The organism is Shewanella sp. Arc9-LZ (assembly GCF_010092445.1).
Classification (GTDB): Bacteria; Pseudomonadota; Gammaproteobacteria; order Enterobacterales; family Shewanellaceae; genus Shewanella.
Genome location: NZ_CP048031.1, coordinates 230,685 through 288,355, shown reverse-complemented (window position 1 = coordinate 288,355; position 57,671 = coordinate 230,685). Strand labels below are relative to the sequence as shown.

Below are 57,671 nucleotides of genomic sequence, written 5' to 3'. Positions count from 1 at the left end.
TTCACCATTCCAAGGCGATCACCCCAGTTTTGAATTTGGCGTTTTAGACTATTCCACCCGCATGACCATTCATGTCAGCCATCGAATTTGGGCAGTGGTAACCGCCATAACGCTAATCGTACTTGCACTCAAATTACGCTATGCACAATCACATATAATGCGTAACAGTGGTTACTTATTAGTGTTACTGGTCATCGCTCAAGTCGGACTGGGTATTAGTAATGTGGTGATGAATTTACCTTTAGGCATCGCAGTATCACACAATGGAGGCGCAGCCTTATTGCTGCTTACCTTAGTCTTTATTAATTACGCCCTGTTGCGTAAAGCATAAGTGAGGATCAACCATGACAAAACCTCTTACTATTAGTCAGGTTCAACCTAAGATAACTCTACAATGGCGCGCCTATTTTGAAATGACCAAACCCAAAGTCGTAGCACTTATGCTGCTTACAGTGTTGGTCGGCATGTGTTTATCTGTGCCTGGCATTGTACCGTTACAACCTTTGGTTGCGGGAATGGCAGGCATTGCGATGATGGCAGGCTCTGCGGCGGCGTTTAATCACTTAATTGATCGTAAAATCGATGGTTTGATGGCTCGAACTTATAATCGTCCGCTGCCTAAAGGAAAAATCTCCACCATTAAAGCGGCAACCTTTGCTGTGTCGCTCGGATCACTCGGCTTTGTGGTGTTATATACCTTAGTTAATCCCCTCACAGCTTGGTTAACCTTTGCCAGTTTAATTGGTTATGCCTTGGTGTATACCGCCTATCTTAAACGGGCGACCTCACAAAATATTGTCATTGGTGGATTAGCCGGCGCTATGCCGCCATTATTAGGCTGGACCGCAATAACCAATGAACTGCATGGCTACGCTCTGCTTCTGGTTATTATTATCTTCACTTGGACTCCACCGCATTTTTGGGCATTAGCCATTCATCGCCGTAAAGAATATGCCAAGGTCGATATTCCAATGTTACCGGTGACACATGGGGTAGAATTTACCAAAACCTGTATTTTGCTTTACACCATTTTATTAGCCATTGCCTGTCTACTACCCGTTTTAGTCGGCATGTGTGGTCCAATATATTTGGTGGGTTCAACGTTACTGAGTTGTGGTTTTATCTATAAAGCGTGGCAGTTAAAGTTTCATGACTATCCAGAGCTGTCTATGCAAGTCTTTAAATTCTCAATTTATCATTTAATGGTGTTGTTTATAGTATTATTAGTTGACCATTACTTTTGGGTAAACGCTTAAATTAGAAAGGAAAATATATTGAAAATAATGATAGCGGTAGGGCTAATGTTATTAGCCCTAGTGGGTGGTGTCGTTTATCAACAGACGCAAACAGAGCCTATGCCATTGGCGACCAGTTATGTATTTGAGCAGCAGCGCCCATTAGCACCATTTACATTAGCAGACCAATACGGCAATGCGTTTACTAACCAAACGTTACAAGGTAAATGGAGTTTGTTCTTTATTGGTTACACAGCTTGCCCGGATGTATGCCCTACCACTCTGAATAAACTCGCAGCGGCATATCCACAACTGCAAAAAATAGCCAGCAATGTACAAGTGGTGTTTGTGTCAGCAGACCCTAAACGTGACACTCAAGCTAAACGATTAGATTACATAAATTTTTTCAATAAAGACTTTAAAGCGGTCAGCGCAGAACACACCGACTTATTTCCGTTTAGTCGTGACTTAGGCTTTGTGTATGCCATGGTGGGAGAGGACAGTGATTACCAAGTAGACCATAGCGCATCGTATGTGTTGGTTTCGCCAAGAGGGGAAAAAATAGCAGTCTTTAAACCCAAACCACAACCTGGGCAGCTCGCACAAATTCTTAATGCTGAGCTCATTGCTGACTTTAGCCAAATCGTTCAATCTTGGCACTAGCCATTTACGTAATATCGTTACTCTTCGAGCCATTGACCATTATCTTGCGGGCGGATCCACGCTTGTGAAAACCAATAATAGCCCGTTTTTGTTTTGCTGGGCGCTGTGCAGTTATAGCGTGAACGACCGGGTGCCAAATCTGATGATGCTTGGATAGATAAGCGATTTTCACTTAACCAAATAGGTTTCTTCGGTCCTTGGCCTTGAATAAAACACATCACTTGATGTGGATAAATATCTTGCGTATCAATAGTTAACTCTAATTTAGGTCGCCACTTACCTGATACCAATAATGGATCGCTGATGTTCTGCTTAATCACCGGCATCGGTAAACTAGAAAACTTAACCGTTAAACTCGCTAAATCAGCATAAGCATTGGCAACCGGAAAGCGCGGTAATGCCGTTAGTGAAGCATATTCCCCTGCGGCACCAGATTGCTGACCAAAGCCAACAAAGCCCTGTTTCGCCAAAATTGCTTCTAATTTGTTAGTGTATTCACCATACGGGTAGGCAAACATTTTTACACTTTGGCCAGTACGTTTTAATATTTCAGCTTCTGTCGATAAGATATTATCTTCGACACGGGCTTGCCATTGGGCTTGGGTTTCTTTGCCTTGACGACGAATTAAATGTTCGTGTCCCCAGCTGTGGTTGGCAATCGTCACGCCTTGCTCGGATAAGGCAGTAATGTCTTTCCAACTCATCATGCCCTTGAAACCGGCATCGATGGGGGCAACAGAAATAAACACAGTGTACGGAAATTGATGTGAGGCTAGAATGGGCGCAGCATTGTTGATAATGCTGTCATAACCGTCATCGAAAGTAATCACAATACGTCTATCGGCTATTGGCGTGTTATGCTTTATTGAATCAACAGCTTCAGCTAATGAAATCACAGTAAAATCATTATCAGCCAAGTACTGCATCTGTTCAGCAAACTGACTTGGTGTGACACTTGTGCTTTTCGGGGTATCGTCCGACACGTGGTGATATTGTAAAATGACCACTGCATTGGCATCAAAATGTAATACACTCAAGCTGAACACCGCCAACAATAAAGCTATTTTTTTAACCATGATTATCCATACCTATGTCAATTAGCGCATTACTATTAAACCGCCAAAAAAATCGTCAACTATTGGCTTTAGCGACACCAATGATACTGTCGAATATCACTATTCCGCTATTAGGATTAGTTGATACTGCGGTGATTGGTCATCTTGGACAAGCTTACTATCTTGGTGGCGTAGCGCTAGGCAGTACCATTATCACCTTGATGATTTGGTTACTGGGCTTTTTACGCATGTCCACCACCGGGCTGGTCGCACAAGCCTACGGTGCTAATGATACCTCAACTCAACAACAATTACTGATACAAGGTTGCAGCCTAGCATTAACGTTGGGAATAGCTTGTGTAATATTACACTCTCCCATACTCGATTTAGCATTAAGCTTGAGTGATGCCAGCGAACAAGTAATGTTCTACTGCCGCCAATACGTCGAAATTCGAATTTGGTCACTGCCTTTTGCCCTTATCAACTTAGTGTTATTGGGCTGGTTACTCGGACGCCAGGCGCCAAAAGCTGCTATGTGGCAATTAATTATCGCTAACAGCGCTAATATTATTCTCGATATTGTGTTTGTCATCATCTTTAAATGGAATGTCCAAGGTGCAGCATTGGCATCTGTTATTGCTGATATCAGTGCTTTTTCAGTGGCATTGATTATGGTAAAGCGCCAACTGGTGCACACTGGTGGGCTTAATTTAAGCCAGGTTATCGCCCATTTATCATGGCGCGGATATGCTCGTTTACTCACCTTAAACCGTGATATTTTTATCCGCAGTTTGTGCTTGCAAGCCGCCTTTAGTTTTATGACCTTTTATGGTGCCGGTTTAGGCGACAATACTATTGCCGCCAACGCAGTACTGCTTAATTTACTGATGCTGATCTCTTATGCGTTAGATGGTATAGCCTATTATGCTGAAGCCGAAGTAGGCCGCGCATTTGGTCAAAAAAATCCAACACTACTGCATGACAGTGTTGTATTGGCTTTTTGCTGGTCGGCAATGGTTGCGGTGTTATTTAGCCTGCTTTTTTGGTCGGTAGGACCATGGATAATTCAGCTATTAACCAATATTGAAGCGGTACAAAACACCGCAAACATCTACTTAATCTGGCTCATTTTTATGCCTATCTTGGCATTTGGCTGTTATCTGTTTGATGGCGTGTATATTGGTGCTGCACACGGGAGTATTATGCGTAACAGCATGATAATTGCTACCTTTGGCGTTTACTTTCCGAGTTGGTATCTATTGCAAGATTGGGGCAACCACAGCCTTTGGGCTGCGATGTCAATATTCATGCTATGCCGAAGCGTAACTCTTGGCTGGCACTATTACTACAAACTCAGATATCAACTGGCGGCCGCATAATATATTGAAGACCTTGATATAAAAATGTAACATCCAAATAACATTTTTATATCGCATTACATGGACCTTTAATGAAACGGATTTTATGGCTTGTTGTTATTAGTTTATGTCTATTTTCGCTTAGCTCATTTGCCAAACCTCTGCCTATAGAAGCCTTTGCCAGCATCCCAGATGTCCGCTTTGTTAGCTTATCTCCTGACGGTAAAAAAATTGCGTCTCTTGTACGAGTCAGTACTAATGAGCTTGAGGGCCAAGTACTCACTATTCGCGATATTCAAACCAATAAAGATATTTACCCATTACAGACTGACAATCAGAAATTTGTCATTTTATCGTTAACGTGGGCAAATAATGATGTCATCTTAATCGAGTCTAAATATCCCGCCATCCGTCGAGGTGTTCCCACAACCGAAACACGGTTAATAAAATACTCACTGAGCGACAATAAAACCTCAAGTGTGTTTTCTAATCGTTCTCTATCGCGTTTTGTCGATTTACCGCAATTACAAGCATCGGTTATTGATTATCTTGACACAGATCCAAACCACATCCTTATGCAAATTCAAGGTTTAGGTTCTAAACCGCAATATGAAAGCGTCGTTAAAGTCAGTTTAAAAACAGGCGGTATCAAGACTTTACAACCAGCACGTATGCACATTGGAAACTGGTTAACCGATAGGCAGCACAATGTGCGTATTGGTATTTATCGCGATGACACAACCTACCGTATTTACGAACAAAAAGGAGCGGGTGAAGATCTCCGCAAATTATGGGAGTTCGAGGCTTTAGCAGAAGACGTAATTTGGCCTATCGGTTTTGACCATGATCCTAATATCTTATATATCAGCGCCTATCATCAAGGTTTTAAAGCCATCTTTAAAGTCAACTTAACTGACCCGACATTGACTAAAGAACTCGTTTCTCACAATGAAAATTACGATATTGAAGGCTGGCTCGTGTATTCCGCACTAAAACAAAAGGTCATTGGTTTAAGCACCGACATTGAAGGTGAATATCTGTTCTGGGACCAAGATTATATCAAGTTGAACAATGGTCTTACAACTGCATTACCAGAGTCACATAATGTGATCACTCAGTTCAGTGATGATGAACGTCGTTACATCGTTTATGCAACTGGTCCTATAGAATCTGGTGCGTATTACTTTGGTAATAGAGACCAAAAGGCACTTTACCCTATAGCTTACCGTTACAGCCAATTGCCACCAGAAGTGTTATCTCAACCGCAAACAGTCCATTATAATGCTCGTGATGGTTTAGCCATTGAAGCCTTCCTCACCACTCCAAAAGACATTGTCGCCAAAAACTTACCGACCATAATTTTCCCCCATGGCGGACCTATTAGCTACGACTCAACCACGTTTGATTATTGGGCGCAGTTTTTAGCTAATCGTGGTTATGCTGTGCTACAAATGAACTTTCGCGGCTCGTCAGGCTATGGATTCAATTTCATGAATTCGGGTCTTAAAAACTGGGGCTTAGAAATGCAAACCGACATTGAGGATGGTACTCACTGGCTTATCGAACAAGGTATTAGCGATCCAAAACGCGTGTGTATTGTCGGTGCCAGTTACGGTGGTTATGCTGCATTAATGGGCGTAGCTATCACCCCCGATCTGTATCAATGTGCCATTAGTGTCGCGGGCGTAACTGACCTTGAATATTTAGTTAAATCATCGCGTCGGTACGACAACAGCAAAATTGTTAAAAAACAAATTGGTGATGATTACGACGATTTGTATCAGCGTTCACCTATTAGCAAAGTAGCCAATATTAACGTGCCAGTATTATTAATCCACGGCACTAAAGATCGCGTGGTGCGAGTACAACACAGTGAAGAAATGTATGATGCGCTTAAGGATTTACATAAACCCGTAAAGTATATCGAACTGGAAAATGGCGATCATTACTTAAGTAGTAATGAACATCGTCTTACAACATTCATTGCAATAGAACACTTCTTAGCGACCAATCTTGGGGTAAAATAACCTCAAATAGCCCAGTCGTCACATACGAGAATACTATGACTCAAGAATTGATTATTACCGACATTGAAATTGGCAACGGTAAAACCGCAGTTAAAGGCGCGCTAATTACCACTCGTTATAGCGGTCGATTAGCCGACGGAAGTCAGTTTGACGCTTCAGATGCGTTTCAGTGTGTCATTGGCACCGGCAGAGTCATTAAAGGCTGGGATCAGGGTATTATTGGTATGAATGTCGGCGGCAAGCGGCAACTATCAGTTCCGGCTCATTTAGCTTATGGAGAACGCCAGATTGGTGAGCGTATTCCAGCACACTCAGATTTATTTTTTGATATTGAATTACTTGAAGTACTCACTCGAGACGACTAAAGCCACTAGATGGCGAAAACCTAATCGATACCAACAAAAAACGCGACCTCATAATGAGGTCGCGTTTTTGTTTATTAGCTTTGTTAGTAGCAGTAATTCATCACGCGATTAGGCGTAAGAATGCTCGCCATGCTCATGCTCTGTCACGTCACGAACACCAGTCAATTCCGTTGGGAACATATCTAACAATTGCTTCTCAATACCATCTTTTAAGGTGATATCAACTTGCGAGCAACCGTTACACCCACCGCCAAACTGCAATACTGCAACACCAGCTTCGGTAATTTCTACCAGCATGATGTTACCGCCGTGGCTAGCAAGTTGTGGATTAATCTCTGACTGAATAATATATTCAATACGTTCAACTAATGGCGCATCTCCAGACACTTTGCGCATTTTTGCGTTAGGTGCTTTTAATGTTAGTTGCGAACCAAGCTGGTCGGTTACAAAGTCAATGCTGGCATCATCTAAAAATGGTGCGCTCTTTTCATCGACCATAGCACTAAAGCCATTAAATGGAAGTTCTACATCATCAGCTTCAGCGGCATCAGGTGGACAATAAGACACACCACACTCTGCTTGTGCAGTACCTGGGCTGATAACAAACACACGAATGTGCGTACCTTCCGGCTGGTCGGCCAATAGTTTGACGAAATGGGCCTGAGCTGTATCGGTAATGGTGATCATAAAAACCTGCTCCGTCAGGGAATACCTGAGTAAATTAGTAAGAATTAGACCTATGATACTCTGTGTTGCATTGGCTTTGTAGTGTCAGTGGGATTTGATCTCGAAAAAATGATCCAGTTCAACTTTTTTTTACCCTAAAAAAACTGCAATGCCCCATATACCAAGCGTTACAAGACATATTAATTAATTGTTTTTATTTACAAAAAATCTTGTTATTACTCAAATCGAATTAATCTAACCTCAACCTAGACTAATCTACCCTTAAAAAGATTTAATCTAACAATCCCGGCGCTTCAGCACGCGCAAGGCACCAAGTTTGCACATGGACAAACTGCAGGCTAAATAAACCTGCAATTTCATCTACGGTTGTTCCAGTAGTAACAACATCATCAATCAACGCAACACGCTGATACGTCATGCTTGGTTGTAGTGCAAATGCACCATGGCAGTTTTTACGCCTCTGCTTACCCGCAAGTCCCGTTTGTGGCAACGTATCAACAATCCGAATTAAACAACGGTCATCTAGAGGAATATTCGTTAATAGGCTTAACTCTTTAGCAATGAGCCAAGCTTGATTAAAACCTCGCTGACGTAAACGATTGGGATGTAACGGAACGGGGATTAACACTTGTGGTCGCCTAATAATGCCATGCTTAATTAACAATGCGATTCGACAGGCTAGTTGCTGAGTTATCGCGTTAAGCGGTGCACATTGCTGTTGATATTTAATGGCGGCAATAACAGGTCCCAGCCCTTGATGATAACTACAAGGGGCTACCACCCAATTAGGAGTGTGTTTATTGCATTTACCACAATAAGCCTGCAGCAACGCTATTTCGCGCCCACAACCTAAGCACACTTCGTGCTGATACAAACTTGCCGCTAAACACACTTGGCAAACACCTGTGAGCACTTGATTAGGGAACAATTGCTGATAACCCGTTTGATCTATCCTTTGCTGGCACAGCAAGCAACGGTTGGGTAAACTGCCTAGTAAAATGACCCTGGCACGCTGAAGGCGCTTGACGCATAAACGTAAGATATGGGTGATATCGATTGAATTATTGATTGGCGGCATTGGCTATTCATTCCATTAAATAGACTCAAAAGAGGTGTTAACCGTGAGTTTTCCTGCATTGCATATTGATACCGTAGGCTCACAAGGCCAAGACATCGTGCTATTACACGGTTGGGGTGTGAATAACCAAGTCTTTAGTCCATTAAAAAACGCATTGCACCAGTATAGAGTGCATTATGTTGATTTGCCGGGTTTTGGGTTAAGTCCCAATATCGACGGAGACATAACGCAATGGTCACAAGCACTTGCAGAGCAACTTCCACAACAGGCAATTTGGATTGGTTGGTCGTTGGGAGGGTTAATCGCTAGCCAAATTGCCATCGATTACCCAGAGTCAGTGGCTGCATTAGTCACTATTGCCTCATCACCATGCTTTATGGCCCGCGAAAGTGTTATGGCTCACGAAAAAGACGACTCAACCCTATCTTGGGCAGGTATTCAACCTGATGTATTGGCACAATTTTCAAGTCAATTAAGTCGCGATTTGTCTCGCACTGTTGAACGGTTCCTGGCAATTCAAGCCATGGGAAGTGATAATCCAAAATCTGATATCCAACAAATAAAAAGCTTAGTGTTAAGCAAACCATTGCCGACACAACAAGGCTTATCACAAGGATTGGATATGTTAGCGCAAGTAGATTTACGTGCCACGATCACTCAAATACAGCAGCCATGGTTACGAATTTGGGGAAAGTTAGATAGTTTGGTGCCGAGAAAGATTATCTCGTCATTACCAAGCAGTGACAACATTGAAGATGTGCTGGTCCACAAAGCATCCCATGCACCGTTTATTTCGCATCCCGATGCATTTTTAAACCATTTATTACTCTGGCTCACAAAATACCGCTAAAAATACCTTAATAGCACTTTAGCCTTGGCCAAATATTGTCTATAATTTAGTCAAGGCATCGTATTGACAAGGTCAACATGATAATTACCACTCATTATCCACAAGTACCGTTAGCAACTTCGAATGTTGCGACGGATCTTGCACGAGTGGACAATCAACAAAAACCGCCGATTATCCCGCCACAAGAACCGACAAAAGAGCATGCTGAACGGTCATTAAACCAACAAAATGAACGCGCTACGCCTTACATTGTCGCGGAGAAAAAACAGCAGCAAGAGCAAGCTAAACGACAACAGCAAAGTGTCACACAACAAGCGGTAGAGTCTAAAGCAATTGCCTCGCCAGTCATTCGGCCTCAAGTCATTAGAATCATGGCTAGCCAAACCCCAGCGCTGCAACGTAAAGATATTCAACTAAAAACACAATCGACAAATGCTAAAACAACACCAGAGCCCCGTCAACGCCAAGCGCTAGACACTGGCATATCCAAAGCGACCTACCAACAATTCGGTCAACGGATTGGTCAATTTTATCAACAGCAATCCGCCCCAAATAATGAGTCTCAACTACAAATATTAGCGTGATACTTCTTTGGTAGCCATATCAGACAGTGTCGGTTTTGCCTCTGAATTAGCCGAACGATACAACATTTTGTTGTACGCTAAACTCCCCCACAATGCCCAACCTAACGCGGCTTCTGCTTGCGATTCATTCAATGTGGTCGGAGTCAATTTTTCAGTCACAAAATTATAGGTAACACTTTCCGGTGGTAATTCAGGTTGTAAAATAGTCATTTTATTCCCCTCCAATAAACCAAAGTTTTTATCATATTGCATCATTGCTCGACCCGGCCAAGAGTCTGGCATTGTGGTTAAATCACGGCCTAGCATTGGATAGCTATCCGAAATACCCAGCAACGAAATTAACGTCGGCGACATATCAATTTGGCTAACAACACGTGGATCGCGCTTCGCATCAATCCCATCACCTAATATAAGCCCAGGAATACGAAAACGTGACACAGGTATTAGTGCTGCGCCACCCACTCGACTGTCATGATCGGCCACAACGAGGAATAAGGTATCTTTCCAGTAATCTGATTTTTTAGCTTTTTTGAAAAACTCACCCACGGCATAATCGGCATATTTCACCGCGTTATGCATGGTATATTGCGGCTGTTCGTACAACTCAATACGGTCATCTGGGAACTCATACGGATCATGATTACTTGAACTAAACACTAGACTAAAGAACGGCTTACCCTCTTTGTGCATCCGCGAAAACTCTTCATCCGCTCTAAACAATAAATCCTCATCAGACACCCCCCAAGACGCCACAAACGCGGGGTCTTTATAGTCACCTTGATCAACTATATCGGTAAAACCATTGCCTAAAAAGAAGCTGCGCATATTATCAAAATGGCTTTCACCACCATAAATAAACTGCGTGGTATAGCCATGTTGCTTCAATAAATCAGCAATGGTAAAAAAGCCTGTTTGACTCTTCCCTAGTTTCACCACGGCGCGTGCTGGCGTTGGCGTAAAACCGGTTGTTACCGCTTCAATACCTCTTACCGAACGCGTACCAGTTGCGTATAAATTTTCAAAAAACCACCCTTGTTTAGAGAGTTCGTCAATATTAGGCGTTAACGGTAAACCACCTAAACTCCCCACAAAGCGCGCACCTAAGCTTTCTTGTAAAATGATCACAAGGTTCTTTGGTTTACCGGTATAGCTGGCTTGATTAAATGACAACGTCGGTATGGTTGATGAGGTAAATGCACTCAGTGGCCGACCGCTTTCACGACGCACAATATCGATCACTTTTGCGTCCGCTAACTTGCCATACACTTTCGATGCATCTTCTTCGTTATTCATTTGCGAAATAGCAAAAAGGAGTGAGAAAGAGGAATTTAACACCAAAGAATTAACTAAAGGATCATCAGAAAATGCCACCAATGAAGGATTAAGAGGTCGATGCCCCAACGATGAACGCGCACCAAGCACCGAAATAGCAATGACGATAACCGCAAGCACTGGACGCCAATACCATTTAGGAAAACGAATATATTGCGTTAATTTGCCACTTAACCACCAGCCACCCCATAAGGTACCCACGGTGATTAGCGCCGATAAAATAAGCTCGCCTTTACGCCCTGCCCATAACATCGATAACACTTCTTTTGGATAAACCAGATATTCAACATATAAACGGTTAGGTCTAAAACCATATTCAGCAATAAATGACGGCGATGACGCCTCAAGAAAAACCACCACCCATAAACCTAGTGTGAGCCATACGCGTAATATCGTCAGCCAAACACGGCCGACTAAATGCTCACCGGCAAACACTACGGTTCCGAGCGCTGCAATACCCCACAACCAACATAAAGAGGCAAAATCTACCCGTAAACCTTGCAATAAAATGTAGCCCCAACCTTGGGCATCGGATACCCGCTCAGCTTGCCATAAAGACATGCCAATACGGCTCAAACTCATAATAAGCAGAGAGATAACACTAAATATAACAATTGCTTGAAATAAATTATGCGAGGTCTTTTGTGTACTGAGTTCACTTGAACTACTACCAAGACCAAAGAAATTGACAGCCATTTATTGCTCCAAAATTATTATTATTTTTAGGCTTCATATGCAATTAAGTCCGCAACAAGCTAGCCCAAATGTAATAACATAATTACTGGGTAATAGACTAGTATGTGTATCTTAAGGGCAACTTAAGCTTATCGTGTTACTGAAAACCTTGTTTACTCAACGATTTTAAACAAGATTTTTTGTTATATTTTCAATATCATCATCGTAAGCGGGCTACGAGAAGACACAGTAACAAAAACCATCTGAGCCTAAGACCTTAGCGAAGATATTAAGTTCAGGGCGTAATAACATATATTAACATCTTATTTACAGTCGGTTAAATTCTGTTTTTTAAAAAGGTTTTTTGCATCGACTTACACCATCGCCGCATGGTCACTCGGAATCAACACAGTAAACATAATTTTGTCTTCCGAAACCAATTCAAAACTAAACTTAAATCCATTCACTTTGGCAATATTTTCAACGATGGCCAATCCTAATCCATGCCTTTCGCTATTTGATCGCGATTGTTCAGCCTGGAATAACGGTAGCGTAAGTCGCTCTAAATCATTCGCATTAATACTGGTCACTAATTGATTTTCAACACTGAAACTTAATCCTTTATTATCAGAGACTAACCTTATTTTAATCGATGACTTTGGCGGGCTGTAGTACAGTGCATTATCAAATAAATTGGTCAAAATAAGGTGTAAAGAAAACTCATCGACAAGGCAGTTTTGATCCAAATCACTATTTTCAATATTCAAACGAGCATGAATAGTCGAGTACTTAAATGCCAACTCATCAATAACCTGGCCCATCAAGGTTTTGATATTGATATGCTGGCGATGTAGATTAATATTTTCAGATGTGGCTTGTTGCAATAGTAGTAAATTATTGACTATGGTTTTCATCCGTAAACTAATGCTGAGTACATCTTGTTTATAGCTCACGCCAATACGCTGATCATCCGGATAACGAATATAAATTTCACTTAAACTAATCAACTCACTGATTGGCGTTTTCAGTTCATGAGCGATATCGGCAGTAATGCGCTTTTCTGTTTGTAAGTATTGTTGGCTAATTTTGACAAATTTATTCAGTTCATTACGAATTGGTTCAATTTCGAGATAACGTTCAGACTCATTAGACAGTGGGATGTATTTTTTAGTGACATCGACGCTTTTTAGCGACATGTTTAATTCGTTCAACGGGGTCAAACCACGATGAATAACCTTCACTACGGCCCAACGGATCAACACAATCACCAGTAGTAAGCCAATGGCTAAACTAGAGTCGATGATCACCAAAATTTGCGACAAATCTTCAGTGGTAATGGCTATGGTTAACCACATGGGTTCGACTGTATCCATCATTGACCGATTAGTTTTAGGCACTTGCGGCTCAAAATACGACACCATCGCCCTGCCGTCTCGACCATCTGGTAACACAACATCGGCAAAAAAAGCACTGTTGAGTGGAATGTCTTTTTTAAGTAAATCTACACCCTCGAAATTACGCAACGACTCAGAACGTTCAAACACGCTTGAGCCTTGCCACAATTGAAAAAAGCTTGCTTTAGTCGAGATGCCAAATTCAGGCATAAACTCGCCAGCAAAATCAAACTCGGTGCCTTCTGGAGTCACTTTAACTAAGGTCTTTAGGTAGTTAGACTTGTCTGTTAACGCGCTATCAAACTCAACATCGACCCAATTATCGATACTGATATCAATCGCCAAAAACACCAAAATCAACATGGCTGATACCACATAGGTCATGGTATTGACTAAATTGGTGGTTAACGATCTCATTAATGTTCACCCACAAAATAGCCAAAACCACGTTTGTTTTTTATCGGTAGCGTCACCCCTACGGCTTTAGCTTTTTTACGCACGGACGATAAATGAGCCTCGATGGTGTTTTTTGATAAATGATTAAATGAACCCACGACTGCTTCACTGATTTGTTCAGGATTAAGTACTTGCTTAGGGTTACTAAATAAATATTCAACAATTTTGAATTCGTTTTTAGTCAGATCGATATAATGGCCATCTGCATGAAGTGATTTATTACTTGTGTCTAAAACAAAATTAGCAATACAAATAGTTTTAACTTGTTGATTGAGTTCACCACGGCGACCAAGCGTCACGAGTCGGGCTTGTAATTCGTCAAACGAAAATGGTTTACACAGATAATCATCGGCACCCGCCAATAAGCCAGTAACACGATCTTCAGCTTGTGATTTAGCCGATAAAATAATGACCTTAGATTGATTACCTAATTTACGAATACTCTTAAGTAAACTCAGACCATCTACATTAGGCAGCATGAGATCCAAAATAATGAAATCATAAGAATTAGTGAGCGCCATACTTAAGCCCTCAGAACCATCACCGGTTTCATCAACGGTATAACCTAAATGATCTAACCCAACTCTAATGCCGCGACGCAGCGCTTCAGAGTCTTCAATTAACAACACTTTCATTGAGTGTCCTTTATCATAATTGCGCCTATATCCATATTACGAGTGATGCAGTCCAAACGGAAAAAAGTAACCTAAACTCGGGATAACAAACTACCATTAGCAAACTTATCTCTATGCTATCCATAGCGATAAGTTAACAGCCGACACGTTGCGGGCAGATTAACCGTTTATGAGTCAATTATGCCCATAAAACAACCCACCAAACAATCGCGGCCATCAGCATGCTGAGAAACACAAATGCAGAAGCAATATCTTTGGCGAGCCCAGATAACTCATTAAACTCCAGGCCAATACGGTCAACCACCACTTCTACAGCAGTGTTAACCAGTTCAGCAAACAATACAAATAGTAACGCCAGCACTAACATGGCAGATTGCGGCGCACTGATATTTGCCATACAAGCAAACACGGTTAATGGAATAAACAGTAATAACTCTTGCTGAAATGCCGCTTCATTACGACACATCCACTTTAAACCATTAAAGGTATGTTTACAGGTATACAGCAAGCGCATAATACCATGGCGTTTCACCACAATTTTTGGCTGTTTAGTTGCTGCACTCTTTGCCGTATTCTTTGTTACATTATCATCAGACGTAGATGATGAAGCTGAAATTGTCATGAGTATATCCCTAGTTCATTTTACAATCGGTGGTGATATCTAACTTAGGATCACGTACCGAGCTGCTAACACCGTAAAGCCCTAACAATGTATGGAACAAGTTGTCATGTGAGTACGAGCCACTTAATGCATGCTCGGCAACACATTCACGGTCAATTTCTTTAGCTTGTGTGTAGTCTTGTGGTAACCACATAAACCAAGGCACATGAGTTTGTTGGCTCGGCGCAATGCTGTAAGGCGTACCGTGTAAATACATTCCACTTTCACCCAACGATTCACCATGGTCAGATAAATACACCAGCGCGACGTTATATTTGTCTTGATATTGCTTAAGTACATTAATCGTTTCTGCCAACACAAAATCGGTATAGGCAATAGTATTGTCGTAAACATTAACAATCTCTTGGTCGCTACAGTTTTCAATATCGCTGCGGCTACAAGCTGGCGTAAATAACGCTTTATCGGCTGGGTAACGCTGCCAATATGTTGGTCCGTGACTGCCAATAGTATGCAAAGCGATAAATTGATTATCTAAGCCTTTACCCGACAGTGCACTGGCTTCACTGTCTTGTTGTAATTTTTGGCTGAGTTTTTCAACTAAAATCTCGTCATAACAACTTAAGCCATCACATAATGGATTTGGCTCGCTCGGCGAAATATCAATCTTATTAATGCGGGCTCCTACGTCTTTATCGCCGCCATCGTTTTCAAACCATGTCACGTTAACACCAGCGGCGTTAATCACATCAAGTACGTCATTTCGAGCATCGGCAACTTCACGATTGTAATTATCATGAGTGAGGTTTGAGAACATGCACGGTAACGAATGCGCGGTAGCCGTGCCACACGACGACACATTCTGTAAGGCAATCATGCCTAGGTTTTCTGTGTATGGGTTGGTGTTACGTTGGTAACCGTTATACGCCATATTTTCTGCACGGGCAGTTTCACCGACAACAAGCACCATAAGGGTCGGTTTGCCATTCGTGCTTGGGGTTAGATGTGCATCTTGACCAATAGGGTCAAAAGTTAACTTTTCGGTAAAGTAACGGTTGTTTAGGTATTTAACCGTATTATAAATATGTGCAGGAATAATCATCTTATTCAGATAATTATTATTGCGCCCCACTGACGCATAGTCTTTGTAAAAAAACAGCACCATCAACCCGACTAACGCCATACTGATTATTGTAAAGCCAGCGCGACGAAGCACTATTTTGGCCAGTGACGGACCACTCGATAATTTGGTGCGGTATAACAAAATAGAAGGCAATACCCCGAGCACCAACACATAACCAATTGAATGTGAATTGATGTAAGAAAACGCTTCGCCAGAATTGGTTTCAAAAATATTTTCAATCATGCCGTAATCAAACATCACGTTGTACTGCAACATCGCATACATGGCCGCAGATGATGTCAGTAACAACACAATCATCACGGGTTTAAAAACAAATTTAAAAGCAAATAAGCTAAAAATAAGCATAAAAAAACTGCTTAATAACAATGCAGGTGACAAAGAAAACAGCACATGACCGTCTGCTGATAATTGATAGATTTTACGGATTATCGGAAAATTTAATACCAAGCCAAAATAGACAGCGATAATGCAGGTCATCGCCTCGTAACTGATGCTCTTTGGGGTGATACTGGATAATGTTTTCGTTAGTAATTTCAATTTTGCCACTCGCAATAAACTCGACTGGCGCTGATATTCAACCAAAACACTTAAGATCTACTGAATAAAAACTGAATTATTGCTGCGGGGCTTTATTCAGTTTCAAAATATAAAAATTAGCTAAAAAAAAGCCCTCACACATCAGTGCAAAGGCTTTAGAATCAATATATTAGCTAAATGTGTTTTACCACGCGGTATAATGGGTTATTTCTTTATCTTGGCAAAGGCATCAGCAAACGCATTACCCATAGCCGCATTTTGTGGTGCTTTAACCGGTTTACTGGCTGGTTTATTATGACCAGAACTCTTGGTATTGGTTGACGATTTACCCGCAGCAGGCTTTTTCTGGTAACTATTTTGTGGCTTACCTTGCGACTGTCTGGTTGCTTTTTCGGTATCAATTTTTTCATCAAGACGCATGCTTAACGCAATACGACGACGCTCAATATCCACTTCCATCACTTTCACTTTAACCACATCACCGGCTTTAACCACTGTATGAGGGTCACTAACAAACTTGTCGGTTAACGATGAAATATGCACTAAACCATCTTGATGCACACCCACATCAACAAAGGCACCAAAGTTGGTCACGTTGGTGACCACACCTTCTAAAATCATCTCGACTTTAAGGTGCTTCAATTCTTCTATACCGTCTTTAAAAGTAGCCGTTTTAAACTCACCACGAGGGTCGCGTCCGGGCTTGTCTAGTTCGGCTAAAATATCATTAATGGTCGGTACGCCAAATGCGTCGGTAACAAAATCGGCAGCATTAATCTGTTTTAACAAATCGCTATTACCAATCAGTTCAGTTAATGGCAATTGCTTAGCACCAGCAATCGACTCAACTAGGCTGTACGCTTCTGGGTGAACAGATGACGAATCCAATGGATTATCACCATTACGGATGCGTAAAAACCCCGCAGCTTGCTCATAAGCTTTAGGCCCTAAACGAGCCACACTCAATAGCTGCTTACGATTGGTAAATTGACCATTCGCGTCACGAAAATCAACCACGTTTTTAGCTAAGGTTTTGGTTAAGCCAGCAACTTGAGCTAATAACGGCGCTGATGCCATATTTAAGTCAACACCTACGGCATTAACACAGTCTTCGACGACGGCATCAAGCGACTGCGATAACTGGCTTTGGCTTACATCATGCTGATATTGTCCTACGCCAATTGCTTTGGGTTCAATTTTTACTAACTCTGCCAGCGGATCTTGTAAGCGACGCGCAATTGATACCGCACCACGAATTGACACATCAAGATTAGGAAACTCATTAGCGGCAAACTCAGAGGCAGAATATACCGATGCGCCCGCTTCACTCACAATCACTTTGGTCAGAGTCGGATGCGTTTCTTTTACGGCAGCGATTAACTCGCCAGTTAGCTTGTCGGTCTCACGCGAGCCAGTACCGTTACCAATCGCAATAATTTCAACTTTATGCATGGTCACTAAATTACTTAGGGTACGAATCGACTTGTCCCATAAGTTTTGTGGCGCATGCGGGAAAATAGTGGTGTGGGCCACCAGCTTACCGGTGTTATCAACAATCGCGACTTTCACGCCAGTACGGATACCAGGATCGAGTCCCATTGTCGCTTTAGCACCAGCAGGAGCCGCCATTAATAAATCGCCCAAGTTACGGGCAAACACTCTAATGGCTTCTTCTTCCGCGCTTTCACGCATCTTAGCGATAAACTCGGTTTCCATTTGCAAAGCAACTTTAATGCGCCAAGTCGAGGTCACTACCGTTTTCAACCATTCATCAACGCTAGAGTTAGTCAGTTCTAACTTAAAGTGATCGCTAATAATCACTTCACAATAACTGCCTTCTGTCGCTTGAGTATCGGGATCGGCGTTCATCGACAGGCTTAACATGCCTTCGTTACGGCCGCGCAACATGGCTAAAGCACGGTGAGATGGGATTTTACTCATCAGCTCATTATGCTCGAAATAGTCGCGGAATTTAGCGCCTTCTTTCTCTTTGCCTTTTACCATGCGGCTTTCAAGCACAGCTTGCTGTAATAAATGCTGGCGCACTTTACGCAGTAACTCTGCATCTTCAGCAAAGCGCTCCATTAAAATGTAACGCGCACCATCAAGCACTGCTTTAGTGTCGGCAAAACCTGCATCAGGATTAATAAACTCTGTTGCTTTGCTTTCTATATCTAATTGACGATTGGCTAATACTGCATCTACAAGCGGCTCAATACCCGCTTCGATGGCTATTTGGCCCTTGGTACGACGCTTTGGTTTGAATGGCAGATATAAATCTTCAAGACGGGTTTTGCTGTCGGCGTCATTAATCGCTTGAGTTAACGCTGGGGTTAACTTGCCTTGCGCATCAATGCTCGACAATACCACTTGGCGGCGGTCGTGTAACTCACGTAAATAACCTAAACGAGAAAACAAGTTACGCAACTGAGTGTCATCTAAACCACCGGTAGCTTCTTTACGATAGCGCGCAATAAACGGCACGGTGGCGCCATCATCTAATAGCGCAATGGTCGCTGTGACCTGTTGTTCACGGACATTAAGTTCTTGAGCGATAATCTGGGCAATATTATGCATAATCAATCGAATTCGACATGGTTTAAAATAAAATTATGCCAAAGATACCATAAAGACCACCAGTTCGCTGCTAGTACGAAAGGCTTTATGATGTCTTTATAGATAATCGATAAAAAGAATGCATCATCGGGCATGAAGTGCTAAAACACAGATGATAATATTACGGCTTATAGAAAACCTCACCGTTCTTCGACCACATTAAGAGTAAACCGCGTGAAAACTAAGTTAATCACTTTAGAAGGCTACAATAAGCTCAGAATTGAGCACGACTACTTGTGGAAAGAACAACGTCCTGAAGTCACTAAGATTGTCACTTGGGCGGCAGGTTTGGGTGATCGCTCCGAGAATGCTGATTACACTTTTAATAAACGTTTATTAAGGCAAATTGATCGCCGAGTACGCTATTTACGCAAGCTGCTGCCCGAACTCAAAATTGTCTATTACGCACCAGAGCAAGAAGGCAAAGTGTTTTTTGGTGCCACGGTTGAAATTGAAAACGACGCTGGTGACATTAAAACCTTTAAAATTGTCGGCCCAGAAGAAATTTACGACGAACGTAAAGACTACATCTCCATCGACTCGCCCATGGCCCGCGCGTTACTCAAAAAACAAGTCGACGATGAAGCGGTAGTGAGCACACCTCAAGGCGATAAAACCTGGTACATCAATAAGATTAGTTACAAACTAGAGCAGAAATAACTTATCCAAGGAAAACGGATTCAAAGGTGCTAATTGCTATGGTTTTGTTCCGTTAAAAAGAAGTATTGAACAGTTAAGCTTTGCTGCTAGCACTGGGCATGGTGACTCCAACACCACAAAGATATTGCTCCCTGATAGATTGAGCTTTGAAAGACCATGTTGACCCATGAACCATCAATATTAGGAACCATTTTGACTATAGCAAAATTGATTATGTGCGAGGTTGATGACGGTAAACAGGAGGCTTTTTCACAAAGTCAGAGTGCTTGGAGTCAGCTGTCGACGTGTAACGGTTTTATAGGGCAAGCAGGTGGATGGGAAGCATCGTCAAGCACAGCCATTATTTTAGGTTTTTGGGAATCTCAGTTTCACGTGAGTGAATTCATGAGCACAACCCACGATGAGATTTATTTAAGTAATAAACAACAATCCACTTATCGTCATTGTTCAGTTAATTACTTCGAACTAGTTTCAACCATATCTGGCTTACAGATTAATTTTTCAGGTGCTGGAGTATTAAGAATCGCTTACTGCTCAAAAGTACTGGACATTGATAGGTTTAATCGAGATCAACAGCTGCTCTGGAACCCTCAACTGTCAACGCAACTTGGATTGCTAGGCGGTCACGTTTGGCGCCATGTTGAACACCATGACTGTTACTTGGTGGTAACGCATTGGGAATCACCAGCAGCTCATGAAATATACGCAAACAATGTATTGCCAAAATTACGGAAGATAGCCCACACTTCGGAGTACATTGAACAACTATTAGGTAAGGTGGTTGTTCTCGATACAAAGTGGAACGTCACACCCTATAACGGTTGATCACCACAGATGACATTCCATCTAACCAGTTTAAACCGGCATCATCATATTGTAGTTTCCCCCAATAAAACATTATCAATTCCTGAAGGTTTGCTCACCCGTTTATGGGCGAAAGTGTATTTAAGATATGGCCTTCGGCCACTAATGTCGTGGCGCTTCGCCCACACCAGACCAAGAGAAAATCAATGGCTATTCCTTCTTGAAACTCCCAATCGCTACATCAAATTTATTTGAATTACCTACAAACTGATGGCCAGTTTTACTCATTCACTACATTCTGGGATTAAGCAGTACAAGTGAATAGCGAGGTTAAAATTTGCCCCAAGTATGCAGAACCGCCGTGCACCCAAGCTGACTTTGTAAGTGTTTTCGGGTGATCCAAAATTAACTTAACATTTGCCATACTGCTTCAAACTGTGCGCGGTACAATTACTTCGCTTGCTCATCAAAGCCGATAATTTAGGGGGCCATATTTACTTGGCAGAGGTTAGTCTCTAGCAAGTGCATCAACCGGATTCAATTTAGCCGCATTCCGGGCGGGCAGATAACCAAACACAATACCGATTAAGGTCGAGCAGGCAAAAGCTGCCACTATTGACGTACTCGAATAGATCATCTGAAAACTGCTGCCTGTGTAGGTAAATATCATACCGATAAGATAAGCAAGTCCAATCCCCAATGCGCCACCACAAAAACATACCAATACAGCTTCAATCAAAAACTGACGCATAATATCGGTTTGCCTGGCACCAACGGCCATACGAATGCCTATTTCGCGCGTTCGCTCTGTTACCGATACCAGCATGATATTCATTACCCCAATCCCGCCAACTAACAAAGAGATAAACGCGATAGCTGATATCAGTAACGTCATGGTTTCAGATGTTTTTTCAATGCTTTTACGTATCGTATCTGTATTAATAGTGAAAAAATCAACTTTGCCGTGGCGCATAGTCAATAAGCTAATAATGCCTTGCTCTGCCACATCGCTTGATACATTGGCATCTATCCTTACGGTAATATCGTTAACATAATTTTGTCTAAGAATACGTCCTGACACCGTGGTATACGGCAACCAAACATTCAGTTCATCACTGTTGTCGGACACACTTTCAATTGGCTTTGTTACGCCAATAACACGAACAGGAAGGCGGCCGAGAAAAATGACGCTACCTAATGCACTGCCATCAGAAAAAAGCGTTTGCTCAGTATTGGCATCAATGACGGCAACCTGTTCTAACGCATCGATACTGTCATCGGCAAAATATTGTCCTTTGGCCAACGCATAACCGCGCACCCGAAAATACTCTGTACCCACGCCTTGAACTGAGCCTGTGACGGTTTCACTTGCATAACGTATGGCAACATTGGTCCTAACGGTTGGGGTAACGCTGTCCACATAGGGCAATATTTTAAGCGCATTGGCATCGTCTGCCGTGAGCGACTTAACCCGTTCAGAGCGGCGATCTCCTCGCCCTGTGCCTGGTTTTATTTCAATGGTATTGGTGCCCATTGAGGCAATATTATCCAAAATAGATTGCTGCGAACCGGCACCTAACGCAACCACGGACACCACTGAAGCAATGCCAATAATAATGCCGAGCATCGTCAGAAACGTACGCAAACGATGATTGGACATGGCTATTAACGCCATTTTTAACGCTTCAAGGTATCGCGACCAGTTTATCTTCATACTTGCTTGGGAAGATTGTCTGTCTGCGATTAACGAGCTCGTTTCTGCTGGGATACGTTTTTGGGTATCGGCAATGATTTCGCCGTCTTTTAGCTCGATGACGCGATCGGCAAATTCGGCAATATGTGGGTCGTGTGTCACCAAAATAATGGTGTGGCCGTCGCGATGCAGTTCTTGAATGAGTTTCATCATTTCTTCGCCGCTACTGCTATCTAAAGCACCGGTGGGTTCATCGGCCAGAATAATATCGCCACCATTGATTAAAGCTCTGGCCACACTGACACGTTGTTGTTGGCCGCCACTTAGCTGACTTGGTTTATGATCTAAACGATCGCTCAACCCCAGACGAGTCAGTAATTTTTTAGCTTTTTCGTGTCGGGTTTGCGGCGCCTCATTGGCGTACAATGCAGGTACTTCCACATTGCCCACCGCAGTTAAATCACCCAAAAGATGATAGCGCTGAAAGATAAACCCAAAGTATTCACGTCGCAGTGCAGCCAGTTCATTGTCATCCATACTGGATGTGTCCTGACCATTAATGAAATAACTGCCTGAACTGGGTTTATCCAGACAGCCAAGGATGTTCATTAATGTTGATTTACCCGAACCAGAAGCGCCGATAATGGCAATCAATTCACCACGACAGATTTGCAGATTAATGTTTTTTAGTACCGTCAGTTCTTGCTCTCCGGCGGTAAAAGAACGACTAACACCTTTAATATTTAACAAAACGTCAGCCATGGGTTATAACCTCATCTCTTTGCCAAGACCTGGTGTACGCTGCCCTAGCTTGTTACCTCTAGATGAATCAGACTTCGTTGCTGCGCCGTCATTAGTTGAAGATTGACCAAGCATGATTTGATCACCTTCGTTAAGACCTGAAAGGATTTGAGCGTAGACTTTATTGTTAATGCCCACTTCAACATCGCGATATTCAATGCGATTATTGACTATCACTGGCACTTGATACGAAACACTTGGCCTCGTTTTTGTTATCAATATCTGTGATGGAACCAGCAAAGTGTCTTGCGCATTAGCTAAAATAATCGAGACCTGCGCTGTCATGCCAAAACGCAATAGTTTGTCTGGGTTTTCCACATCAAATAGAGCGTTATAGTAAATCGCCTCATCATCGCCAATCATCAACGAACTGTCATCGCCGCTAAGCAATGTTGGCCCAGGTTCAATGGCACGTAATACACCACGGTACTTTTTCGCTGTGGCCCCTAAAATACTAAAATACACTTCTTGACCCGCACTCACATTGATAATGTCAGCTTCAGACACTTGCGCTTTAATCGTCATTACGTCCAACTGCGCCAGCTCAATAATACTGGGAGTGCCTTGATTGTTATTAACGGTTTGCCCCTCTTCGACCGACACGTAAATCACGGTGCCATCAATGGGTGAACGAATCGTGGTGTAACCTAAATTGAGCTTGGCGTTATCGACACTAATGATTGCTTTGTCTTTTTCAGCACTGAGTTCATCAAGCTCTGCCAGATAAACCGCCAATATCGATTCTGCAGAGTCAAAGTCTGATACCGACGCAGCGCCATTAACCAGCATCTTTTTATTACGAGCATATTCAGACTTTGCGACTTTTATTTGAGCCTGCTTTGCCCGATATTGCGCATCAATACTTTGCAATGATGCTTGAGCTTCTTTAAGGGCATTTTGTTGAGTTAAGTTATCGATTTGAGCAATCAAGTCGCCCTGCTTTATATTTTGACCAACATTCACGTCCATCCTTTCGATTAACCCCGATACTTGAGCACCAACATTGACTAATTTAGACGGATAAAGCACGCCGTTTGTCAGTACTACTTTTTCGATGTTGCCGCGTTTAACCACATCGGTGGTAAATATCGGTTGATCCTGTTGAGCTTGAGTGTACTTGTACCCTACAACGGCAACGATTGCGCCAAGGGTAATAAGCAGCAAGGTGTTTTTAATGTTCTTTTTCATGTGGATCTCTTGATGTCTTTTGAGTGACTGAATTTGTGCTAACAATCTTGTAATAACGAATTTGCGTTTACTTACTATCAATAACAGCAGAAGTCGTATTCAAAGTGGGTTTACACAATGGCAATGTTGACAGCGGATCCATGCTGTCATTATGTGGCGGTGCTTGTTCCGGATGAGCTTCTTGCGGATGAGCTTGTGGTGAATGAGCCCGTTGCGGCGTTTGACAGTGTCGCTCAAAACTCACAGTCAAAGAGTCTGAGTCCAGTACGAAGCCTTGCATGCTTTGTCGAAGCATTATTGCAGACACAGGAGCTGACACAGAGGCAGATACTGGGGCAGACGAATCGATATCTAAAAATTTGGATAGTGCATAAAGATGAAAAGTATACACTTTTTGACCAGGCCCTTTAGAGCATGGCGGTGCATACTCGTTACGATCATTCACCGTATTACTGCCAAATGAACCAACAGATTGCTTTTCTTTACTGCCAGAACCAATACCAGAAGCTTGCGCCGGAATATTGTACACAGTCCAATACCACTTGAGTTCTTCAGGCTGGTTTAGTTTAGGTGCCTTAGTGTCACCTTGAGGTGGAGTGCCTTTGTTATTGTCAGCCGAGTCAGCCTTTGGTGCGTTCTTTTCGTTGCCTGCGACATTGTTTGTGTAATGAGGCTTAGGCATGTGGTCCATTATCATCACCAATGACTGGGTTCCGTCTGGTACTCCGCGCCAACTTAATGGTGGTGAAATACCCTCTCCCTCACAGGTAAATTCAACTGGCAATATCCCATTATCGGAAAATGCAGGACTGGTGAGTTCAAGTGACGGCTTGGCATTAACGGCGGTTGCACTGAGCAACGTCAAAGATAAAATGGCGCCAATAATGTGGGTATTCATGGCCTAATCTCCAATACACTTAAGTTAACGATTAATGAGTTAACTTAAGTGTATCGATTAGGCTTCGCTGATGGATGACAATGTTGTCATTTAACGATGGGTAACAACAGCCGCATCGTCACAACCTCAATATCACTGGGCTCAAGCGTAAGATCGCCACCATGCGCGCGAGCGATTTCTCTGGCTAAACTTAACCCTAAACCACTGCCGGATATGCCTTGGGTATGAGCAGGCTCTCCGCGGTAAAAACGATCAAACAGTTTGACCCTGACCTCGTGAGATATCGGCAGACAAAAATTGCTGATAACCACTTCTATAGCAGACTCGTTTTGGCGAGCGTGGATAGTGACACCTTTGTGATGAAGGCTATAACGCATTACGTTTACGAGCAGATTATTTAACAGCTGCTTCAGCAACACAATATCGCCTTTAGTGATTAACCCTTTTTCAATAACACAATCAAGCTCCAGTTCATCCGACAGCAAGGTCATATCGGCAATCAACTCATCGACCAATTCAGTGATATTTATCGGTTCAAAATGCAACGCCATAGAGCCAGAATCCGCCTGTGATAGCAGCAACAATTTACGGGTAATAGCTGACAAATGCCCCACTTCATCAAGAATGGCATTGAGATCCAATAGCGATGGGTTTTCAGACAACACAGCTTGTTCAAGCTTACCTCTTAACACTGTGAGTGGTGTTTTTAGCTCATGAGCGGCATCAGCCGTAAAACGAGAAACTTGTTGAAAACTGTCCTCTAGGCGATCGAGCATCATATTGTATGCATCAATCAACATTTTGAATTCTTTGTCTTCTTTATGCTCAGGCAAGCGATGGCTAAGATCTTTTTGGGTCACCTTATCCATTGCTTTATGTAATCTGTTTATTGGTTTAATGGTATTGGTCGAGATAATCCATGCGCCTAGAATACTGAGCAGTAATGAAAAAGGAATAACCACACCCAACGCGGTCAGCAAGGTATTCGTTAACTGATTTGTGGTGGCTGCAATATCCACAGCGATAAAACTTTGTTGGTTTGAGGTTTGAAATAAGCTCGCTCGCCATCGGTTTTGCTGATGTTCAAAAAAGGCCAGCTGACAAACCGCGTCGGCTTTATTGTTGTGGGGTAATGTGAGTGATTCAGCGCGTAGCCAATTTAAGCGACTTATCACGCCTTGTACGTCTACACCGTCTGGCGCGGTTAAAAAGCCTTGCTCAGCAGAACCGACAGACAGCATTAATTGACTAGGTGAATTGATTCGTAACTTGTCCGTTAAATCAGTCATTAACCGGCTACTAGAAAGCGAAGTGTCGCGTAAATTACTTATATTGGCAGCGGAATTATTGACATCAGGTAATGTATGCTTGGGTATTAAGCGTTTTGCTTCCATACAAAGGCGAGAATCAAGGTGAGTCAATTCTACAGTCATAATACGCGACCAACTTAGGCTGATAACCAACGTAAGCACAGCGGTTACCGTTAAAATTGATATGGCAAAAATACGAGTACGAAAATGCATATTAACACCTTATCGAATGCTCAGGCGATAGCCTGTGCCGCGGACAGACTCAATGGCGCCGACCATTTTTCCGGCCTTCTCTAAAGAAGCCATCTTACTGCGGATACGTTTAATGCACACATCGACAACATTGGTACAAGGATCAAAGTCGTATCCCCAAACATGCTCCAACAACTGCCCCCGGGTTAACACTTGGTTGGGTGAACGCATTAAATGTTCAAGCAGGCTAAACTCTCGACTAGTAAGTTCGACCGATTGTCCCTGACAATTAAGGCTGCGATTAATACAATCAAGTTGCAATGCGCCTACCTCGACAACATGCTGTTGTGTGCCGCCATGGCGTCGTAATAAGGCTTGAATGCGAGCATGCAACTCTTCAACATAAAATGGTTTAGCTAAGTAATCATCTGCGCCCATGTCTAACCCTTGAACGCGGTCACCCAATTCATTACGTGCCGTAAGCAGAATAATGGGTGTATCGACACCTTGTTGGCGCAGCGAACGAAGAATATCCAAGCCATCTCTGCCCGGAAGCATAATGTCGAGAATAATCACATCATAAGTATTGTTGCTTGCCGCCTGATAACCTTGATTACCATCGGCACAATGAGTGACATCGAAATTTTTGGCGCGCAAACCTTCACAGATAAAATCTGCAATTTTTTGTTCATCTTCGACAAGCAATACGTTCATTGAGTTTTATCCTTGGGAAACACTTAAAAGTATCTCACCTGACGCATCGCACTCGCAACCTATATGACAACATTGTCATTTAACAGATTAAGACTGGCCATACAGGATAAAATTTCAACAACCTAATGAGAGCGGAGTAGATAAACAGCATTGATGTTCGAAGGGTGATTCAATTTTTATCTAACATGCTAATTAGATATTAAAGGTATTGACCGAAGGAGAACAGTTACACATCCTGATGATGTTGACCATTGATTAGTAGAGTCTTTTTAAACTAAAAGCATGATATCTAAATGCTCCTCACTAATCTTGAAAGGTCATTCTTAGAGATTAAACATGTTTAATTTTCAACCATTATGCTGACTCGAATTGATCTACATCTAATTTTATTGCTCTACGTCCTTGTAAACTGATCATTCAATCGTTATCTGGAAGGCTATAAAAAGGTCTTCCTTATCTATTATCAAAAAGGAGTCAGATATGTCATTACAAGGAAAAGTCGCGCTAGTCACTGGCGCAGCTCAGGGCATAGGACGTGCCATTGCACTTCGTTTAGCAAAAGATGGAGCAGATGTTGCCATCGTTGATCTAAACGAAGAAAAAATGCTCGCAGTATCTCTTGAGGTCGAAGCCCTAGGTCGAAAATCAACTACTTTTAAAGCTGACATTAGCGACCGGAAACAAGTTTATGCCGCTATAGACCATGTAGAAAAAGCCTTAGGTGGATTCGATATTATGGTGAATAACGCAGGTATTGCGCAAGTTCAAGCCATAGCCGATATTACTCAAGAAGAAATGGATAAAATCCAAAAGATCAACGTAGACGGAACCCTTTGGGGTATTCAAGCCGCGGCAAAAAAATTCATCGAGCGCAAGCAAAAAGGCAAAATTATCAGTGCCTCTTCCATTGCGGGCCATAACGGATTTGCTTTACTGGGCGCATATTCGGCGACTAAATTTGCAGTGCGTGCGTTAACTCAGGCTGCAGCACAGGAATATGCTAGCGCAGGTATTACAGTCAATGCTTATTGCCCTGGTGTGGTCGGAACCGATATGTGGGTCGAGATTGATAAACGTTTTTCTGAGATTACTGGGGCTCCAATAGGTGAAACCTATAATAAATACGTGAAAGGCATTGCCCTTGGTCGTGCGCAAACACCTGTAGATGTCGCCAACTTTGTTTCATATTTAGCGGGTCCAGACTCTGATTACATGACAGGTCAGGCGCCGCTGATCGATGGCGGTATGGTTTACCGTTAATAATAACCAAATGGTCCCGAAATGCAGGATTGTGTATTTTGATCTGTCTTGGATATATGGTTTAAAAATTGTGGGCTCATATTGAGAGTAACAACATAGCCTGCAGTTTTTAGCTCTGTGATTAACAACCATGTGAACATAGGCTGGACTCTAATCAGTACCCATCTTAGGTGAGCATGTCTATTGCTAGTCAAGTTGCATACTAGGGCTTTAATTTCCTGCTTAATATTCTTTATTTTTTACTGTTAGACTTAATGTCCATTGTTCTCGAAAGTCTTTCTGAATACGTGAATGGATAAAAAGAGTTATCGCCATCGCTATAAAACCGCCAAGACTTGCCAGGGCCATATCTTTATGTGCATCCCAAACATCTCCCTGTGTGCCTAAATATGCCATTCCTAGCTCGCCACCAAATGCCTCAGCGGCGCCCCACTCAATCAATTCATATAGCATCGATGTTGCCATAATAAGATTTAAAGGCGTTAAATAACTCCAAAAGCCTTTCAAACCAGCAATCCGACAATACAAATCTCTAACAGGATATGCCAATAAAAGACCGTATGCCAAATGAATCAATCTATCAAAATTGTTCCTGGTCCAGCCCATATATTCATTAAGGCTAAAGTTAAAGTACGACGTTAAAAATGCATCATAGGGAACATTGGAATAAGTATAATATGAACCTATTTCATGCAAGCTCATAAAGGCAAATATCAAACTATAAGAGAGTCGCGATAATGGGCATTTCTTATACGTAAAAAAAATGAACATGGCAGATAAGACAACGAGTACATTTTCAAGCGCCCAATCGGCTCGATCATAAGGCGATATAGAAATAACTAGGAATTCAATACCAAAGATGACTGACAGAATGAGAAAGTATCGTTTATGTTCCATAATATTTTTAGCCATTGTGAATTAACGGTAATCTTACTAGGGAGTCAAAAGTCTGCTGTAGATCCCTCACCCATACCCTTTGGGACTCAACGCCGTGCAATCTCTCACTAACGCGAGGGCTACTGAAAAATAATAAACTCATTCTTTTAAATGCTGCATGTAAAATAACGGATTTTGCTTATATTGATGGATTGATCAACCCATCAATAGGCTAAAAGACTTAATATTGCCAGCCATTTTTAATGCTCATTAACTTAACCTCTTTCAATCAACATTACGATAGGCTTTTTATGACAGGCCAATATAGTAATTCCAACTCAGCAGAAAAATTTGATATCAATCAATTAAAAATAAAGTAGTTAGCTTTAAATATTAGTCGTTAAGCGCACAACCAGCGCTGGCAGTTTGATGACCTTGTCGTCTTTTTCGTTCGAGATGTTCACAATATTCAGTTAATGCAGCTAACGCCCCTACTGCGCTTTAAATAATGAGTGTTTTGCTAGGTTGGGTGAAATGTTTTATCGGCTTGTAAGGTCTTTGTAGGTCTTAACGAATACATGGAAATACAATGAACTTAAAACACATAAACAATGCACTTACTTTTTTGCTCTTACTGAGCTTTTTACTGCTTGGGGTTTCGTTTGCTTTAGGTGCAAATCCTAACGCATTAACCGCTACTTTTAGTTTCTATGGGCTTGATACGTTAATAGGTGTAAACACATTAGGCTTGTTAACGGGCTCAACTATGCTCGCACTGGTCGCAACAACCTTAGCTGCGCATTTAAAATTAATAAAGCCTACAGCGGCACTCGTGTTAGCAATAATAATTAGCATAGTGCCATTGCTAACATTATTTGCTAGTAACCGCTGGATGGAGCAATTAGGCGGTTTTCCGATAATAGGTAGTGGGCAAGGTATTATTAAGTACTTTTCTATATTGCCTATTTACTTGTTTTTATTCTGTAAAAGTAAACTTAGCGACAAACAGCACGTACTTTTAAACTTTATTCCTGTTGCTATGGTTTTACTATGGATTGGCGGCATGAAGTTTTATGAATTTGAAGCAAAAGCTATTGTAGGCCTTGTTGAAACCTCGCCATTTATGTCATGGTTGTATGCTTTATTTAGTGTGCGAGGCGCTTCAAACGTAATAGGTGGGTTTGATGTTTTATTCGCTGTGTTATTAGGTTTTGGACTGTTTTTAAATAATAAGAAGCTAATTATTGTAAGTAGCCTAGCGTGTTTAAGCGTGTTTTTAATGACCCAAACATTTTTACTATCTGCACCAAATGCATTTAGTTCAAATACTTTATTAGAGCGTTTAGGTCAGTTTGTAATTAAAGATCTATGGTACATAGGCAATTTAATTGTTATTGCGACTTTAATGATATTTAAACCGGCTAAGTAACTATATGCCCTTATGATCAGTAGCAACCGACACAAAACGTAATGCATCATGCTTCGATTTACGCTTAAACAGGACTGAAAGTATTATGTTTTCCAGCATATTGGTTGATTCGGGATGCAAATAGATACAATGATCAAACAGTAAAAAAATAGACCCATGTTGTTAAACATGGGTCTATTTACAGGGTATTTACACGTTATCTAAAGCAGTTAATTACTTCGCTAACACCTCGCTGACTGAGCTAAACGATCTAGCTAAATTACCTCGCTAAATTACGTAATACATAATGCAAGATGCCGCCATGTCGGTAATAACTAAACTCATTAGGGGTATCAATGCGGATTTTAGCTTCAAACGAATGTTGCTTACCCGCTTTGTCGGTCACTGATACATTCACGGTTTTCTGCTCGGCACTTACCGCAGGAATACTAAATTGCTCTTCACCTGTGAGGTTTAGCGATTCTGCACTGTCATCAGGCATAAACTGCAGTGGCAAGATACCCATTCCAACCAAATTAGAACGGTGAATACGCTCATAACTTTGCGCGATAACCGCTTTTACCCCCAACAATGCAGGCCCTTTGGCCGCCCAGTCTCGTGAGCTACCGGTGCCATATTCTTTACCTGCCAGCACAATACAAGGCGTACCTTGTTGCTGATACTGCATAGCGGCATCAAATACTGTCATCGACTCACCGTTAGGCATTGAACGTGTCCAACAGCCTTCGGTTCCCGGTGCCAGCAGGTTTCTTAGCCTTACATTGGCAAAGGTGCCGCGCATCATTACTTCATGGTTGCCACGGCGTGAACCGTAAGAGTTAAAGTCCTTAATGGCGACTCCAGCTTGCTGTAAATAGTCTCCGGCAGGGCTGTCTGGGGCAATAGATCCCGCAGGTGAAATATGGTCGGTAGTGACCGAATCACCTAACTTAAGTAAACAACGGGCATTGTCGATAGCCATAATTTTCGGTATTTCGGCACTGATCCCATCAAAAAATGGCGGCTGTTTAACATAGGTGGAATCGGGCCAGTTATATTTTTGGCTCTGTACCACCTCAAGCCCTTGCCAGTCTGCGTCGCCGCTGTATACATCGGCATAACGGGAAACAAACATCTCACTTTGCACCGCGCTGGCCATGACCTGCTGGATTTCCTGATTGTCTGGCCAGATATCTTTTAAATACACCGCATTACCATCAGCATCTTCACCCAATGGCTCAGTGACCATATCGGCTTTCATATTACCGGCCAATGCATATGCCACCACTAATGGCGGCGATGCTAAGTAATTGGCTTGCACTTCTGGATGGATACGTCCATCAAAGTTACGGTTGCCCGACAACACCGAACACACCTTTAACCTGCCCTGTTGTATCGCTTCGCTGACGGGTTGAGGCAATGGGCCGGAATTACCAATACAAGTGGTACAGCCGTAGCCAACCAACTGAAAGCCTAGTGCATCTAAATCGACATTAAGACCTGATTTTATTAAATAATCCGTCACTACCTGTGAGCCAGGTGCAAAGCTGGTTTTCACCCACGGTTTAACCTGTAAGCCTTTTTCACGAGCGTTTCTGGCCAATAGTCCGGCGGCGATTAACACCGATGGATTAGAGGTATTAGTACAGCTGGTTATCGCCGCTATCACTACCGCGCCAGCTTCCAGCACAAAGTCTTTATCTCGATAACGGCAAGCAACACCGGTACTACCATCGACGACGGAAACTTGCACTGATGGGCCACCCTCGCTTGCCAGCTCGTCTTTACCTTCGGCGTCGATGTGGCTAACAGGGATCTGACTATCCAACCACTGACGGAAACTGACTCCAGCTTGCTCAAGTGCAATTCTGTCCTGTGGCCTTTTGGGGCCAGCGATAGAAGGCACAATACTGCCCAAATCCAGTTGTAAGCTGGCGTGATAACAGGCTTTGTTGTCGGATGCACTTGCCCACATACCCATCTGTTTAAGATACGCCTTGATCAGCGCGATATGCTCTGGATCACGACCAGTAAGCTTTAGGTAATCTAGTGTTTGTTGGTCAATCGGGAAAATGCCACAAGTAGCACCGTATTCTGGCGCCATATTGGCAATGGTCGCCCTATCGGCCAAGGTTAATTGATCGACACCGGCACCAAAAAATTCAACAAACTTACCTACCACGCCAAATGAGCGCAGTTGTTCGGTCACGGTTAACACCAGATCGGTAGCGGTAACCCCTGGAGGCAATTTACCGATAAATTCAAATCCGACAATTTCGGGTAACAACATCGTCACGGGTTGGCCTAACATCGCGGCCTCAGCCTCAATGCCGCCGACGCCCCAACCTAATACCCCCAAACCGTTGATCATGGTGGTATGAGAATCGGTTCCGACTAAGGTGTCTGGATACAATAGGTTATCTTCATCTTCTTTGACAAAGACCACTCTCGCCAGATATTCCAGATTGATTTGGTGCACGATACCGCGCCCGGGCGGTACCACTTTAAAGTTGTCGAAGGCTTGCTGACCCCAACGCAAAAACTGATATCGTTCGCGGTTTCGTTGAATTTCAATGGCAGTATTTTTTTGCAACGCCCCTGTTTCGGCAAATACATCGACCATCACTGAGTGGTCAATAACCAGCTCCACCGGGTTCAGTGGATTAATAGCGTCGGCATTGCCGCCCAATGTCACGATTGCATCACGCATAGCGGCCAAATCGACGACTGAAGGTACACCGGTAAAATCTTGTAGAATGACTCGAGAAGGGACAAAGGCAATTTCGGTTTCAGACCAGTTATCCAGATCCCAGCGGGCCAAGATTTCAATATCCTTCGGCTGGACAAATTCCGAATTTTCATAACGCAGTAGATTTTCTAATAATATTTTTGCCGCAAAGGGTAAGCGGGATAAATCGTAGTGTTCTGCTAGTCGATCAAAGCTGTAATACCGGAAAGTTTTGTCATTACTTTCAATCTGTTTCAATAATTGCATAGAATCGTTCATTACTGATCTCCCTATAAACGTTTACTGGCACTTCCTGCTAAGCTTAGTGAACACACTAACATATCCCAATCAAAAATCGAGTCGAAAACCTTATGAGTAAGATACGTATAGAATATGACAGCATGGGGAAAGTTCAGGTGCCAGATGATGTTTATTACCAGGCGCAAACTCAACGTGCACGAGATAACTTTCAGTTTTCTGAGCGACGCTTTCCGTCGCCAGCAATACTCGCTCTACTCGACATAAAATCAGCTGCAGCACAGGCTAATAGCCAACTCGGCTTGTTAGATAACGCTATGGCCAAAGCAATTCAACAAGCGATTATCGCCAGTAAGAAGCTTGATTTTTCGCAGCACTTTCCAATTGATTTGTTCCAAACAGGCTCTGGCACCAGTTCTAATATGAATGTTAATGAGGTGATTGCCAGCCTCGCTAGCGACATTTTACAGGCAAAAGTTCATCCTAATGATCATATTAATATGGGTCAAAGCAGTAACGATGTGGTGCCCGCCTGTATTCATATTAGTACGGTTAGGCAATTAAAGGGCTTATTATATCCGGCCATTCAGGGCTTAAGTGACAGATTAACGTTTTTGGCCGATGAGTATTCAAATACAGTCAAAACTGGTCGCACCCATTTAATGGACGCCATGCCGATTACACTTGGCCAAGAACTGCAATGCTGGCAACAACAGCTAAACGGTGCTCAAGCTAGGGTACAGCAAGTAGCGCTGAGCCTGCATCATTTGCCATTGGGCGGCACTGCGGTGGGCACTGGCGTTAATTGTGACCCCAATTTTGCCAAACTTGCATGTGATGATTTACAACAGCAAGATCAGATCCCTTGGCAGGCGGCGCCAATCCCTGCGTTGTATATGAGTAGCCAAGATCACACCTTAGCCATGGCTTCGGCGCTCAAAGGGTTAGCGGTTACGTTATTGAAAATCGCCAATGATTTACGCTGGATGAACTCTGGCCCTGTTGCAGGACTACAAGAAATTAGCTTAACGGCGCTGCAACCGGGCTCATCGATAATGCCCGGTAAGGTTAACCCCGTTATCCCAGAAGCCGTAGCCATGATTGCCGCTGAAGTCATCGGCAATGAAGCAACCATCACCATCGCGGCACAATCGGGTAATTTTCAGTTGAATGTGATGCTGCCACTGATTGCCGACAAACTACTGTCCAGTATTGATTTATTAACCCATGCCTGCCAAGCCATGACCGATAAAGTGTTTGCCGAATTTAAGCCCAATGCAGAACATTTGACCCAGGCATTAGAGAAAAACCCCATTCTAGCTACCGCACTTAATTCAGTAGTGGGGTACGATATGGCCGCAAAAATTGCTAAACGAGCAGATAAAGAACATAAATCAGTATTAGCCATTGCGCTTGAAGAAACCGATTTAGACGAAGATAAACTCCAAGCGATACTCGACCCGTTGCATCTGGCAAAACCTAATGAATAACAGCCACCAAACTGACAATAGTTGGGTGAATAACATAAATTTGAGATTGAAGATGTTAGCTGTTAGATGTTAGATGTTAGATGTTAGCCATCACTCAAGTCGGTAAAAGTGCAATGGTGAATGAAAAATCGTGAGTAGTGAGTCGTAAGAAGTCTGCCGATATCCGTTGTCTCAGTGATATCGGCGGTAAACGTTATGACTCGTCATCTAGCGTCATTGCCTCTTTTATTTCATCACTGCCAAATCCTTTACGGGATAAATAGGCATACGCTTTCGACTTTTCTTTATAGTCCGCTAAGTTATAGCGTTTCTTAGCCAGTTCATTTTTGCAGCTTTGATAAAAATCGACGTCTTCTGTTAGCGTTAGTTGGTACAAGGTTTCTTCAAAGTCGCTTACATCAATCAGTCGCTGCTTTAATTCCTGCAAGATAAGGGTTTTACCTTTGCCTTTATTAAACAGTTTGATTATTTCAGTGGTTAAATCGGCTTTGTCGGCTTTGAGGGCTAATTTACTGCGCAGGGTTTCACGTTGTGGATGTTGTGCTAATGCGTGATCAATTTCAGCCCGAGAGAAACCTTTTGTGGTCATCTGGGAATAGACTTTTTCTATGTTGGTACCATAGAAATTTTCAAACCGACTCAGCAATCGCGATGTGGCTAACTCAAAAAGGTCCACTGTTTGCTCGTGCATCACTTGCTCAATCGCGGTATCAATCTCTGTAGCACTTACGCCGCGCAGCTGTAACTTACGTCTTATGGCACCAATACCGATTTCGTTACTAAAAGCTAACTCGCAGTAACGTACCGCAAAGTCAAAATCACTTTTTAAATAACCGCCCTCGATGAGTCTGGCGAGTACGGTATCAATCCATTGTTGATTGTCGGTTTTACGCTCAAGCTTGGTGCGAATTTCGTTAATGGTAAAGTCTTGCTGGCCAAGATGCCAATAAGCACTATTAAAAACGTTATCGATGGTTTTGGCTTGACGTAGTGGTGGACGCTGCATAAAAATTAATCTTACCTTAACATAATCAAAATGAGTGTAGCAGTTCAGTCAGTTATTGAGAAAGATCTAGATATTTCATTGTTTAAATGATTTAAAAAACCGCCTTTATAGTGAATGGAATACAGATTTTTAAATGGATTATAGAGTTATTTATTGATGAAGACTTGTTGTACTAAAGCTGCATCATTAGTCACTTAGCAGCATTATCCGCAACGGAACATCAATGGATAGAAGATCTTTATACTCGAGTCATAAGACGATTATTGCTTGTCTATTTGACGTTGCTGAACTGGCGGTGACAGCCGCTAATAACCTTAATAGATAATCTGCTGTCCCCCAAGCATTTATTGCGATATCGATTGGTAACAATACAGAAGCCAGAAAATATTTTAGATCGAAAAAAATATGATCCTCACAACCCCTCAAGGGCGTATCTATAGATGTTAGGATTGTTGAATTAAGGCGCTTGTATCTGATGACATCCACCCATCTATATTAGGTGTATGGATCACAGATTTGTGATTTTTGAGCTATCGACAAGTAACAAAACAGTTAAACATGTAAATAAACAGTATAGATATTGTTCGAATTCAAGTTTATTTAATAATTCCGCTGTTTTACTACTCTGATTTACTTTCAATCAATAGCGCCTTCTTGTTATTCTCCTGCCAATGAAAATCGTCAGCTGGATCTATTGATTCAACTACCCACTCCTTTGAGCTCGTTTGGAATCGTTTCTTGAATCTAACTCTTTGCCAATACCTAGCTAAGCCGCTTAATCGCATCGCAAGGCTGTCTAAATTGAGTAAAGCACATTTAACGTTGTGTTTCGGGTTACTGTTGCTGCAACCCTTAGCTGATTCATTATCTATGTCGATGGGGCATGTCGTCGATATCAGTGAATTTATTGCCGTTGTTGACACTTTACTAGCTGAAGTTATGGGCGCTAGCTTTCTGGGCCTACTAATATTAAACCCATTGGTGATCGAGCAATTTTGGCGTTTATTCAATCTCAATTCTACATTTTGTAATCTTCTTGCTCTTAGCTACGCGCTAAGTGCTTTATCTGCTGTTACCCCTAAATCCCTTGAATACACGGCACATGGTTGCCGCGCCCCTCCTCTACAAGCTTAAATATTTTAATTTAAATACATCATTCGCAAAATCTATATTGCCTTAAGACGTATGCCAAAATCACTGTTAATTGATTTGAGCGAGTCCTTTGGTGCAGTTATTTGCATTCGATGATTATTCTGCAACTGCCGATCCCCCAATTGGTAGCGTAGTAAGCTTTTAAGGTGAGAGGAATCTTCCTTTGTTAATTCGAAATTTAAGTAAACCAATGCTGGCGGCATTAGCATTTATGCTTGCCGGTTGTGAAGGCGGCGTACTGGATCCCAAAGGTCAAATCGGCATAGATGAGAAAAACCTCATTATTGTGGCGACATTACTGATGCTGATTGTGGTTATTCCGGTGATTTTCATGACCTTGTATTTTGCCTGGAAATACCGTGATGGCCGCGATGAAGAAATTTATGCACCTAAATGGGCGCACTCAACCGCCATTGAAATTGTGGTGTGGGTTGTACCAATTGTTATCGTGATCATTCTTGGTGTTATCACTTGGAATTCGACCCATGACTTAGACCCCTATAAACCGCTTGTTCATGATGCTAAACCGGTAAAAGTTGAAGTGGTGTCACTGGATTGGAAATGGTTATTTATTTATCCAGAATATGGTATTGCTTCGGTTAACGAATTGGCCTTCCCTGCGAACGTGCCGGTTAACTTCAAAATCACTTCAGACACGGCAATGAATTCATTTTTCATTCCGCAGTTAGGCAGTCAAATCTACTCAATGGCTGGCATGGCGACCAAGTTACACCTTATCGCAAACGAGCCTGGTACTTTTAAAGGTATTTCAGCTAACTACAGTGGCGCTGGTTTTGCGGGCATGAAGTTTAATGCCATTGCGACTGCAACAGCCGGCGATTTTGATGCGTGGGTTGCCAAGATAAAACAACAAGGGAATACCTTGGATGTTGAGCAATATGAGCAACTAGCTCAAAAGAGCGAAAATAATCCTGTTCAATATTATGGGTCAGTGCAAAAAGGCATGTTTAACCACATTGTTATGCAATACATGCACCCTGACTCGAATATGAAACCAATGGACAGTATGGAAGGCATGGAAGGTATGCATGACATGGGCAACATGAAATCAATGTCTGGTATGGAACATACCGAACATATGAAAGATATGCAGCATATGAAAGACATGGACGCTGAACAACATTCTGGACTTTCATCCTCTACACACTCAACCACAGAGCATTCTTCGACTGCATCTGGGGAGGCGGAGTAATCATGTCATTTCTTGGAAAATTAACACTCGAGTCTATTCCGTATCACGAACCCATTATTATGGTGACCCTAGCGGCTGTCGCCATTATTGGTGTCATCATTGCGGCCTTAATTACTAAACATCAAAAATGGGGCGTGCTTTGGCACGACTGGTTAACCTCGGTTGACCACAAAAAACTCGGTATTATGTATATCGTATTAGCGATGGTAATGCTGGTCCGTGGTTTTTCTGACGCGATTATGATGCGAACTCAGCAAGCACTTGCCACTAACGGCGCTGCGGGCTATTTACCACCAGAACATTACGACCAAATCTTCACAGCCCACGGCGTGATCATGATTATCTTTATGGCAATGCCATTTATGATTGGTTTAATGAACTTGGTCGTGCCATTACAGATTGGTGCCCGCGATGTGGCGTTCCCATTCTTAAACAACTTAAGTTTTTGGCTAACGACCTCTGGCGCGGTGTTAATTAACATATCGCTAGGACTCGGTGAGTTTGCTAAAACCGGTTGGGTAGCTTATCCGCCATTGTCTGAGCTGGCATACAGTCCGGGGGTGGGGGTTGATTATTATATCTGGGCCTTGCAGATATCCGGTATCGGGACAACCTTAACTGGGGTGAACTTTATCGCCACCGTGTTAAAAATGCGTGCACCTGGCATGAAGCTAATGCAAATGCCTATTTTCACTTGGGCCTGTACTTGGGCTAACGTGTTAATCGTTGCATCGTTCCCAATTTTAACCGCTGTTTTAGGCATGTTGACCTTAGATCGTTATTTAGATTTCCACTTCTTTACCAATGATGGTGGCGGTAACGCCATGATGTACATCAACCTGTTTTGGGCTTGGGGTCATCCTGAAGTATACATTTTGGTATTACCGGCTTTCGGTATTTTCTCTGAAGTGTTTTCAACCTTTACCTCAAAGCGTTTATTTGGTTACACCTCAATGGTGTGGGCAACCGGTGCGATTTCGGTGCTTGGTTTTATTGTGTGGTTACACCATTTCTTTACCATGGGTTCAAGCGCTAACGTTAACGCCTTCTTCGGCGTAATGACCATGGTAATTGCGGTGCCGACCGGGGTAAAACTGTTTAACTGGCTATTTACCATTTATCGCGGCCGTTTACGTTTTACCGTGCCAGTATTGTGGTCTTTAGGCTTTATGGTGACCTTCACCATCGGCGGCATGACCGGGGTATTGTTAGCATTACCTGGTGCCGATTACGTACTGCATAACAGCTTGTTTTTAATCGCCCATTTCCATAACACCATTATTGGTGGTGCGGTATTTGGTTACATGGCTGGTTTTGCTTACTGGTTCCCTAAAGCGATGGGTTTCACACTCAATGAACGCTTAGGTAAGGCATCATTTTGGTGCTGGCAAATTGGCTTCTATGTGGCCTTTATGCCGTTGTACGTACTTGGTTTTATGGGCATGACTCGTCGTATTAACCACACAGATAACCCAGCGTGGAACTTCTGGCTTTACTTTGCCGTAGTCGGCGCATTTATCATTCTTGTGGGTATTATTTTACAGTTTGTACAATTGTATGTCAGCTTCCGTGACCGTGAGCAAAACTTAGATACCACAGGCGATCCATGGAACGGCCACACGCTTGAGTGGTCAACATCTTCACCACCACAGTTCTATAACTTTGCCCAGTTAGATCCAGTAACAGACATTGATGCGTTCACCGACATGAAAGAAAAAGGCACTGCCTACAGACGTCGTGAAACATACCAGCCTATTCATATGCCTAAAAATACTGCCAGCGGTATTGCTATGGCCGCGTGTATTACGGCCATGGGGTTTGCTGCTATTTGGCATATTTGGTGGTTAGCCATTGTCGGGTTTGCCGGTACGTTTGTGTTGTTTTTACTGCGCGCTTACGACAATGACGTTGACTATTTCGTGCAGCCAGATGAAGTCGCACGGATTGAAAATGCACACTTAGATAACGTAGCAAGGGGCCGATAATGAGTATTGCTATTCAAGCAGATTTACACGTGGCTCACGCTGCAGATCACCATGATGATCATCATGACACTAGTGGTAACACCTTGTTCGGTTTTTGGATTTATCTAATGACCGACTGTATTTTGTTCGCATCCGTTTTTGCCACTTATGCCGTGTTATTCATGAACACCGATGGTGGAGTGTCGGGTAAAGATATTTTCGAATTAGACTTCGTCCTTATCGAAACCGCCGCATTACTTGTCAGTAGTATTACTTATGGCTTTGCCATGATTTGTGCGAGACACCAAAAGAAAGCGGCGACTTTAGGGTGGTTATTAATCACCTTCGCTTTGGGTTGTGTGTTTATCGCCATGGAAGTGTACGAGTTCCATCACCTGATTGAACATGGCAATGGTCCAGATCGCAGCGCCTTTTTATCAGCATTTTTCGCCTTAGTCGGCATGCATGGCTTGCATGTTACCGCGGGCTTAATTTGGATGCTGATCATGATGGTCGAAGTCGTCAAGTGCGGTTTAAATAATCGCAGCATCACCCGCTTGAGTTGCTTAAGTTTGTTTTGGCATTTCTTAGACATCGTGTGGGTGTGTGTGTTTACCGTTGTTTATTTGTTAGGAGTCTTGTGATGAGCAATGCACATTCAAGTCATGCCGAGGGCGACTTTGGCGCTAGCGTTAAGTCATATTTAGTCGGCTTTGTATTATCAGTGATCTTAACCGGTATTCCATTTTGGTCGGTAATGACTCACAGCTTTGATCATGACACCACCTTATGGATTGTCGTCGCTGCGGCTATCGTGCAAATCGTGGTGCACTTGAAATACTTCCTCCATTTAGATTTTTCTAAAGAAGGCAGAATCAATACATTCTCGTTCTTATTCACGGCCTTGATTATTGTCATGGTTGTGGGTTTGTCTGTGTGGATTATCTACGCAGCCAATGAATTGATGATGTAACCGACAGCTATCATGAATAATCAAGGTCAATCTATGTCAGCACAATTAACCTCACGCTTACGAGGATATGTTCAGGTAACCAAACCAGGCATCATCATGGGCAATTTAATTTCTGTCGCAGGCGGCTTTTTACTCGCGGCTCAAGGCAATGTTGATATGACCTTGATGTTTGCCACCATGATAGGTTTATCTTTGGTGGTAGCGTCGGGTTGCGCAATCAATAACTGCATTGATCGCGACATCGACGCCAAGATGAAGCGTACTCGAAACCGAGTTACCGTTACCGGTGAAATATCAGTACAAGCGGTATTGAGCTTTGGTATTGGTTTGGGTGTTGTAGGCTTTACCATGCTGGCGATATTCACTAATAGCTTAGCGGTGTTATTTGCCGCCATTGGCTATGTGGTTTATGTCGGGGTGTACAGCCTGTACATGAAACGCAACTCGGTTTACGGCACCCTAGTAGGCAGTTTTTCGGGTGCCGTGCCACCGGTCGTTGGCTATTGTGCGGTCACCGGGCAAATGGACATGGGCGCAATTATTTTGCTGCTGATGTTTAGCCTATGGCAAATGCCCCACTCTTATGCGATTGCGATTTTTCGCTTTGACGACTACGCCGCTGCTAATATTCCGGTATTACCGGTTGCCCAAGGCATGGCTAAAGCTAAGTTGCATATCGTGTTGTACATTGCTGTTTTTGCATTGGTTAGCGCACTATTACCGCTGGCGGGTTACACAGGTATTGCCTTTATGGCCGTGACCTTTGCCACCAGTTTATGGTGGCTAGCGATGGCGTTAAAAGGTTATCGTCGCGGCATCAATTTGCAGTCTTGGGCTAGACAAGTATTTGGATTTTCCATTATTACCATTACCGCATTAAGCGTGACCATGGCATTGGACTTTCAAGTAGTAACCTAAGCGCCTTTACTTACATTGGTGCCATAAGTGACTAAGCTCAGTAAAAGGCTAAGTTCAATAAAAGGCTAAACTCAATCAAGGCTTCAAGCCCGTGGCATTATGCTGCGGGCTTTTTTATTTGATAAATCCGCATTAAAGACTAAGGTTTAAGACTGATTAAAATTACCGCATGCAATTCTATTTTTCGTTTTTAACCGCATCATCAAACATAAAGGGATCTTATGTTTACCGTGTTAACAGGCAACAAACCCGACATCCCGTCGCTTAGCTCAATAAGCCTCATTCCCTTCCTGCTGACCGGCTGTTTACTGTTGGCAAACCCACTGCAAGCTAGCGAGAAACCGACGATCCAAGAAGCAAAAAACAACGTATTTGGTGATTGGGTAATCAACACCCCTGAACGTATTACCTTGTTGCAGTTAAATCATAATCGCAGCTACTTACACCTAGAACTTAACTTAAGCGCGCCACAAAATAGCGTTGCAGAATGGGGACGCTTGGATCTGCAATCAACAACTGCTAACTTTATCCCTAGCTACAGCAATAATGCCCAACAAGGATTAGCCGCATATCAATTCGAGTATCCGCAATTAAACATGACGCTGACATCACAGTCGTTACAACTCGCCTTAACCATAGATACCAATGCCGATAGCATTGCGGATGAGCAACATCAGTATGGCTTCACCCCAAACCAATCGGTCTATGGTGTATGGCATCAATTGTCTACCCCAGCGCTGAGTAGCTTGGTACTGCTCGACAATGGCTATTACGCCATGGTGAACATTAACCTACACCAAGACCCACAAGCCAATGAGCACGTCACTCACTTACAATGGGGACGGTTTGAATTACACCAAAATCAGCTAACCTTTGAGCCCGTTTTTAATAACCATCCCCAACACACATCTAACTTACCCAGTACTAGTCCCAACATGGTTTATCAGCCGAACAAACAGCAATTGGCATTATCATTTAGCGTAGATACTGGTAATTTAACTGACCATTTGTTGCTATTTAAGCGATAAACAAACATTTACAGCTATTTAGTTACAATTTCTGCCACAATCAGCTATTCAAATTCAAGCGATTACACTTCATACTGAGTCATTGCTGGTATCAATTTAGCGTTAAAAGGATATGTCATGGGCCAAGAAACCTCTAAGATTCTCGTTGTCGATGATGACATGAGATTACGTGCATTATTAGAACGTTACTTAATTGAGCAAGGCTTCCAAGTTCGCAGCGCTGCCAATGCTGAACAAATGGATAGATTACTAGAGCGCGAAAACTTTCATCTACTGGTGCTCGACCTCATGCTACCCGGTGAAGATGGTTTGTCGATTTGTCGCCGTTTACGTCAGCAAGAGAACCCTATCCCGATTGTGATGCTAACCGCTAAAGGCGATGAAGTTGATCGTATTATTGGCCTAGAGCTAGGCGCTGATGACTATTTACCTAAACCGTTTAATCCACGTGAATTATTAGCACGTATTAAAGCGGTTATGCGTCGTCAAATTGTTGAAGTACCAGGCGCACCAGCTCAGCAAGAAGAAATGATTGAGTTTGGCGAGTTTTCGCTAAATTTAGCCACTCGTGAAATGTTTCATGGCGATGAAAGTATTGCACTTACCAGTGGTGAATTTGCCGTACTTAAAGTGCTGGTAAACCATCCTCGAGAGCCACTATCACGTGACAAATTAATGAACCTGGCCCGTGGCCGTGACTACTCTGCCCTTGAGCGTTCAATCGATGTTCAGGTGTCACGTCTACGCCGTTTAATTGAAAAAGATGCCGCTAACCCACGTTATATTCAAACGGTTTGGGGTTTAGGTTATGTATTTGTACCCGACGGCACCACGCGTAAGTAATCCATGAAACTCAAGTTAAAATGGTGGCAACGCTTCTTGCCCAGAAGCGCTTTTAGTCAGACAGTATTACTGATCGGCAGCTTACTGTTGATCAATCAATTAGTGTCATATTGGTCTGTCGCCGTTTACTTTATCAAGCCCAGTTATGAGCAAATTAACCAACTGATTGCCCGCCAAATCAATATACTATTTGTTGATGGGGTTGATGTTGGCCGTGAACATCTCACCATGGTGGATGCCCTAAACGCCAAAGTGCGTGACGATGGCATGACCGTTTATAACCAAAAACAAGCGCAAGAAGCCGGACTCGGCCAAGCCACTTATTACAGTTTCTTGTCAGAACAAATGTCGGTTTATCTTGGCGGCGAAGCTGAAGTGCGTTTTTCGCAAGGTGAAAAGCTCGATGTGTGGATAAAACCGCCACAAGCCCCTTCTTTATGGATTAAAGTGCCGCTCACAGGTATTAATGAATCAGACCTGTCTCCACTAACATTATATTTACTGGTGATTGGCGGGCTCAGTGTCGCCGGTGGCTGGCTGTTTGCCCGCAGACAAAATCGTCCGCTTAAACGCTTACAAAAAGCGGCAGTAACCGTGTCTAAAGGCGATTTCCCTCCGACGTTACCATTGATTGGTTCAACCGAAATTGTTGAAGTTACTCATGCCTTTAACCAAATGGCCAATAGCATGAAGCAGCTTGAGCAAGACCGCGCCTTGCTAATGGCAGGGATTTCACATGATCTACGCACGCCATTGACTCGCATACGCTTAGCGTCAGAAATGATGGTAGAAGACGACCAATATTTGAAAGAAGGCATTGTCACTGATATTGAAGACATGGATGCGATTATTAATCAATTTATTGCTTATATTCGTAACGACCAAGAAGGCATACGTGAACCCGACCAAATTAATCGTTTGATCCAAGAAATCAGCCAACAAGAGTCACACCGCGAAGGCACCATTGAGTTATCTCTGGCTGACTGTCCCGAAATAGCCATCAATAGTGTGGCGATAAAACGCGTATTAAGTAACTTAGTCGAAAACGCATTCCGCTATGGTAACGGGTGGATAAAAATCAGCTCATATAATCAAGGTCAATACTTGTGCTTTAGTGTAGAAGACAATGGCCCTGGTATTAATGAAGACCAAGTTGAACAGCTCTTTCAACCCTTTACTCAAGGCGATACCGCACGTGGCAGTGTTGGTTCAGGCCTAGGACTGGCGATTATTAAACGCATTATCGACCGTCATCACGGCAAAGTTAAACTGTCTAATCGCCCTCAAGGTGGCTTAAAAGCGCAAGTGTGGCTGCCGTTAATCGACAAAAACCTCTACAACTAACAACGGCCATATTTCACCACCCACATGACTCAACTCATAGATAAAGTGAAGTCACGAAAGACTGTAACATTAGTGCCATAAAATACACATATTGGCATTTATGTGAACTCATTTACCTATGAAGATATCAACCCTATCCCTTAGTGCATCCGCCTTATTATTAGTGCTTGCGGCATTACTCGCTGCCACTGTGTTATGGAGTAACCAACAACGACAAACGAGTGAAAAATTAAACCTCGATTTACAACATATTCAACATACCTTTCAATATGATGTTCGCCGGAATATTGATAGCTACTTACAAACAGGGCAAAGCAATTATCTCGAACAAGCCCGTAGTGATATAACCCGCATAACCGTCAATATTACCCAGTTACATTCTGCTCACCCACAGCTTGATAGTGCTTCACTGACCACCTTAATGACTCAATTAATTGGCGACTTAGACACTAAATACCGTGCAGCAGGAAAACTGGCCGGTAACCCACGCCAACTACTGGCTTTTGCTGAATCAGAAATGCTCGATTACAGCGGTAGTTTACATCGCTATGCCCAATCAGCTCCAAATGACTCAAATACCGCGCAGCAATATCTTACGCTTAGCCTTAAGTTACCCAGCTTAGTTTATCAATTATCACAGCAGACTCAGGCCTTATTGATTGATCAAGATACCGGAGTCAGTAATAGTCTTAATTTTTCAATAAAGGCCCTCAATACATGGCATGACGATTTGGAGAAGCTATCTTTGCTGGGTATTTATCGCACCGAAGAAGTGGATGAATTCGCCTTAGGTGATGACGAACCGGAACGTATTGAAACCGGTGAAACCCCACGGGCAGAATTACTCAGTTTGACCCAACGCTATAGCAAAGAAGTGAGTAATACCAAGCAAATGCTCAGCGATAATCAACAGGTACAAGCAGCGCTAATAAACGCCACCAGCCTAGTGGAACAACAACTGGTGACACTAGCCGACACGCAAGCCGTAACCGATGAACAACTTAAAATCCGTTTACAGTGGCTGCTATACACCATGGTGACATTGATAGCATTGTTTTCTATTGGTTATTTAGTATTACAACAACGTCGAGTCGTTAGCCCACTTAAACGTTTAAATCATGCTTTTTCAATGTTAAGCGAATCGAATCAACGTGAACCATTACCCGTGACCAGCCAATGCGAAACAGGCCAAATTGCGGCACACTTTAATCGCCTTTTACAGCGATTTGAACAAGATGACGAACAACAAAAAAGTAATATGGCACAGGTGTCTAACTCATTGAGTGAGCTAGTCGCCAAAATTGGTTTCTTATCAACTAGCACGCAACAAACGCAACATGTGGTACAACAAACGCAATCACAAACCGCTGATTTAATTACTCTTGCAAATGAAGTAAACCGGTCGTCTAGTTTAGTAACTGCCAGTGCAGAACAAACCATGCATGATATGCAAGCAAGCCAAAAAGAAGCCCAAGCGGTGTTAGATGCGACCGATCATACGTTAACCAAGGTCAATCAATGTAACCACTCACTAACCCAACTCAGTACATCAGTTAACGACGCGGCTAAAATTGTGGATGTTATTAGTAATATCGCCGACCAAACTAACTTATTGGCCTTAAATGCCGCCATTGAAGCCGCTCGTGCAGGTGAGCAAGGTCGTGGTTTTGCGGTGGTGGCCGATGAAGTGCGCAGTTTATCGCAACGGACTCAACAATCATTAAAAGACATAATGGCTATTTTCGAGCAACTAACCCGCTCTAACACAGCACTTAGCCACAGCGTAAACGACATCAGCGAAGCATCTGCACAGCAGAAAGGTCGAGCCCAGAGTTTGTTAGATGTTGCGTTGCAAGTACAACAGCAAGCTCAAGAGATGGCGAGCAGTGCGAGCCAAGGGAGTGAACATGCTAAGCAACAGGTGGGGCATCTTGATGAATTTGTCATCGCGATGGATAGCCTAATGCTGCATGCTAAAGATGCGTTTGAACAAAGTGAAACGATTGCGCTTGAGGTCAGTAACAGTGTCGATAATATTGAACAACACTTAGGCATCCGCGGATAATCAATACTGACAAATTTGCGGTATCGCTGTTTTAATCATAAAAATGGGCGCCATATTGGCGCCCATTTTACTGTACTGTTAAGTCTCTATTACTGAGACATAATATAGATTACAGTGCAGCCATTACTGCTTCAGCAGTGCTGACTTCAAATGACTTACCTTCCTCAACATTCAGTAAAGTCACCACGCCATTGTCGATCACCATCGCATAACGCTGTGAACGAACGCCACCAAAACCGGCGGTATCCATTTCTAAGCCTAACCCTTTAGCAAAGCTTGCATCACCGTCGGCTAGCATCATTAATTCAGAAGCATTTTGGGCTTCACCCCATGCTTTCATTACGAATGCATCATTAACTGCAACACAAGCAATAAGGTCAACACCTTTAGCTTTAAACTCGTCTGCAAGTACAACAAAACCTGGCAAATGAGCTTCTGAACAGGTTGGTGTAAATGCACCTGGTACAGCAAACAATACCACTTTTTTACCGGCGAAAAGCTCAGTAACATCGTGATTAACCATGCCGTCTTTTGTCAGTTGGCTTAAGGTAGCTTTTGGTAAAGATTGTCCTGTAGCGATCATAATATTTCCTTGATTATTAGAGGCTATTAACCCTTGTTAAACAGAAAGGTTACCTTGGGGAAAATACCCTACGACAACCCAAATACAAAATAGATAATACTGATTCACACAATATCGAGATCAATAACCCTAGCAGCAACCCAATGGCAATCGCCTCTGGTTTCAATAAAATCACATGGCTATAAGCCTGCCAGACCTCAGCTTGAATGTCTTTTTGTGGGGCTAATGCTATTTGCTGATAAGGACTATAACTGTGTTGATGAAAACGACTCAACGCTTCGGTGAGTGATGTATAACGTTGGTATATTGACTCAATACTTTCACCACCGGCACTAAACACCGGATCGTTATTTTGTTGATAGTGAAGGATAAGTTTACTGATGTCTCCAGCAAAAAAACGGTCTGCATCACGTTGAAATTCTGCCAAACTGAGTTTAGCTTCAAGCTGATGAGCTTCGAGTCGTTGGCCGTATTGTTCGACAAAAGCAGGGACTTGAATACCAATCAAGACACCACAAATAAACAACACTAAGCGAAAGTAATCCATTAAACGTCGTATCATGATGTCATCGAAAAATCAGTTGTAAATGAATCCTCAGAATATCACCAATTACGCAAGTAAGCATCTTGAATAAACAGATGTTAACTTACGTAATTGTGTGGCTTTTTTGAAAGTTTATGTGCCCAGCGACAAGCATCAAGGTGAGAGTGATACCTGCTTAGCATGGCTACTATCTAGGTTTACTCAACCAGTAATACCCCTTTATACATCTGCATTTGGCAATGAAACGGATACTCACCTTTGGCTAATGCTGGCAGCGAAATTACCACAGATTTATCCAGTGGTAGCTCTTCGCTAATGTCTAAGTCTGGAAATAACAAACTGGCCGAACACCCTGCTTTGTCTTGGCGTAAAAAGGTTAATTGCGTCGCGGTATTGGCCGGCACAGTTATCCTTGCTGGGGAGTAAACCCCGTCTTTAACCACAATAGCGTTACTTGCTTGATGAGTGGTCGCTTTGGGTTTATACAACCAAAACCACCAAACGATAATGGCAATTAATGCCACACAAAATAAATTAATTAATAGCATCATTCACTCCTAGTGTTGTTGAGGGCTAAAAAAGCGCAAACGATTGGCGTTGCTCACCACTGTTAATGATGAAAATGCCATCGCAGCACCAGCAACCACAGGGTTAAGTAATACGCCAAACACCGGAAATAACACCCCAGCAGCAAGCGGTATACCCGCCATATTGTAAATAAACGCGCCGACTAGGTTTTGTCTAATATTGCCTAAAGTCGCCTTACTCACCGCGATGGCATCTGCCAAACCGTGTAGCGATCCTCGCATTAGCGTTATGTCGGCACTTTCAATCGCGACGTCGGTTCCGGTGCCAATAGCAAAGCCGACATTGGCTAGCGCCAACGCAGGTGCATCATTAATGCCATCACCAGTCATGCCAACCACCTCACCTAATGCTTGTAATTCGGCCACTTTATTGGCTTTATCTTGCGGTAATACGTCGGCAAAAAAGTCATCGACACCCACTTTGGCAGCCACAGCTGCGGCTGTCGCGTGGTTATCTCCGGTAAGCATAATGACCTTAATGCCACTGCTTTTAAGCCTTGCGATGGCGGCAACAGAGTCTGCTTTAATCGGGTCAGCCACGGCAATCACTGCTGCGAGTTCACCGTCGATAGCAAAATACATTGGCGTTTTGGCGTCTGCTGCCAACGCTTGTGCTTGCTGTTGATAATCGCTTAAGACTATGCCTTTTTCGCGCATTAATTTTTCATTACCAAATAATAACTGAGTCGATTGATACTGAGCTTGGACACCAAATCCTGCAATAGCAGTAAAATTTTCAACATTGAATAAGGTTAATCCCTTATCCGCTGCGGCTTGAACAACGGCCTGTGCAAGTGGATGCTCGGAATGTTGCTCAATACTTGCCGCCAGTTGCAATACTTGTTCTTGTTCGCGACCATTGACCACGATGATATCGGTGATTTTTGGCGCGCCTTCGGTAATCGTGCCGGTTTTATCTAAAATCATGGTGGTAATAGTCGATGCCGTTTGCAGAGCTTCACCATTACGAATAAGCACGCCAGATTCAGCGGCTTTACCTACACCCACCATCACCGACATGGGTGTTGCTAACCCTAACGCACACGGACAAGCGATGATTAAAATTGTCATCGCCGACACTATGGCGTATCCCACAGAGGGTTCAGGCCCAAAATTAAGCCATACCATGGCGCTGATAATGGCAATAATCATCATTGCAGGAACAAAATAGCTCGAAATAACATCTGCCATTCGACCAATTGGCGGTTTGGAGTTCTGCGCCCGTTTAACCATAGTAATAATGTGCGCCAAAGCGGTATCTTTACCGACTCGTGTGGCGGTAAAAGTAAGTGATCCCAGTTTGTTTAATGTACCTGCGACCACATCATCATTAACACTTTTTTCAACCGGAATAGGTTCACCCGTCAACATCGATTCATCAATAAAACTACTCCCCTCAACGACCACACCATCTACGGGAATTTTTTCACCTGGTCGAACACTGACTTTATCGTTTAATTGCACCAAGGCAATATCGATATCGACCGCTTTACCATTGCGGATCACTCTAGCCGTTTTAGCTTGTAAACCAATTAAGCGCTTAATCGCTGCCGAGGTTTTACCGCGCGCCTTGACCTCTAACGCGAGTCCAAGATTGATTAAACCAATGATCATCGCGGTTGCTTCAAAATAGACATGGCGCGCCATTTCTGGCAATAAATCTGGTGCAAATACCACCACCATAGAGTAAACCCACGCAGTGCCTGTTCCGAGCGCAATTAAGGTGTCCATATTGGCACTATGATGAGTAAATGATTTCCATGCGCCAGTATAAAAATGCTTGCCGGAGAAGAACATTATCCCTAAGGTCAGTATACCAATTGCTCCCCAAACCAGCTGTTGTATTGGGTTAGTAACGGTCATGTCACCAATAAACAAACCATAAATCATCAGTGGGATACCCACTGCCAATGCGACAATAGTGTGTTTTATTAGGCTTTTATAATATATTGCATCTGCCTGTTCTTTCTCATCAATAGCATCTGCACCACCTTGATCGTTAATCAAAATAGCGTGATAACCGGCTTTTTCAACGGCCTCAAGCAAACTAGCGACTTCAACCTCTCCGGTGACCATCACACTGCGATCAGCAAAGTTCATTTCAGCCTGCTCTACTTGCGCGACTGTTTTAAGGGCTTTCTCAATTTTGCCAACACAGCTGGCACAACCTGCACCCTCTATCAATAATTGTGTTGTTGTTTGGGTATTCATCACAAAGACTCCTTATCACTAACCTGACAAGGGGTTTCATGGTTTGGATCAAATCCCTCAATCAAGTGACAAATCATGGCACCTGTAGGCGCCAATGCTGGCAGATTTTCCCACTCACTTACGGCTTGAGTCAGCTTATTACGTAGCTTTAACGTTTCATTAAACAGTATTTCAGTTTCGGCCAACTTTTGGCTAATAAGCTGCTTCACCATGGTACAAGCGCTTTCACCGTGATCAGTTTTGGAAAAAATCACTTTAATTTCATCCACCGAAAAACCTAAGTTTCTGGCACTCATAATAAATCGCATCCGCGACACTTCTTTGTCACGATAGTATTTATAACCATTGCTAGGCGATTTTGTTGGTGCGAGCAGGCCGATTCGGGTGTAAAAACGAATTGTGTCTGTGGTAACACCCAATAACGTTGCGAGTTCACTGACTTGCATAATCACTCCTTGGGGTAACGACTGTATTAAATAATAAGATCTACATAAATAAATCTATTGAGTATATGCAACGATTGTAAACCTATGTCTTACACCTATGTCAAGTGGCCAATAACCCTGAAAATAAAAAACGCCAATATGAACACTCATGTCGGCGTGGATACTTGATATATAAATAATCTAATGGTGAGTGCAAACTGCGTGGGCACTTAAGCTATTGGCACATTCGCTGATAAATTATTGATCCCAATCGGGGCTAAAGTCAGGCGCCGCCACACGATGATTTCGGTCTAACTTATCAATTGCGGCCATGTCTACAGACGGGAGCGATAACGCTAATGAGGCAATATTAGCTTGAACATTTACCAGCTTAGTTGACGATGGAATAGTGACATAACCTTTTTGGCGCATCCACACTAATACCGCTTGGGCGGGTGTCATTTGGTGTTTCTTCGCAATCGCGACAATAGTGTCGTCGGTTAATACCGCACCATAGGCAAATGGCATATAACCAGTCACCATAATATTGTGCTGCTGACAAAATTCGACCAGTCGGTTATTTTGCAAATATGGATGTACTTCAACCTGATTAGTGAATATTGCGTCGGTACCTAAAATCTCAATCGCTTGTGTAACCTGGGCCATAGTGAAATTAGACACGCCAATGTGTTTCGCTAAACCAGCATCTTGCACCTCTTTTAATGCCAGTAAATACTCTCGCATAGGTACTGAATCATCGCGTAACGGCCAATGTATCAGTAACAAATCCACATAATCGGTTTGCAATAAAGCCAAGCTGTCATGCACGCTTTGAATAAGTTTGTCGTGGGCAAAACGATCCGTCCACACCTTAGTGGTGAGAAAAATATCAGCTCTTGCGATACCCGATGCTTTAATTGCATCACCAACTTGTTTCTCATTGGCGTAAATCTGAGCGGTATCAATGTGGCGAGAACCCTGCTTTAGCGCCATTAACACTGAATCAAATGCCAGTTGATCTTTAAGTCTGAAGGTACCTGTGCCTAACAATGGAATAGTGGTCATATTGTCTTCCTAAAAACGGTATCTGAACCAACACTGTGCGCAAACTAACAACAGAAATAAACCGTCAACCAAGCAAATCTGTTTTGCTCAAACTGCAAATATCTACACACGGTTAAATTGAGCCCTTAGTTATAAGGTTAATCTTGGTTGAATAAACTCAATAAATGCAGAAATACGTCGCGCAACAATAGACGATTTGTAATACACCGCATTCACTTGTTCACGTTCTATGTGAGTAAACTTCTCCGACTGAAGTATGGGCACTAACCGACCCGCCACGAGATCATCATTAATCATAAAACCTGAAAGACACGCAATGCCATTACCTGCCAGTGCTAGTTGACGCAAAGTTTCTCCATTGCTGGTGCTGATGGTAGGGGTAATAACATCGCAACCTTTTAGCGGCCAGTGATTCAATATTTTAGGTTCGGTAAACCCAAGTAACTCGTGGCAAGTCAAATCAGACACTTTTTGTGGCACACCTCTACGCGCTAAATACTCAGCGGAGGCAACAATATGTAAGGCACTTTTTCCTAATGGTCGAGCATGCAAGGTTGAGTCTGCCAACTTACCAATTCTAATGGCCACATCGGTACGCTTTTCAAGTAAATCGACATAGCCCTCGTTCGAGGTCAATGCTAATTCAATGTCTGGATAAGCGGCGCGAAAATCTTTCATCAAAGGCACTAATTGATGAAACACAAACGGACTTGCCGCGTCCACACGCAAACGTCCTTGTGGTAGTTCACCACGACGTACGAGTTCATCTTCTGCGCGTTGTAATTGTTGTAATCCACCCCGAACAGATTCGACAAATTGGCGGCCTTCATCGGTTAACTCAACACGCCGAGTGGTGCGATTGAGAATGGTGACCCCGAGCTGTTGCTCTATTTTACTTACCGCGCGTGACACTCGTGCAACCTGAATATTGAGTGCATCGGCCGCTGCAGAAAACCCGCCGCAGTCGACCACCATCAGCAATATATCTAAATCATCTGAACGCGTAAGCATGCATACCTCATCTTGTGCTGTGTCGATCTAAAGAGTCGCTCTAACATCATTGTTTATTGCATTTATAGCAAAAGTCATTTGCTAAACATACTGTTTTTAACAACATATATCTAATCAATAATGACGCCCATCAACTGACTGACACATTTATCGCGACGGTAAATCCTAGCGACAACCTAAGAGGAACACATTATGCCGTTAGCTTTACTCGCATTGACGCTTAGCGCCTTTGCTATTGGAACCACCGAATTTGTCATTGTGGGGTTAATCCCCACAATGGCACAAGACCTTAACGTATCATTACCATCGGCTGGCTTATTGGTCAGTCTTTACGCATTAGGTGTCGCCATTGGCGCACCAGTACTCACCGCATTAACCGGTAAATGGAATCGCAAACACGTATTGCTGGCGGTAATGAGTTTATTTGTTGCGGGTAATCTATTGGCTTGGCAAGCGCCCGGTTACGAAACCTTAATCGCTGCACGCATTATCACTGGGTTAGCCCACGGAGTGTTTTTCTCTATTGGCTCAACCATTGCCACTGGGTTAGTACCCAAAGAAAAAGCCGCCAGTGCGATTGCCATTATGTTTACGGGGTTAACCGTCGCCTTAGTGACAGGCGTCCCTTTGGGCACCTATATTGGCCAGACCTTTGGCTGGCAAGCCACTTTTTTAACTGTCGCAATTCTTGGGTTTGTAGCCTTGATTGGCAGTAGCTTGTTGGTTCCCAATAATTTACCTCAGCCACCCGCGGCAAAATTATCATCGCAATTAAAAGTACTCACTCAACCACGGTTATTACTGGTCTATGCCATTACCGCATTAGGTTACGGCGGCACATTCACAGCCTTTACTTTTTTAGCCCCCATTTTAGAGCAAGTGTCTGGTTTTGAATCTCAATCTATTGGCTTAATCATGTTGGTGTACGGGGTATCGGTCGCTATTGGTAATATTTGGGGCGGAAAAATGGCCGATAAAATGGGCCCAATTAAAGCGTTAAGTATTATTTTCAGCGGTCTTGCGACCATATTAGTGATATTTAACTTTACTGCGGTTAACCCTATTGCCGCTGTGATCACCATTTTGGTCTGGGGCGCATTTGCATTTGGTAATGTACCTGGGCTACAAGTTTACGTAGTTTCCCTTGCACAGAAGTACACACCCGACGCCGTTGATGTGGCTTCAGGATTAAATATTGCCGCTTTTAATGTCGGTATTGCACTTGGGTCTTGGGGTGGCGGGCTGATTGTGGCTAACGCTGGCCTAATGCATACACCTTGGGTTGGTGCGGTGATTGTGGTTATTGCCCTAGCATTAACACGTTTCAGTGGCTCACTAGACAAGAAAACTAACGCTAGCAAGAATGCTCAAGTGAGTATTCAAGCGAGTAGTTAAAAGAATAGTTAAGCAACGACATCAACGCTGATATTCAACATCACGATGGGATCGATAAGCACCAATGTGAGCTCGTATCTGCGATCTCACATTGGTCGCTATCATTGTGCTCACATTCAGATGTTATAAACCCCAATCGGCTTTAGGTAAATGCTCCACAAACCAGTCAAATGCACGGCCTTGATGGTCTTTATGCCAAGCAATGTACAAACTTTGATTCGGTCTTGGAATTGAACACATTTTTTCAATCAACTCACCACTATCAAAGTAGCATTGCACCATGTGTCTGGGTACAAAACCAATACCTAGTCCTTGTAACTGTGCTGCTATCTTGGTTTCCATGGTGTTAACTTTAATCACTTGTTTGCTTTTAAAAAGGCCACTACTGCGAGTAGGTAAAAGTTGTGATGTATCGGCGACCACCACCGAAGCATAGTCAGTTAGTTTGTCGGCTTCTAATACGCCATCAACAAACGCCAATGGATGATATGGCGCTACGGCAAATACAAATTCAATTTCGCCTATTTTATGGGTTTGAAATACACCTCTTGGTAACTCACCAGACGCACCAATCACAATATCGGCGCGTCGGCTGTGCAATGCATCCCAACCACCACCGACGGCTTCAACATCGACACTAATGTCGACCGAGTGTTCTAGCTGATTAAATTGTTCAATTAATTGAAACAACGTCCCCTGGGGGATGACCGTGTCGCGTGATAGCCGAATTTCAGTTTCCCAACCAGACTCTAATTGCTGCACAGAATCAACCAACCGATTGGTGGCTAACAAAATCTGCCGCCCTTGCTCTAACACAATTTTACCTGCTGGCGTCAGTTGTGCTTTTTGCTTTGTGCGGTCAAATAACGCCGTGCCCATATCATCTTCAAGTTTTTTGATGGTGTAAGTCAGCGCTGACGGTACTCGATATAACGATGCCGCTGCAGCAGCAAAGCTGCCCTTACGTTCAATCGCATCTAGGGCACGTAATGCGTCAATAGTAATCGGATTTTGCATCAACTCTCCATATTCAAATAATTTGAACCTTTACGTCAGTTTATTCCGATTTTTTATTCAATCAAGTCTCAATATACTTCTTATCAACCAGTGAGACAGGCTCACTAGAAACAATTAATGTTTAAATTTATTGAGGATATATACCATGAAAGCACTCGTTAAACGCATCACGAACTCTACTGCAGGTTTTAGCACTTTGGCATTACGCTTACCTGTTGGGATTATTTTTATGGCTCATGGCGGGCAAAAACTGTTTGGTTGGTTTGGCGGTTATGGCCTTGAAGGTACAGGACAGTGGATGGCATCGATTGGGATTGAGCCCGGCGTGTTAATGGCTTTCTTAGCCGGTAGCGCTGAATTGGTTGGCGGACTGTTCATCTTATTGGGTTTATTGACTCGTCCAGCAGCGGTTGTATTAGCATTCACCATGATTATCGCCATTGCTAGCGTACATATTAGCAACGGTTTATTTATGGCAAACAACGGTTATGAATTTGCGTTAGCACTATTGGCTGCCAGTGTGTCACTTGCGCTATCAGGTTCAGGCAAAGTCGCGCTAGATAAAGCCATTGTAAGCAAACTGTCTTAATTTTCCGTACTGATCACTTATTCATTAAACGATAGGAACAACATTATGATTACCTTACGTCATGCAAGCGAGCGCGGAATAGCCAACTTTGGTTGGTTAGACAGCAAACACAGTTTTTCATTTGGCAGCTACTATGATCCACAACACA

51 protein-coding genes and 1 pseudogene (2 of these 52 cut by a window edge) are annotated in these 57,671 nt (G+C 43.0%); 26 read left to right on the top strand and 26 right to left on the bottom strand.

Going from position 1 to position 57,671, the window contains the following annotated elements:
- The 3 genes in view from GUY17_RS01360 to GUY17_RS01350 are tightly spaced (at most 45 nt apart) and all read left to right on the top strand, a layout consistent with a single transcriptional unit that may run on beyond the window.
- A protein-coding gene (locus GUY17_RS01360) for a heme A synthase (RefSeq protein ID WP_101084880.1) crosses the window boundary here: on the top strand, nucleotides 1-331 show its final stretch. 650 nt of this gene lie to the left of the window's left edge; the window shows 331 of its 981 coding nt (coding positions 651-981); the start codon falls outside the window, past its left edge; it ends in the stop codon at nucleotides 329-331.
- A 13-nt stretch (nucleotides 332-344) separates the two neighbouring features.
- Nucleotides 345-1,256, top strand: coding sequence for a heme o synthase (cyoE, locus tag GUY17_RS01355; protein ID WP_162022067.1), 912 nt, complete (start codon nucleotides 345-347; stop codon nucleotides 1,254-1,256).
- 45 nt (nucleotides 1,257-1,301) lie between these two features.
- Nucleotides 1,302-1,898, top strand: a complete 597-nt coding sequence (locus GUY17_RS01350; protein WP_254439901.1) for an SCO family protein — start codon at nucleotides 1,302-1,304, stop codon at nucleotides 1,896-1,898.
- 17 nt (nucleotides 1,899-1,915) lie between these two features.
- Here the strand turns inward: GUY17_RS01350 and GUY17_RS01345 are convergent, their stop codons facing one another.
- The gene (locus GUY17_RS01345; protein ID WP_123778479.1) at nucleotides 1,916-2,974 is read right to left on the bottom strand and encodes a polysaccharide deacetylase family protein; all 1,059 of its coding nucleotides are present in this window, start codon (nucleotides 2,972-2,974) and stop codon (nucleotides 1,916-1,918) included.
- A gap of 14 nt (nucleotides 2,975-2,988) precedes the next feature.
- Between GUY17_RS01345 and GUY17_RS01340 the strand changes: the two genes are divergently transcribed.
- The 3 genes from GUY17_RS01340 (at nucleotide 2,989) to GUY17_RS01330 (ending at nucleotide 6,703) form a co-directional block, all read left to right on the top strand.
- Complete coding sequence (locus tag GUY17_RS01340) at nucleotides 2,989-4,332, top strand: MATE family efflux transporter (protein ID WP_162022066.1); 1,344 nt, start codon at nucleotides 2,989-2,991, stop codon at nucleotides 4,330-4,332.
- Nucleotides 4,333-4,403: 71 nt separating this feature from the next.
- Nucleotides 4,404-6,338: a S9 family peptidase gene (locus GUY17_RS01335; protein ID WP_162022065.1), complete on the top strand. Its 1,935-nt coding sequence runs from the start codon at nucleotides 4,404-4,406 to the stop codon at nucleotides 6,336-6,338.
- A gap of 35 nt (nucleotides 6,339-6,373) precedes the next feature.
- Nucleotides 6,374-6,703, top strand: coding sequence for an FKBP-type peptidyl-prolyl cis-trans isomerase (locus GUY17_RS01330; RefSeq protein WP_162022064.1), 330 nt, complete (start codon nucleotides 6,374-6,376; stop codon nucleotides 6,701-6,703).
- A 108-nt stretch (nucleotides 6,704-6,811) separates the two neighbouring features.
- Here GUY17_RS01330 and nfuA read toward each other — a convergent pair whose 3' ends face one another.
- Together nfuA and GUY17_RS01320 are read right to left on the bottom strand one after the other, a co-directional pair.
- Nucleotides 6,812-7,390: a Fe-S biogenesis protein NfuA gene (nfuA, locus tag GUY17_RS01325; RefSeq protein ID WP_101084874.1), complete on the bottom strand. Its 579-nt coding sequence runs from the start codon at nucleotides 7,388-7,390 to the stop codon at nucleotides 6,812-6,814.
- Nucleotides 7,391-7,661: 271 nt separating this feature from the next.
- Nucleotides 7,662-8,468 (bottom strand): ComF family protein, encoded by an 807-nt coding sequence (locus GUY17_RS01320; protein ID WP_101084873.1) that lies wholly within the window; start codon nucleotides 8,466-8,468, stop codon nucleotides 7,662-7,664.
- 43 nt (nucleotides 8,469-8,511) lie between these two features.
- On the opposite strand from GUY17_RS01320, the gene bioH reads away from it, so the two are divergent.
- Nucleotides 8,512-9,318, top strand: a complete 807-nt coding sequence (gene bioH / locus GUY17_RS01315; RefSeq protein ID WP_162022063.1) for a pimeloyl-ACP methyl ester esterase BioH — start codon at nucleotides 8,512-8,514, stop codon at nucleotides 9,316-9,318.
- Between the two features lie 77 nt (nucleotides 9,319-9,395).
- On the top strand, nucleotides 9,396-9,902 hold the full coding sequence (locus GUY17_RS01310) for a hypothetical protein (protein ID WP_101084871.1): 507 nt from the start codon (nucleotides 9,396-9,398) through the stop codon (nucleotides 9,900-9,902).
- Here GUY17_RS01310 and GUY17_RS01305 read toward each other — a convergent pair.
- The 6 genes from GUY17_RS01305 to GUY17_RS01280 form a co-directional block, all read right to left on the bottom strand.
- A complete protein-coding gene (locus GUY17_RS01305; protein WP_162022062.1) occupies nucleotides 9,894-11,930 on the bottom strand; it encodes an LTA synthase family protein in 2,037 nt (678 codons plus the stop codon). The genes GUY17_RS01310 and GUY17_RS01305 overlap by 9 nt on opposite strands.
- A gap of 353 nt (nucleotides 11,931-12,283) precedes the next feature.
- Nucleotides 12,284-13,720: a HAMP domain-containing sensor histidine kinase gene (locus tag GUY17_RS01300; RefSeq protein WP_162022061.1), complete on the bottom strand. Its 1,437-nt coding sequence runs from the start codon at nucleotides 13,718-13,720 to the stop codon at nucleotides 12,284-12,286.
- On the bottom strand, nucleotides 13,720-14,394 hold the full coding sequence (locus GUY17_RS01295) for a response regulator transcription factor (protein WP_101084868.1): 675 nt from the start codon (nucleotides 14,392-14,394) through the stop codon (nucleotides 13,720-13,722). The genes GUY17_RS01300 and GUY17_RS01295 overlap by 1 nt, the downstream gene beginning before the upstream one ends.
- 178 nt (nucleotides 14,395-14,572) lie before the next feature.
- Nucleotides 14,573-15,016, bottom strand: a complete 444-nt coding sequence (locus tag GUY17_RS01290; RefSeq protein ID WP_254439851.1) for a diacylglycerol kinase — start codon at nucleotides 15,014-15,016, stop codon at nucleotides 14,573-14,575.
- A 10-nt stretch (nucleotides 15,017-15,026) separates the two neighbouring features.
- Nucleotides 15,027-16,694 (bottom strand): phosphoethanolamine transferase, encoded by a 1,668-nt coding sequence (locus tag GUY17_RS01285; RefSeq protein ID WP_254439850.1) that lies wholly within the window; start codon nucleotides 16,692-16,694, stop codon nucleotides 15,027-15,029.
- A gap of 204 nt (nucleotides 16,695-16,898) precedes the next feature.
- Nucleotides 16,899-19,271 carry a Tex family protein gene (locus GUY17_RS01280; RefSeq protein WP_174839619.1) on the bottom strand — a complete coding sequence of 791 codons (2,373 nt, stop codon included), beginning with the start codon at nucleotides 19,269-19,271 and terminating at the stop codon, nucleotides 16,899-16,901.
- A gap of 213 nt (nucleotides 19,272-19,484) precedes the next feature.
- Between GUY17_RS01280 and greB the strand changes: the two genes are divergently transcribed.
- Nucleotides 19,485-19,970: a transcription elongation factor GreB gene (greB, locus tag GUY17_RS01275; RefSeq protein ID WP_011635724.1), complete on the top strand. Its 486-nt coding sequence runs from the start codon at nucleotides 19,485-19,487 to the stop codon at nucleotides 19,968-19,970.
- Between the two features lie 192 nt (nucleotides 19,971-20,162).
- Nucleotides 20,163-20,795, top strand: coding sequence for a YdbC family protein (locus GUY17_RS01270; protein WP_162022060.1), 633 nt, complete (start codon nucleotides 20,163-20,165; stop codon nucleotides 20,793-20,795).
- A 278-nt stretch (nucleotides 20,796-21,073) separates the two neighbouring features.
- Here GUY17_RS01270 and GUY17_RS21130 read toward each other — a convergent pair.
- The 6 genes and pseudogenes from GUY17_RS21130 to GUY17_RS01245 all read right to left on the bottom strand — a co-directional run.
- Nucleotides 21,074-21,233, bottom strand: a pseudogene (locus GUY17_RS21130) (IS91 family transposase); the annotation flags it as partial.
- 49 nt (nucleotides 21,234-21,282) lie between these two features.
- A complete protein-coding gene (locus tag GUY17_RS01265) occupies nucleotides 21,283-23,229 on the bottom strand; it encodes a MacB family efflux pump subunit (protein ID WP_162022059.1) in 1,947 nt (648 codons plus the stop codon).
- 3 nt (nucleotides 23,230-23,232) lie between these two features.
- A complete protein-coding gene (locus tag GUY17_RS01260; RefSeq protein ID WP_162022058.1) occupies nucleotides 23,233-24,456 on the bottom strand; it encodes an efflux RND transporter periplasmic adaptor subunit in 1,224 nt (407 codons plus the stop codon).
- A gap of 67 nt (nucleotides 24,457-24,523) precedes the next feature.
- Nucleotides 24,524-25,354: a YbhB/YbcL family Raf kinase inhibitor-like protein gene (locus GUY17_RS01255; RefSeq protein ID WP_162022057.1), complete on the bottom strand. Its 831-nt coding sequence runs from the start codon at nucleotides 25,352-25,354 to the stop codon at nucleotides 24,524-24,526.
- Between the two features lie 86 nt (nucleotides 25,355-25,440).
- Nucleotides 25,441-26,877 carry an ATP-binding protein gene (locus GUY17_RS01250; RefSeq protein ID WP_162022056.1) on the bottom strand — a complete coding sequence of 479 codons (1,437 nt, stop codon included), beginning with the start codon at nucleotides 26,875-26,877 and terminating at the stop codon, nucleotides 25,441-25,443.
- Between the two features lie 9 nt (nucleotides 26,878-26,886).
- Entirely contained in the window at nucleotides 26,887-27,570 is a 684-nt protein-coding gene (locus GUY17_RS01245; RefSeq protein WP_162022055.1) for a response regulator transcription factor, read from the bottom strand.
- Between the two features lie 480 nt (nucleotides 27,571-28,050).
- Here GUY17_RS01245 and GUY17_RS01240 point away from each other — a divergent pair, with 480 nt between their 5' ends.
- Nucleotides 28,051-28,830, top strand: a complete 780-nt coding sequence (locus tag GUY17_RS01240) for an acetoin reductase (RefSeq protein ID WP_101084858.1) — start codon at nucleotides 28,051-28,053, stop codon at nucleotides 28,828-28,830.
- Between the two features lie 222 nt (nucleotides 28,831-29,052).
- Here the strand turns inward: GUY17_RS01240 and GUY17_RS01235 are convergent, their stop codons facing one another.
- Nucleotides 29,053-29,727: a DUF2238 domain-containing protein gene (locus GUY17_RS01235; RefSeq protein ID WP_254439849.1), complete on the bottom strand. Its 675-nt coding sequence runs from the start codon at nucleotides 29,725-29,727 to the stop codon at nucleotides 29,053-29,055.
- Nucleotides 29,728-30,295: 568 nt separating this feature from the next.
- Here GUY17_RS01235 and GUY17_RS01230 point away from each other — a divergent pair.
- Complete coding sequence (locus GUY17_RS01230) at nucleotides 30,296-31,135, top strand: DUF417 family protein (protein ID WP_123884487.1); 840 nt, start codon at nucleotides 30,296-30,298, stop codon at nucleotides 31,133-31,135.
- A gap of 259 nt (nucleotides 31,136-31,394) precedes the next feature.
- Here GUY17_RS01230 and acnA read toward each other — a convergent pair whose 3' ends face one another.
- Complete coding sequence (gene acnA, locus GUY17_RS01225) at nucleotides 31,395-34,121, bottom strand: aconitate hydratase AcnA (RefSeq protein ID WP_162022054.1); 2,727 nt, start codon at nucleotides 34,119-34,121, stop codon at nucleotides 31,395-31,397.
- A 92-nt stretch (nucleotides 34,122-34,213) separates the two neighbouring features.
- Between acnA and GUY17_RS01220 the strand changes: the two genes are divergently transcribed.
- Nucleotides 34,214-35,590 carry a lyase family protein gene (locus tag GUY17_RS01220; RefSeq protein ID WP_162022053.1) on the top strand — a complete coding sequence of 459 codons (1,377 nt, stop codon included), beginning with the start codon at nucleotides 34,214-34,216 and terminating at the stop codon, nucleotides 35,588-35,590.
- A gap of 193 nt (nucleotides 35,591-35,783) precedes the next feature.
- Here GUY17_RS01220 and GUY17_RS01215 read toward each other — a convergent pair whose 3' ends face one another.
- Nucleotides 35,784-36,596: a RecX family transcriptional regulator gene (locus tag GUY17_RS01215; protein WP_162022052.1), complete on the bottom strand. Its 813-nt coding sequence runs from the start codon at nucleotides 36,594-36,596 to the stop codon at nucleotides 35,784-35,786.
- Between the two features lie 801 nt (nucleotides 36,597-37,397).
- On the opposite strand from GUY17_RS01215, the gene GUY17_RS01210 reads away from it, so the two are divergent.
- From GUY17_RS01210 to GUY17_RS01165, 10 genes are all read left to right on the top strand, one after another.
- Nucleotides 37,398-37,730 carry a hypothetical protein gene (locus GUY17_RS01210; protein ID WP_254439848.1) on the top strand — a complete coding sequence of 111 codons (333 nt, stop codon included), beginning with the start codon at nucleotides 37,398-37,400 and terminating at the stop codon, nucleotides 37,728-37,730.
- Between the two features lie 181 nt (nucleotides 37,731-37,911).
- Nucleotides 37,912-38,961 (top strand): ubiquinol oxidase subunit II, encoded by a 1,050-nt coding sequence (gene cyoA / locus GUY17_RS01205; protein WP_162022050.1) that lies wholly within the window; start codon nucleotides 37,912-37,914, stop codon nucleotides 38,959-38,961.
- 2 nt (nucleotides 38,962-38,963) lie between these two features.
- The gene (cyoB, locus tag GUY17_RS01200) at nucleotides 38,964-40,946 is read left to right on the top strand and encodes a cytochrome o ubiquinol oxidase subunit I (RefSeq protein ID WP_059745905.1); all 1,983 of its coding nucleotides are present in this window, start codon (nucleotides 38,964-38,966) and stop codon (nucleotides 40,944-40,946) included.
- On the top strand, nucleotides 40,946-41,569 hold the full coding sequence (gene cyoC, locus GUY17_RS01195) for a cytochrome o ubiquinol oxidase subunit III (protein WP_162022049.1): 624 nt from the start codon (nucleotides 40,946-40,948) through the stop codon (nucleotides 41,567-41,569). Before cyoB ends, cyoC begins: the two co-directional genes overlap by 1 nt.
- Entirely contained in the window at nucleotides 41,569-41,898 is a 330-nt protein-coding gene (cyoD, locus tag GUY17_RS01190; protein ID WP_101084848.1) for a cytochrome o ubiquinol oxidase subunit IV, read from the top strand. The genes cyoC and cyoD overlap by 1 nt, the downstream gene beginning before the upstream one ends.
- Before the next feature lie 12 nt (nucleotides 41,899-41,910).
- Entirely contained in the window at nucleotides 41,911-42,816 is a 906-nt protein-coding gene (gene cyoE / locus GUY17_RS01185) for a heme o synthase (protein ID WP_101084847.1), read from the top strand.
- Nucleotides 42,817-43,037: 221 nt separating this feature from the next.
- Nucleotides 43,038-43,844 (top strand): hypothetical protein, encoded by an 807-nt coding sequence (locus GUY17_RS01180; RefSeq protein WP_162022048.1) that lies wholly within the window; start codon nucleotides 43,038-43,040, stop codon nucleotides 43,842-43,844.
- 117 nt (nucleotides 43,845-43,961) lie between these two features.
- Nucleotides 43,962-44,687, top strand: a complete 726-nt coding sequence (gene ompR, locus GUY17_RS01175; protein WP_162022047.1) for a two-component system response regulator OmpR — start codon at nucleotides 43,962-43,964, stop codon at nucleotides 44,685-44,687.
- A 3-nt stretch (nucleotides 44,688-44,690) separates the two neighbouring features.
- Nucleotides 44,691-46,031: a two-component system sensor histidine kinase EnvZ gene (gene envZ, locus GUY17_RS01170; RefSeq protein WP_101084844.1), complete on the top strand. Its 1,341-nt coding sequence runs from the start codon at nucleotides 44,691-44,693 to the stop codon at nucleotides 46,029-46,031.
- A gap of 118 nt (nucleotides 46,032-46,149) precedes the next feature.
- Nucleotides 46,150-48,096 carry a methyl-accepting chemotaxis protein gene (locus GUY17_RS01165; RefSeq protein ID WP_162022046.1) on the top strand — a complete coding sequence of 649 codons (1,947 nt, stop codon included), beginning with the start codon at nucleotides 46,150-46,152 and terminating at the stop codon, nucleotides 48,094-48,096.
- Between the two features lie 109 nt (nucleotides 48,097-48,205).
- Here the strand turns inward: GUY17_RS01165 and GUY17_RS01160 are convergent, their stop codons facing one another.
- From GUY17_RS01160 to GUY17_RS01130, 7 genes are all read right to left on the bottom strand, one after another.
- Entirely contained in the window at nucleotides 48,206-48,679 is a 474-nt protein-coding gene (locus GUY17_RS01160) for a peroxiredoxin (RefSeq protein WP_162022045.1), read from the bottom strand.
- 49 nt (nucleotides 48,680-48,728) lie between these two features.
- Nucleotides 48,729-49,226 (bottom strand): DUF2937 family protein, encoded by a 498-nt coding sequence (locus tag GUY17_RS01155; RefSeq protein ID WP_242445071.1) that lies wholly within the window; start codon nucleotides 49,224-49,226, stop codon nucleotides 48,729-48,731.
- A gap of 194 nt (nucleotides 49,227-49,420) precedes the next feature.
- The gene (locus GUY17_RS01150; protein WP_162024249.1) at nucleotides 49,421-49,771 is read right to left on the bottom strand and encodes a cupredoxin domain-containing protein; all 351 of its coding nucleotides are present in this window, start codon (nucleotides 49,769-49,771) and stop codon (nucleotides 49,421-49,423) included.
- A 9-nt stretch (nucleotides 49,772-49,780) separates the two neighbouring features.
- The gene (locus GUY17_RS01145) at nucleotides 49,781-52,021 is read right to left on the bottom strand and encodes a heavy metal translocating P-type ATPase (protein ID WP_101084839.1); all 2,241 of its coding nucleotides are present in this window, start codon (nucleotides 52,019-52,021) and stop codon (nucleotides 49,781-49,783) included.
- Nucleotides 52,021-52,467 carry a MerR family transcriptional regulator gene (locus GUY17_RS01140; protein ID WP_101084838.1) on the bottom strand — a complete coding sequence of 149 codons (447 nt, stop codon included), beginning with the start codon at nucleotides 52,465-52,467 and terminating at the stop codon, nucleotides 52,021-52,023. The genes GUY17_RS01145 and GUY17_RS01140 overlap by 1 nt, the downstream gene beginning before the upstream one ends.
- A gap of 237 nt (nucleotides 52,468-52,704) precedes the next feature.
- Complete coding sequence (gene dkgB, locus GUY17_RS01135) at nucleotides 52,705-53,511, bottom strand: 2,5-didehydrogluconate reductase DkgB (RefSeq protein WP_162022044.1); 807 nt, start codon at nucleotides 53,509-53,511, stop codon at nucleotides 52,705-52,707.
- A 129-nt stretch (nucleotides 53,512-53,640) separates the two neighbouring features.
- Nucleotides 53,641-54,522 (bottom strand): LysR family transcriptional regulator, encoded by an 882-nt coding sequence (locus tag GUY17_RS01130; RefSeq protein ID WP_162022043.1) that lies wholly within the window; start codon nucleotides 54,520-54,522, stop codon nucleotides 53,641-53,643.
- 192 nt (nucleotides 54,523-54,714) lie between these two features.
- On the opposite strand from GUY17_RS01130, the gene GUY17_RS01125 reads away from it, so the two are divergent.
- Complete coding sequence (locus GUY17_RS01125) at nucleotides 54,715-55,917, top strand: MFS transporter (RefSeq protein ID WP_011635698.1); 1,203 nt, start codon at nucleotides 54,715-54,717, stop codon at nucleotides 55,915-55,917.
- Nucleotides 55,918-56,040: 123 nt separating this feature from the next.
- Here the strand turns inward: GUY17_RS01125 and GUY17_RS01120 are convergent, their stop codons facing one another.
- On the bottom strand, nucleotides 56,041-56,934 hold the full coding sequence (locus GUY17_RS01120; protein WP_162022042.1) for a LysR family transcriptional regulator: 894 nt from the start codon (nucleotides 56,932-56,934) through the stop codon (nucleotides 56,041-56,043).
- A 145-nt stretch (nucleotides 56,935-57,079) separates the two neighbouring features.
- Here GUY17_RS01120 and GUY17_RS01115 point away from each other — a divergent pair, with 145 nt between their 5' ends.
- Nucleotides 57,080-57,523: a DoxX family protein gene (locus GUY17_RS01115; protein ID WP_101084834.1), complete on the top strand. Its 444-nt coding sequence runs from the start codon at nucleotides 57,080-57,082 to the stop codon at nucleotides 57,521-57,523.
- 45 nt (nucleotides 57,524-57,568) lie between these two features.
- Nucleotides 57,569-57,671, top strand: the 5' end (the start) of a protein-coding gene (locus GUY17_RS01110; RefSeq protein ID WP_162022041.1) for a pirin family protein. Its footprint extends 593 nt past the window's final position; only the first 103 of its 696 coding nucleotides appear in the window; its start codon is at nucleotides 57,569-57,571; the stop codon falls past the right edge of the window.

What these genes read in the sequence shown, in the direction of transcription:
- cyoE (WP_162022067.1), top strand. Translation starts at nt 345, where the DNA reads ATGACAAAACCTCTTACTATTAGTCAGGTTCAACCTAAGATAACTCTA.
- GUY17_RS01350 (WP_254439901.1), top strand. Translation starts at nt 1,302, where the DNA reads ATGTTATTAGCCCTAGTGGGTGGTGTCGTTTATCAACAGACGCAAACA.
- GUY17_RS01345 (WP_123778479.1), bottom strand. Translation starts at nt 2,974, where the DNA reads ATGGTTAAAAAAATAGCTTTATTGTTGGCGGTGTTCAGCTTGAGTGTA.
- GUY17_RS01340 (WP_162022066.1), top strand. Translation starts at nt 2,989, where the DNA reads ATGTCAATTAGCGCATTACTATTAAACCGCCAAAAAAATCGTCAACTA.
- GUY17_RS01335 (WP_162022065.1), top strand. Translation starts at nt 4,404, where the DNA reads ATGAAACGGATTTTATGGCTTGTTGTTATTAGTTTATGTCTATTTTCG.
- GUY17_RS01330 (WP_162022064.1), top strand. Translation starts at nt 6,374, where the DNA reads ATGACTCAAGAATTGATTATTACCGACATTGAAATTGGCAACGGTAAA.
- nfuA (WP_101084874.1), bottom strand. Translation starts at nt 7,390, where the DNA reads ATGATCACCATTACCGATACAGCTCAGGCCCATTTCGTCAAACTATTG.
- GUY17_RS01320 (WP_101084873.1), bottom strand. Translation starts at nt 8,468, where the DNA reads ATGCCGCCAATCAATAATTCAATCGATATCACCCATATCTTACGTTTA.
- GUY17_RS01310 (WP_101084871.1), top strand. Translation starts at nt 9,396, where the DNA reads ATGATAATTACCACTCATTATCCACAAGTACCGTTAGCAACTTCGAAT.
- GUY17_RS01305 (WP_162022062.1), bottom strand. Translation starts at nt 11,930, where the DNA reads ATGGCTGTCAATTTCTTTGGTCTTGGTAGTAGTTCAAGTGAACTCAGT.
- GUY17_RS01300 (WP_162022061.1), bottom strand. Translation starts at nt 13,720, where the DNA reads ATGAGATCGTTAACCACCAATTTAGTCAATACCATGACCTATGTGGTA.
- GUY17_RS01295 (WP_101084868.1), bottom strand. Translation starts at nt 14,394, where the DNA reads ATGAAAGTGTTGTTAATTGAAGACTCTGAAGCGCTGCGTCGCGGCATT.
- GUY17_RS01290 (WP_254439851.1), bottom strand. Translation starts at nt 15,016, where the DNA reads ATGACAATTTCAGCTTCATCATCTACGTCTGATGATAATGTAACAAAG.
- GUY17_RS01280 (WP_174839619.1), bottom strand. Translation starts at nt 19,271, where the DNA reads ATGCATAATATTGCCCAGATTATCGCTCAAGAACTTAATGTCCGTGAA.
- GUY17_RS01265 (WP_162022059.1), bottom strand. Translation starts at nt 23,229, where the DNA reads ATGGCTGACGTTTTGTTAAATATTAAAGGTGTTAGTCGTTCTTTTACC.
- GUY17_RS01260 (WP_162022058.1), bottom strand. Translation starts at nt 24,456, where the DNA reads ATGAAAAAGAACATTAAAAACACCTTGCTGCTTATTACCCTTGGCGCA.
- GUY17_RS01255 (WP_162022057.1), bottom strand. Translation starts at nt 25,354, where the DNA reads ATGAATACCCACATTATTGGCGCCATTTTATCTTTGACGTTGCTCAGT.
- GUY17_RS01250 (WP_162022056.1), bottom strand. Translation starts at nt 26,877, where the DNA reads ATGCATTTTCGTACTCGTATTTTTGCCATATCAATTTTAACGGTAACC.
- GUY17_RS01245 (WP_162022055.1), bottom strand. Translation starts at nt 27,570, where the DNA reads ATGAACGTATTGCTTGTCGAAGATGAACAAAAAATTGCAGATTTTATC.
- GUY17_RS01240 (WP_101084858.1), top strand. Translation starts at nt 28,051, where the DNA reads ATGTCATTACAAGGAAAAGTCGCGCTAGTCACTGGCGCAGCTCAGGGC.
- GUY17_RS01235 (WP_254439849.1), bottom strand. Translation starts at nt 29,727, where the DNA reads ATGGAACATAAACGATACTTTCTCATTCTGTCAGTCATCTTTGGTATT.
- GUY17_RS01230 (WP_123884487.1), top strand. Translation starts at nt 30,296, where the DNA reads ATGAACTTAAAACACATAAACAATGCACTTACTTTTTTGCTCTTACTG.
- acnA (WP_162022054.1), bottom strand. Translation starts at nt 34,121, where the DNA reads ATGAACGATTCTATGCAATTATTGAAACAGATTGAAAGTAATGACAAA.
- GUY17_RS01220 (WP_162022053.1), top strand. Translation starts at nt 34,214, where the DNA reads ATGAGTAAGATACGTATAGAATATGACAGCATGGGGAAAGTTCAGGTG.
- GUY17_RS01215 (WP_162022052.1), bottom strand. Translation starts at nt 36,596, where the DNA reads ATGCAGCGTCCACCACTACGTCAAGCCAAAACCATCGATAACGTTTTT.
- cyoB (WP_059745905.1), top strand. Translation starts at nt 38,964, where the DNA reads ATGTCATTTCTTGGAAAATTAACACTCGAGTCTATTCCGTATCACGAA.
- cyoC (WP_162022049.1), top strand. Translation starts at nt 40,946, where the DNA reads ATGAGTATTGCTATTCAAGCAGATTTACACGTGGCTCACGCTGCAGAT.
- cyoD (WP_101084848.1), top strand. Translation starts at nt 41,569, where the DNA reads ATGAGCAATGCACATTCAAGTCATGCCGAGGGCGACTTTGGCGCTAGC.
- cyoE (WP_101084847.1), top strand. Translation starts at nt 41,911, where the DNA reads ATGAATAATCAAGGTCAATCTATGTCAGCACAATTAACCTCACGCTTA.
- GUY17_RS01180 (WP_162022048.1), top strand. Translation starts at nt 43,038, where the DNA reads ATGTTTACCGTGTTAACAGGCAACAAACCCGACATCCCGTCGCTTAGC.
- ompR (WP_162022047.1), top strand. Translation starts at nt 43,962, where the DNA reads ATGGGCCAAGAAACCTCTAAGATTCTCGTTGTCGATGATGACATGAGA.
- envZ (WP_101084844.1), top strand. Translation starts at nt 44,691, where the DNA reads ATGAAACTCAAGTTAAAATGGTGGCAACGCTTCTTGCCCAGAAGCGCT.
- GUY17_RS01165 (WP_162022046.1), top strand. Translation starts at nt 46,150, where the DNA reads ATGAAGATATCAACCCTATCCCTTAGTGCATCCGCCTTATTATTAGTG.
- GUY17_RS01160 (WP_162022045.1), bottom strand. Translation starts at nt 48,679, where the DNA reads ATGATCGCTACAGGACAATCTTTACCAAAAGCTACCTTAAGCCAACTG.
- GUY17_RS01155 (WP_242445071.1), bottom strand. Translation starts at nt 49,226, where the DNA reads ATGGATTACTTTCGCTTAGTGTTGTTTATTTGTGGTGTCTTGATTGGT.
- GUY17_RS01150 (WP_162024249.1), bottom strand. Translation starts at nt 49,771, where the DNA reads ATGCTATTAATTAATTTATTTTGTGTGGCATTAATTGCCATTATCGTT.
- GUY17_RS01145 (WP_101084839.1), bottom strand. Translation starts at nt 52,021, where the DNA reads ATGAATACCCAAACAACAACACAATTATTGATAGAGGGTGCAGGTTGT.
- GUY17_RS01140 (WP_101084838.1), bottom strand. Translation starts at nt 52,467, where the DNA reads ATGCAAGTCAGTGAACTCGCAACGTTATTGGGTGTTACCACAGACACA.
- dkgB (WP_162022044.1), bottom strand. Translation starts at nt 53,511, where the DNA reads ATGACCACTATTCCATTGTTAGGCACAGGTACCTTCAGACTTAAAGAT.
- GUY17_RS01130 (WP_162022043.1), bottom strand. Translation starts at nt 54,522, where the DNA reads ATGCTTACGCGTTCAGATGATTTAGATATATTGCTGATGGTGGTCGAC.
- GUY17_RS01125 (WP_011635698.1), top strand. Translation starts at nt 54,715, where the DNA reads ATGCCGTTAGCTTTACTCGCATTGACGCTTAGCGCCTTTGCTATTGGA.
- GUY17_RS01120 (WP_162022042.1), bottom strand. Translation starts at nt 56,934, where the DNA reads ATGCAAAATCCGATTACTATTGACGCATTACGTGCCCTAGATGCGATT.
- GUY17_RS01115 (WP_101084834.1), top strand. Translation starts at nt 57,080, where the DNA reads ATGAAAGCACTCGTTAAACGCATCACGAACTCTACTGCAGGTTTTAGC.